The following is a 57,671-nucleotide window of genomic DNA, read 5'->3' as shown; positions in this document are numbered from 1 at the left end:
GGCCGAGCACGCGGCGGCTGGCCACGCCCACCGCCAGGATCACCAGCAGGGTGGCCATCAGGGCGATGGTGTTCTGGATCCACTCGGCACGGACCCAGCCGAGGTAATGCGGGAAGCTTGTCGCGATCTGCTCGGAAAGCGGCACCACCAATGGGCTGGAAATGCCCGACAGCAGCACGAACACGAACTTGACCACGACCCAGGTCAGCCAGATCGGCAGCAGGGTCAGCAGGCCGGTCAGGAACAGGCGCTGCAGGGAGGGGCGGGGGACCAGGGCGGGGGCTTCGAGCGACATGCGCGCATTGTAGCGGCCACAGCCGGTCGATTACGCTGGGGGATCGACTGCGGCAGCGATGCATGGAAGGGAAGCTGTGTTGAAGATTCTGCGCGGACTGGGCTGGGCCCTGGCAGGACTGCTGGTGCTGGCCATCGTGGTGTGGTGTGCCTCGCGCATGTGGCCGGTGCCGGAATCACGGCTGCAGGCCCAGCAGCGGTTGCAGGCCCGCCTGCCCGCTGATGGCCGCAACGGCTTTGCGCTGCTGTGGACACTCGCGTTCGACGATCTCGACCCGGGCCAGCGCGATCAGGCGCTGGCCCGGGACGTACAGCGCTGGGAGGCGGATCCGCGCGGCAAGGGCGGCGCCCGTCCGCAGCTGGCAGAGGACCACGTCGAGCTGCAATCACGGCCTTCGGCCAGCTGCGGACCGACCGCCAGTGACTGCCTCGCCCAGGTGCGCGCGGACCCGCAGCGCTTCGTCGATGCCCACGCTGGCCACCAGCAGCTGCATGCGCGCCTGGACCAGCTGGCCGATGCGGATCACTTCGTGTCGCCGTTCCGGCCCAAAGGGGAAGGCATCCTGGTGCCGATGCCGACCTATGGTTTGGTGATCGATGCCACCAGCGCACGCGCGCTGGCCTATGTGCAGGGTGATATCGACGGTGCGCTGCGTGGCAGTTGCCGCGGGCTGCAGCTGGGCCGCCGGCTGGTGACGGGCGGCAGCTACCTGGTGGAGAGCATCATCGGTGCCAGCCTGGTGCAGGCCAATGCCCAGCTGCTGGCCGACATGCTGGTCGAACTGCCAGCCGAGCAGCCGCTGCCAGCGGAATGCGAGCAGGCGATGAAGCCGATGCGGGCCGCCGAACAGAGCCTGTGCCGTGCGATGCAGGGCGAGTATGCGATGAGCAGGGCTGCGATCGAAACCTCGGCGCAGGAGTTCGGTGGTGTGCTGGTCCTCGATCGCCGCAGCACCCTGGCGCGTGTGGCGGGCAACCTGGGCTGGGCCTGTGGCGCGGCGGCGATGACCGCGCTGGCGGCGGATCGCCCGCTGCCGGTGCCGGCACCGCCGCAGCATGACTTCGGCTGCCTGTCGAACGTCATGGGGTGCGTGCTGGCCGATATCGCGGGCCCGGCCTATCCGGCCTATTCGTCACGGCCCCAGGATGCTGCCGCGATGGTGCGGCTGATCGGTGCGCAACGCTGGCTGCGACAGCAGGCCGAGGACCCTGTGGATGCGCTGAAGCGCTTGCCTGCCCAATTCCGCTCGCAGGTGCGCACACCGCAGTTGTCGGCCGATGGCCGCCGGCTGCAGGTAGCGCGGCGCTCAGCGCCGCGCAGCACCGACGAGAGCCCATGGTTGTCGGTACCGATGGTGGTGGGGGACGCCCCGGCCGCCGCCGCGCGCGACTGAGCAGCGGCGGCCAGTGCGCGCTGTCCTCGTCATCCTCGCGGCCGCCTTCGCTCCGCGTCGCACCGCAGGTGCACACGCGCATACGGGCGCATCGGAGCCTCCCTGGCAGGGCAGCAGAGGACAGCGCCCGCGCCGGATCAGCGCGCGTGTGGCTTCAACCGCAGATAGACCTGCTTGCGCACCTGGGCGACCACCTCGCCGCTTTCGTCGACGACGTCGTTGCTGAACCAGCGCAGCACCTTCTCGCCGCCCGCTGCTTCGGCACGCAGTTCGGCCAGCAGCGCATCGTCGATGCGGAACGAGGTGCGCACCGTGCCCCGGCCAGGCTTGAGGAAATCGATCGCACCGGCCCGGTCCCACACGTAGTAGTCACGGCCGAGGATGTGCAGCAGGCCCAGCATCCAGAACGGGTCGGTCATCGCGAACAGGCTGCCGCCGAAATGCGTGCCGACGTAGTTGCGGTTCCACGGCCGCAGCCGCAGCTCGACGTCGATCTGCCGGTAATCGGGCGTGATGCGGGTGACATGGATGCCGGTGAACAGGAACGGCGGCCACAGGTTGATGCCGAAGCGGAACAGGCGGGCGTTCATGCGGGTCCGGGGCGCGAGGCGAGGTGCCCAGTCTAACCATTCGCATGCGTATGTTGCACCCCGGGCGTGTGTCCAACGGCGGCGTGCATGTCCTGCCTCATGGGCCGTCGATCATGTACCCGTCGCGGCCGTTGGCCTTGGCCTGATAAAGGGCGGTGTCGGCGCCTTCCACGAAATGGTGGGGCTGCAGTTCGCCGTCGGGCACGCGGGTGAATACGCCGATCGTGAGCGTGACGGTATCGTCGCTGCCATCGCCCGGCGCCGGCAATGCGCGCACGCAGGCAATCAGGTCCTCAATCACCTGGCGTGCGCCCTCGGCCGGTGTATCCGGCAGCACCAGCGCGAATTCGTCGCCACCGTAGCGTGCCGCCATGTCGCGCGGGCGGCGCGCATGGGCGCCGATCAGGCGGGCGACATCACGCAGCACGCGGTCGCCGACCTGGTGCCCGTGGCGATCGTTATGGCGCTTGAAGTGGTCGACGTCGATCAACGCCAGGCTCAATGGCTTGCCGCTGCGCCGCGCTGCATCGCATTCCTGCTGCAGCGACTGCTCGAAGCGGAGGCGGTTGCCCAGGCCGGTAAGGGCGTCGCGGTTGGCCTGGCGGTGCCAGGCCGAGATCCGCCACACCGCCCAGACCAGCAGTGCCAGCGTCACGCCCAGCATCGCGCTGGCCGGCGCCCACCACAGGTCACTCGTGCGCAGCAGCAGCCAGCTCAGCAGGGCAGGCATCGGCAACGAACACAGCGCGACCAGCCAGGGCAGGCGCAGGCCGAGCAGGATCACGCACAGCGCCACCAGCACACCGCTGATGGCGTGCTGCCAGGCATGCGGTAGAACATCGATCTGCCTGTGCTGCAGCAGCATCGAGGTGATGTTGGCCTGGTACTCGCTGCCGCTCATCCAGAACTCGCGGGTGGTCGGGGTCAGCAGGCGGGGCGCGATGCCGCTGGCCGTCATGCCAACTACGATGCGGCGGCCATGCAGCATCGCCATGTCCACGTGGCCATCGAGAACGTCCGCATAGGACACTTGCGGCAGCCGCTCGGGGGGGCCGGCGTAGCGCACGCGAACGTAATCGTCGCGACGCCATTGATAGGGCGAGCCCAGTTCCGGGTCGGGATCGGGCAGGCCGCGTACGGCACCGGCAGGCAGGTCGGCCAGTGCCAGGCCCAGTGCCGGCCAGTGCGGCTGGCCGATACCTGCGTGCAGATAGACGCCACGGGCGACGCCGTCGCCATCCACTTCCACATCGGTGTGGCCGATGGCGGCGGCACTGGCAGCGATCTGTGGGATCGGCAGCATTTCCTCGGCCATGCGGTCGCCGGCCGCCGGTGCGGCCAGCACCGGCAGCACCACCCGGCCGTTGCGCCGGATGGCGGCCGCCAGTTGATCATCCTGTCGGCTGTCACGGCGATCCGGTTCGGACAGCATCAGGTCCAGCGCGACGCGTTCGGCGCCGGCATCGGTCAGGCGGTCAAGCAGGCGTGCATGCACCGAGCGGGGCCAGGGCCACTGGCCGATGCGCTGCAGGCTGCCTTCGTCGATGGCGACGATCAGCACGCTGGGATCGGGGCGGTAATCCCAGTTGCCGACCAACGCGTCATAGGCCGCCTCGTCCTGCCGCCACAGCCACTGTCCCTGGCTGGCCACGATGGTCAGCACGCCGGCCAGCAGGGCCAGCAGGATCCGCTTCGACCATGGCAGCGGCGAGCGCCTCACAACAACAACCAGAGCAGCAGGGCACCGCCACCCGCGCCGTAGCACAGGCGGCACGGCAGCGGGACCTGCTGGGCAGGCGAGAACGCGCTGGCGTGGCCGTCATCGTCGATGTACTGCACGCGTACATGCAGGGTGCCGCTCCACGGGCGCTTGAAGCTCACCTGCGGCTGGTCCACGGTTTCGTCGACCAGCGGTGCCTTGAAGTCGCCGTGGCGATCCACCTGCACCCGGTAGCGCTGGCCCTCGCTGCCGGCCTGCCAGCGCAGCGTCAGCTCGCCGTGTGCGGCCTCGGGTGGTTGCAGGGCCGGGTCCACCGGTTCATTGCTCAGCTGCAGCGGCAACGCCTGGCCATAGCGGCCCTGTCGGCCTTCGCCATCGCGCGAGGCCACGCGCCAGTAGTACTGGCCGGGCGGCAGCGGTTGCGCCAGGCGCAGGTCGGTCGCATGGGTGGCCTGTTCCTGCAGTGGCTGCACGAAGCTCGGCTCGGCGGCGATCTGCAGCACGCTGCTGCGTGCGCCGGGGGCCTGGCTCCAACGGAAACGCGGCCGGTCGCTGTTGATCGTCTGTCCATGCAGCGGGGCCACCGTCAGCGGTGGCGGCGGTTGGTCGCTGAGTTCGAAATCAACGCTGGCATCCAGGCCTTCGACCCCCTGGGCGTCGACCGCGCGCAACAGGATGCGCAGTTGGCCAGGCGGCAGATCGCCGATCGCCAGCCGGGTGTCGGCGGTGGTGGCGGCGAACAGCAGGATCTCCGGCGTTGCCGCCTGCACCACTTCCACCCGGTAATGATCGGTGCCATTGACCGGTTCCCAGGCAAGCAGGGTCGGCAGCGGCGCCAGGCGCAGCGCGTCATTGCGCAGCGCCGGCGCCGGCAGCAGTGCAGAGACCGCAGCGGGCGCCGCATCGGCACTGCTGCTGCGGGTCGCCTCGCCCGGCCGGACCAGGCGCTGGCCATGGGAGTTGCCGACCTGCACCTTGCCCTGCAGGACCTCGGTGGCACCGACGTGCCCGTTATCCCCGGCGCTGACCCGGAACACCGTGCCGCGCACGCTGCTGGTCGCGGTGGGCGCATCGATGATGTAACGCGAGGCGGGACCGCGCGCCGGCGTCACCCGGTTGCTGGCTCGCCCCTGCTGCAGGCGCAGTCGGGTGTCGACCATGCCGGTGTGGCCGTAACGGCTCAGCTGGTCCAGGCGCAGGCGCGAGTACTCGCGCAGCTGCAGGCGCGAGGCATCGGCGAATTCCAGGGTGATGCTGGAATCGCCTTCGGTCTCCACGGTGTCACCGATATGCAGCTGTTCGCCGGCCTGGAGCGCGCGGGTCGCCGTGCCATCGGCGCCTGCCAGCGCGACCTTGCCGCGCACGGACAGCACCCGGGCCGGCGCCGGTTCGGTGCGCAGCCAGCTGATCGGGAAGCGCAGCAGCTGGCCCGGCGGCAACTGGTAGGGGTTGTCGATGCGGTTGTGCTGCTGCAGCTGCTGCCAGCGTACCGTGGGCTTCAGGTAGAGCCCGCCCAGGTCCCACAGGGTATCGCCGGGCCGGACCCGGTAGTTCCAGTCCTGGGCGCCGGCAATGGCGGGCATCAGGAAGAGGGCGCAGAGCAGAGCGCCCGTTAAATGCATGGCGAACGACAGAGAGCGGACGACGGTCACAGTTTGCAATCCCGGCAATGCGGGGGTGCAGCTGCAAGACCCCATGGCCCCGACCTCATCCCCCCGAACGGATCGTGGCGACCGCATGGCCACCAGCGCGGGCATTATTGCCCGCGTTCAGTGCAGGGATTCTGAACGGAGCGGGTTCCCGTTCAGAACAGCAGCGACGCCATCCTGCGGCGGTACTGGCCGACCAGGTCCTCGTCGGAGATCACATTGAAGGCGTCGATCAGCGCCTTGCGCGGCAGGCCTTCCTCGAATCCGCGGTCGATCCGCAGCATTTCCAGGAACTGGGCCAGCGCGGCCTCGTCATGACCGCCGAGCAGCAGTTGCACGCCGCGCAGGTGGCGGGCCTTGAGGTCCTTGCCGTCAGCGGCGATGCGTGCCTCCAGCACCTCGGCGGCCGGGGCATCTTTCAGCGCGGCGGCGAAGGCCAGGCGGGCGCGGACACGCACGGCGCGGTCGTCGGTGGCCAGATTGGCGGGCAAGCCGTCGATCAGGGTGCCTGCCTCGTCCACGCCACCGATCTGCAGCAGGGCCAGGGCCAGGTCGAGCTTCAGTTCATCCTTGTCCGGCTCGGCGGCGATCTGCGCACGCAGCACATCGACCTGCGCCTGCGGATCCAGCGGGGCGTCATCTTCGGGGACAGCATCGCCCACATCGGCCGGTACGATGCCGTGCTGGGCCAGGAACTCACGCAGCTGGCCTTCCGGAATGGCGCCCGGGAAGCCGTCCACCAGCTGGCCGCCCTTGACCAGGAACACGGTGGGCACCGAGCGGATCTGGAAGGCCGCAGCGATCTGCTGTTCCTTGTCGACATCGACCTTGGCCAGCTCGAACGCACCGTTGTACTCGGCAGCCAGCTTTTCCAGCATCGGGCCGAGGGTCTTGCACGGCCCGCACCAGGTGGCCCAGAAGTCGACCAGCACCGGCGTCTGCAGCGACTTCTGCAGGACTTCGGCCTCGAAGGTCGCAGTGGTGGCGTCGAATACGTAGGTCGTCTCGGTCATGGGGAAAGCATCGCTTGGCATCTGGAGACCGATTCTATGGTGACGATCGATGTCCGTCTCAACCCTGCCATCACGGAGTACGCCCTCGAGTTGCGGTTGGCGGGCCCGCAGGCCCGCCATGCCCGACTTATGCGCGCGGCACGCAGTACAGCTCGTGGATCACCCACCTGCCAGCGCTGACCGGCTTGGTGGTCGAGGTGCGCCGGTAGTACTCGGCCTCGGCTGCCTGCAGGCTGGCAGCGCTGACACCGCCCATCAGGGTGCCGCTGTTCTGGGCGGCACTGGGCGGGCCGATCTTGGCGTAGCAGCTGAACTCGGCAGCCTGGGCGGCGGTGGCCAGGCCCAGGCTGAGTGCGGCGGCGAGGATGCGTTGGATCATGGGGAACTCCCTGCATGGCGGAACTGCCACGCCGCGAGCATCGCTGTGGGAGAAACACGCGGATATCGAATTGATCTGAAATGCGCCGTGCTTGGCGCCTCGCGTCGCTGCCGCGACAATGGGCTGATCCATTCTTTTCCGGGTGACTGCGCGCAATGTCCATGGTCCGGCTTGATCGTTGGTTGGGACTGCTTGCTGCAGTCGTGTTCGTCCTGGCTGTGTCTGGCTTCGGTGCCGGCCTGGAGGGTTATGCACAGGCCCGCCACCCGGTGGCGCTGCTGGGTGCGCGGGGTGTACCGCATGCGCTGGCCTTCAATCTGCTTGGCTTCGTGCTGCCCGGCGTGCTCGCCGCGGTGGTGGCTGAGCGCCTGCGCCGCAGCCTGCCCGCTACTGCCGGCTGGGCACCGAGGGTCGGCAGCCAGATGCTGCTGCTGGCTGGCCTGGGCTTTGCCGCGATGGGCTTGCTGCCGCTGGACGTGGACGATCTGCATGGGCCGGCCAGCCAGCTGCATGCCAGTGCCTGGATGATCTGGGTGCTGGGCTTCGTCGCCGGGACCCTGTTGCTGGGCACGACACAGCTGCGTCAGGCGCATGGCCGCGCCCTGGGCGCCTTGGCCCTGGGCTGCGGCATGCTGGCTGCGGTGGGCGCGTTTGCCCTGCAGGGCGTCCTGCCGGCGCCGCTGGCACAACGGCTGGCGTTTGCCTGCTGGGTGGCCTGGCTGGCCACCGCACTGCCGCTGTCGCGCCAACGCTGAGACGGCTCCCGGGGCATCGCGGCGCCCACCCCCAGCAGGCAGGATTGGAGACGTTTGCCGCACTACGGTACGCTGTACCGCTTTGCCGCCGCATCCGCGTGTTCCATGACCAGCGCTGAAACCAACGCCTACGACCCGCAGCAGGTTGAATCCGCCGCCCAGCAGTACTGGGACGCCACCCGTGCCTTCGAGGTCGACGAGACCTCGGACAAGCCGAAGTACTACTGCCTGTCGATGCTTCCGTACCCGTCCGGTGCGCTGCACATGGGCCACGTGCGCAATTACACGATTGGCGACGTGATCAGCCGCTACAAGCGCATGACTGGCCACAACGTGCTGCAGCCGATGGGCTGGGACGCGTTCGGCCTGCCGGCGGAAAACGCCGCGATCAAGAACAAGACCGCGCCGGCGGCGTGGACCTACAAGAACATTGACCACATGCGCAGCCAGCTGAAATCGCTGGGCTATGCCATCGACTGGTCGCGCGAGTTCGCCACCTGCCGTCCGGACTATTACGTCCACGAGCAGCGCATGTTCACCCGCCTGATGCGCAAGGGCCTGGCCTATCGCCGCAACGCGGTGGTGAACTGGGACCCGGTCGACCAGACCGTGCTGGCCAACGAGCAGGTCATCGACGGCCGCGGCTGGCGCTCGGGGGCCCTGGTCGAGAAGCGCGAGATCCCGCAGTGGTTCCTGCGCATCACCGACTACGCCCAGGAACTGCTGGATGGCCTGGACGAGCTGGACGGCTGGCCGGAATCAGTCAAGACCATGCAACGCAACTGGATCGGCCGCTCGGAGGGCCTGGAAATCCAGTTCGACGTGCGCGACGTCGATGGTGGCGTGCTGGATCCGCTGCGCGTGTTCACCACCCGCCCGGACACGGTGATGGGCGTGACCTTCGTGTCGATCGCCGCCGAACACCCGCTGGCGCTGCACGCGGCGAAGAACAATCCGGAACTGGCCGCGATGCTGGCCGACCTGAAGCAGGGCGGTGTATCCGAGGCTGAACTGGAAACCCAGGAAAAGCGCGGCATGGATACCGGCCTGCGCGCGCTGCATCCTGTCACCGGCGAGCCGGTGCCGGTGTGGGTCGCCAACTTCGTGCTGATGGGCTACGGCACCGGCGCGGTGATGGCGGTGCCGGGCCATGACCAGCGCGACAATGAAGTGGCCAACAAGTACGGGCTGCCGATCAAGCAGGTCATCGCGCTGAAGGATCCGCGCACTGAGGAAGAGCGCACCTGGGACGGCAGCCGCTGGCAGGACTGGTACAGCGACAAGAGCCGTGCCTTCGAACTGGTCAACTCGGCCGAATTCGACGGCCTGGACTTCCAGGGCGCGTTCGAAGCGCTGGCCGAACGTTTCGAGCGCAAGGCCCAGGGCCAGCGCCGCGTCAACTACCGCCTGCGCGACTGGGGCGTGAGCCGCCAGCGCTACTGGGGCTGCCCGATTCCGGTGATCTACTGCGCCAAGTGCGGTGCGGTGCCGGTGCCGGAGGAGCAGCTGCCGGTGGTACTGCCGGAGGACGTGGCGTTCTCCGGGACCGGTTCGCCGATCAAGACCGACCCGGAATGGCGCAAGACCACCTGCCCGGAATGCGGTGGCGCCGCCGAGCGCGAGACCGACACCTTCGACACCTTCATGGAGTCGAGCTGGTACTACGCCCGCTACACCTCGCCGGGTGCCCGTGACGCCGTCGACAAGCGCGGTAACTACTGGCTGCCGGTCGATCAGTACATCGGTGGCATCGAGCACGCGATCCTGCACCTGATGTATTTCCGCTTCTACCACAAGCTGCTGCGCGACGCGCGGATGGTGGACAGCAACGAGCCGGCGCGCAACCTGCTGTGCCAGGGCATGGTGATCGCCGAGACCTACTACCGCCCGAATCCGGACGGTTCGAAGGACTGGATCAACCCGGCCGATGTGGAAGTGCAGCGTGACGAGCGCGGCCGCATCACCGGCGCCACCCTGATCGCCGACGGCCAGCCGGTGGTGGTCGGTGGCACCGAGAAGATGTCCAAGTCGAAGAACAACGGCGTGGACCCGCAGGCGATGGTCGGCAAGTACGGCGCCGACACCGTGCGCCTGTTCTCGATGTTCGCCGCGCCGCCGGAGCAGTCGCTGGAGTGGAACGAGGCCGGCGTGGACGGCATGGCGCGCTTCCTGCGCCGCCTGTGGGCCCAGGTGCAGAAGCATGCTGCCGACGGTGCCGCCCCGGCGCTGGACGTTGCAGCACTGGATGCCAACCAGAAGGCGCTGCGCCGCAAGACCCACGAAACCATCGGCAAGGTCGGTGACGACTACGGCCGCCGCCACAGCTTCAACACCGCGATCGCTGCGGTGATGGAGTTGATGAACGCACTGACCAGGTTCGAGGACGACAGCGAGCAGGGCCGTGCGGTGCGCCAGGAAGCGCTGCAGGCCATCGTGCTGCTGCTGAACCCGATCACCCCGCATGCCAGCCACGCCCTGTGGCAGGTGCTGGGTCACGCGGAGACGCTGCTGGAAGACCAGCCGTTCCCGCAGGCCGATGCCAGTGCGCTGGTGCGCGACGCGCTGACCCTGGCGGTGCAGGTCAACGGCAAGCTGCGTGGCACCATCGAGGTGGCGGCCGATGCCGCGCGCGAGCAGGTCGAGGCGCTGGCGCTGGCCGAGCCCAACGCGGCCAGGTTCATGGAAGGCCTGACGGTGCGCAAGATCATCATCGTCCCGGGCAAGATCGTGAACATCGTCGCCGCCTGATGTACCTCGCACCGGCCACCCGCGTGGTGGCCGGTGCCTTTCCAGAAGCAGGGCCGGGTGCTTGATGGCCCTGCATTCACGCGGCTTCGGGCACGCTGTGTGTTGCCGTGATCGCCCGGCTCCGCCAGACTGTCTCCATGACCCGAATCCTGCTTGCCCTCGTTCTTGTCCTCGGCCTCGCCGGCTGCGGCTTCCATCTGCGCAACAAGCTGATGCTGCCGACCGACACCGCCCCGGTGAAGGTGGTCTCCACCGCCCCGTACAGTGAACTGGTCAAGCTGCTCAATCGCAGCCTGCTGGCCTCCGGTGCCAGGCTGGCCGATGAGGACAGCAAGGAACCCAGTACCCAGCTGCAGGTGTTGTCCGAGCGCTGGGGTGACCTCCCGATCGCCATCGACTCGCAGGGTCGTGCGCAGGAGTACAGCCTGCGCTATGCGGTGATCTTCATCTTCCGCCGCGAGGATGGCAGCGAACTGGTGCCGCAGCAGGTGATCGAGCTGTCGCGCGACTACGTGTCGCCGCCGACCGACGCCACCGGCACCACCACCGAACGCGAAATCCTGGCCACGGAGCTGCGCCGGGAAATGTCCGCCTCGATCATCCGCCGTATCGACAGCGTGGTCCGCGCCGAGATCGAGAAGGGGGGCAGCCTGTCCGCGCCGAAGGCCCAGCCGATCGAGGGCGCGGTGCCGGCAGAGCCGGCCGCCGCCGTCAAGCACTGAGCGGTAGCGACGATGGAACTGCGTCCGGAGCAGCTGGCCAGCCAGGGCGCTGACACGGCGTTGGCGCCGGTATACCTGATCGCAGGCCCGGAAACACTGCGCGTGCTGGAGGCCGCAGATGCCATCCGCGCGCGTGCGCGCGCCTCGGGCATCGGCGAACGCGAAGTGTTCGACGCCGACGGGCGTGATTTCGACTGGAACCAGCTTGACGCCAGCTTCAATGCGCCCAGCCTGTTCAGCGCCCGCCGCCTGGTCGAGGTGCGCCTGCCCAGCGGCAAGCCGGGCAAGGAGGGCGCCGAGGTGATCAGCCAGTTCTGCGCCAACCCGGCGCCGGACGTGGTGTTGATGATCACCGCCAATGAATGGAGCAAGGCCCACCAGGGCAAGTGGGCCGAGGCGGTCAGCCGCATCGGCGTGCTGTCGGTGGCATGGGCGATCAAGCCGCACGAACTGCCGGACTGGATCGAGCGCCGCTTGCGCGGCAAGGGCCTGCGTGCCGACCCGGCCGCCGTGCAGCGCCTGGCCGAGCGGGTGGAGGGCAACCTGCTGGCCGCCGCCCAGGAAATCGACAAGCTGGCGCTGTTGGCCGACGGCCAGCCGTTGGATGTGGAACGGATGGAGTCGCTGGTGGCTGACGCTGCCCGCTACGACGTGTTCCGCTTGGTGGAGGCGACGTTCTCCGGCCAGCCGCCGGCGGTGCTGCGCATGCTGGCCGGCCTGCGCGGTGAAGGGGAGGCGGTGGCCGCATTGATGCCGATCGTGATCCGCGAACTGCTGGCGGGCGCAGGCCTGGCCCGCGTGCAGGCGCGTGGTGGCAACCTGGCCGCTGAAATGAAATCGCGTGGCATCTGGGAATCGCGGCAGGCGCCTTACAAGCGCGCGCTGCAGCGGCACCCGGAAGGCAAGCGCTGGGAGCGCTTCGTGGCCGAGGCGGGGCTGGTCGACCGCATTGCCAAGGGGCGCGCTGACGGCGACGCCTGGCTGGCGCTGGAACGCCTGCTGGTGGCCGTGGCCGAACCGCGTGCCGTGCGCCTGCTGGCGCGGGCCTGAGTGATGAGCCTGCGGATCTACTACGGGGGCACCTTCGATCCAGTGCACCTCGGGCACCTGGCGATCGCGCGTGCGGCCCGTGATGAACTGCAGGTCGCCGTGCGCATGCTGCCGGCCGCCGATCCGCCGCACCGCGCGGTGCCCGGTGCCACCGCTGAGCAGCGCTGCACGATGTTGTCGCTGGCCATCGGCGACGAGCCGGGGCTGCTGCTGGACCGTCGCGAACTGGATCGTGCCACCCGCTGCCCCGGTCGCCCGTCGTACACCGTCGACACCCTGCGCGAGCTGCGTGGCGAGCTGGGCCCGAGCCGGCCGCTGGCCTGGCTGGTGGGCGCCGACAGCCTGCTGGGGCTGTCCGGCTGGCACGAATGGGAGGCCCTGTTCGATCTGGCCCACTTCGTGGTGGCCGAACGACCGGGCAGTCCGTTGCAGGCGTCGATCGATGGCGAGCTGGGGCGCGCCCTGCAAGGGCGCTGGGCCGACAATGAGCAGGCCCTGTTCGCCAGCCCGGCCGGGCGCATCCTGCGCCTGCACCACCCACTGCGCGAGGAATCGGCCAGCGCCGTGCGCTCGCAGATTGCCGCTGGCGGTCCCTGGCGCGCACTGCTGCCACCGGCCGTAGCCGACTATGTCTCTGCACACGGGCTGTACCGCCCGGGCACGGCGTGAATGGCGCGGCCGCGCCATCCCCGTATAATCGCCCCACGTTTATCGAGTCGATCCATTTTGAGCAACCAGACCCAGCCCCAGACCATCAAGGTCGATCTGCCCAGCCCGCCGCCGTCCGTGCCGGAACTGCTGGCCAGCGTCCGCCAAGCCACCGAAGACCTGAAGGCCAAGGACCTGGTCGAGATCGACGTGCGCGGCCGGTCCAGCGTTGCCGACTACATGATCGTCGTTTCGGGCACTTCGACCCGCCACGTCAAGTCGATTGCCGATGAAGTCGTGCGCTTCGCCAAGAACATCGACGTGATGCCGCTGGGTGTTGAAGGCGAGCGCGAAGCGGAGTGGGTGCTGGTCGATCTGGGCGACGTGATCGTCCACGTGATGCTGCCGCGCGTGCGTGAGTTCTACGCGCTCGAGCGCCTGTGGACCGTCGGCGACCAGCCGCCGTCCAGCGACGACGAAGTGGCCTGAGCCGCACGTTGACGCATCCCTTCGACGGCGCCGATGGCGCCGTCGACGTTTTGGAGGACCGTTGATGAAAGCCCGCCTGATCGCCACCGGTGAACGCGCGCCCAGCTGGGTCGCGCAGGGGTTCGCCGAATACCAGAAGCGGCTGTCGCATTGGCTGCCGTTCGAGCTGGTGGAAATCGAACCCGGCCTGCGCGGCAAGGGGCGCGATCCACGCCGTGCCACCGAGGATGAAGGCAAGCGGGTCATCGCCGCGCTGCCGAAGAACGCTTACGTGGTGGCACTGGACGTGCCGGGGCGGCAGTTGAGTTCCGAGCAGCTGGCGCAGCGCCTGGAGCATTGGCGCGGGCAGGGCCGGGACCTCGCCTTCCTGATCGGTGGCCCGGAAGGGCATTCGCCAGAGGTCTCCGCGCTGGCCGACGAAAAGTGGTCGATCGGACCGCTGACGCTGCCGCACATGCTGGTGCGTCTGGTGGTGGCCGAGCAGCTGTATCGGGCTGCCGCAATGATTGCCAATCACCCCTACCATCGCGCGTGAAGAGTGGTTATACTAGTCGTCTGCCCGAATAGCTCAGCCGGTTAGAGCACTTGACTGTTAATCAGGGGGTCGTTGGTTCGAGTCCAACTTCGGGCGCCACCTTGCAAAACCTGCATCGCGAGATGCAGGTTTTTTTTTGCCGTGTTGTGGCGGCGAGCCCATGCTCGGCTGCATCCTCCAAGCCGGGCACGCGCTCGGCGCTACAGCGTGATCCGGCCCTTCCAGAACGCTACCAGCGTGGCGATCGCTACTGCCAGGATCGCGCCGAACAGCCCCCACTCCCAGCGCGTGAAAACCGGCTCGCCGCGCTGGCGCCGGGTCTGCGCAAACAGAACAACGCCGGGCACGTACAGCAGCACCGACAGCAGCAGGTTGTTCAGGCCACCGGCATACACCAGCCACAGCGCGTAGGCGCTGGCCAGCAGCGCGACCACGAAATCGCGCCAGCGCACGCGTGGCTCACCCGCGTAGGACTGCCCGCGCCAGGCCAGTTGCACGCCGAACGCGGTGGACAGGAAGTAGGGCACCAGGCTCATCGATGCGGCCAGCAGCACCAGGCCGGTGTAGCTGCCCGCATTGAACAGCACCAGCAGCAGGAACAGCTGGATCAGCCCGTTGCTCAACCACAATGCATTGGCCGGCACGCCACGCGCATTCTCGCGTCCCAGGAAGGCGGGCATTGTGCCGTCGCCAGCGGCGGCATACAGCACTTCGGCACACAGCAGCACCCAGGCCAGCAACGCGCCCAGCACCGAAATGATCGAACCGGCGATGATCACCGTCGCGCCCCATTCGCCGACGATGGCGCGCAGCACATAGGCCATCGACGGGTTGGGCAGCCCGGCCAGTTCGGCCTGCGACAGCACGCCCATCGACAGCAGGCTGACCAGGACCAGCAGCAGCCAGACCCCCAGGAAACCGATCACCGTGGCACGGCCGACGTCGGCACGGCGCGCGGCACGCCGCGAATAGATGCTGGCGCCTTCGATGCCGATGAACACCCACACGGTGACCAGCATCATGCCGCGCAGTTGCTGGCCGAGGTCGCCAAGCGCAGGTGTGCCGAAGAAGTCGGCGCGGAACACCTCCATGCGGAACGCGCCGGCGGCCAGCACCAGGAACAGTGCGATGGGCAGCAGCTTGGCCACCGTCACCAGGCCGTTGACGATGGCGGCGGTGCGCAGGCCTCGCAGCACCAGCAGGTGGACGGTCCACAACAGTACGGACGAAGCGGCCACGGCGGCTGGCGTGTTGCCTTCGCCGAACACCGGCATGAAATGGCCCAGGCCGCTGAAGATCAGCACGAAGAAGCTGGCATTGCCCAGTACCGAAGCGACCCAGTAGCCCCACGCCGCGGAGAAGCCGATGTAGTTGCCGAAGCCTTCGCGTGCATATGCGTAGATGCCGGTGTCCAGGTCCGGACGGCGGTTGGCCAGGGCCTGGAACACGAAGGCCAGCATCAGCATGCCGGCGCCACTGACGGCCCAGCCGATCATCGCGGCGGCCGGACCGGCACTGCGCGCGACGTTCTGCGGCAGCGAAAAGATACCGGCGCCGACCATCGAGCCGACTACCAGTGCAGTCAACGCCGGCAGGCCGAGGCGTTGCGATGTCGTGGCCATTGAGATCCCCTGCGGCCCGGATGCCGCGAGCACACCCTAGCCATGTACTCGTGAACATGGCTGCAAGGCCGGGTGTGCGGGAGCCGGCATGGACAACGAACAGCCAGGAAACGACGAAGGCCCGGGCAACAGCCCGGGCCTTCGAAGCAAACACAGCAGCGGGATTATTTGAACGTGTACTTGGCGCCGACAGTGAAGTAGCGGCCAATCGCACCACTGAAGTGCAGCGGGTTGTAATTGACTGCACCGTAAGTGCTCGGGTCGAGCGGCGCGATGCGGTCGAACACGTTCTGCACCGAAGCGTTCAGCTCGAAGGCTTCGGTGATGTTCCAGCGGCCGGACAGATCGAAGGTGGTGAACGAGGAGATCTTCTCTACCGGCTCGCCGTCTTCATAGAAGGCCAGGTAGTCACCGCCGCGGCGGTCCTTGTTCTCCAGCTTGCTGATGTAGTTGGCCACGCCGCTGATGCTCCACGGGCCCTGCTTCCAGGTGGTGCCGAAGTTGATGCGGTCCTTCGGCGTGCCGATGCAGTTGGTCACGTCGCAGTTGCCGTGGGTGCCCACATAGTCGACGGTGGTATCACCCTCGGTGCGCTCGAACTTGAGCACGTGGCTCCACTGCAGGTCCATTTCCAGCTGGCCCGGGCCGATGTCGAAGGTCTGGCGGATGTCGGTGTCGATACCGCGGACGCGCGAGGAGTTGGCATTCACGTAGGCGGTATTGACGGCCAGGATGGTGCCGCTGTTGGCGACTCCGCCGATGTTGTTGGCATCGCGGAGAACGTTGCCCGCGGCGATGGCGTCGGCCGTGCTGCCCTGCGCGATTTCGTTGGTGCGCTTGATTTCCCACGCATCCACAGTCAGCGAGGTGGTCGAGGTTGGCTGCAGAACGATGCCCACCGAGTAGCTCTTGGACTCTTCCGGCTTCAGGTCCTTGTTCGGCCGCGTGATGATCGCCACCGAGCGCGCGGTGCATTCGTTGGCCGGGTCGATGGCGCAACGCACCGGATCGCGGGCGTTGGAGAAAGCGGCCAAGCCACCGTCACCGTTCTCGGCCGGGTTCGGCGCACGGAAGCCTTCAGCGTAGCTGGCGCGCAGTGCGATCCAGTCTGCCGGGGTCCACTTCACGCCCAGCTTCGGCGTGGCCTTGCCTTCGCCGCTTTCGTACTTGTCGTAGCGGACCGCAGCGCTCAGTTCCAACTGCTCCAGCACCGGTGCGGACAGTTCGGCGTAGCCGGCATACACATTCTGCGTGCCGTCGTAGGCCGAGTAGCCCAGGCCGATGATCTGGCCGATATCGGTGAAGGTCTGCGGCGTCAGGCTGTTGCTCGTCTTGCGCCACTCCGTACCGAAGGCCAGGCCCAGCGGACCGCCCTTGAGATCCATCAGGCTGCGCGAGATGGTGAAGTCGAACATGTCCAGGCTCGACTTGGCACGCGCGCTGATGGTCGGGCTGATGGCATCGTAGACCGACTGCGGCGTCTGCGAGGCATTGTCGCCGATGCGCCAGGTGCCATAGGGGCAGGCCGGATTGCCCAGCACGCAGCGTACTGCGTCATAACGCAGGAAACCCGTGCGCTTGTTGACCAGGTCGGTGCCGGAATGCAGGTAGGCGGTGTCGTAGCTCCAGTCGCCCCAGTTGCCCTTGACACCCACCAGGAAGCGGTTGAACTCATTGGTATTGTCGGTCACGCGCGGGCCCACGTCCCACGCGCTGTAACGCAGGCGGGCCGCGGTGGGCAGCGGGTTGTCCGGATGACCTGCATACAGCTGGGTCGCACCGGCACCGCTGTTGGCGTTGACCGGGCCGCCAGGGTAGCCCCAGCCGCCGGATACGCCGGATGGCGTATTGCTGAAGATCGTTTCCTTCTTCGAGTAACCGATCTCGGTATAGACCTCGCCGCCTTCACCAAACGCGAAGCTGGCGCGGCCGAACACGTTCACGTACTTCTCTTCCGGGCTCAGGTCGCGGTACTGCTGCGCCGGATCCCACAGGCAACCCTGGGCCTGTGCGGTCGCGTCACTCTGCCCGGGAATCGTGGTCAGCCCGGCGCAGCCCGGCAGGGCAACCAGATGGCCGGTGGCGTCGAACACCGAACCATTGGGACCCACGCCGCCGGCGGTACCGCCCGACAGGTAGGCGCCGCCCAGGAACTGCGCGTCTGCAGCGTCGTAACCCCAGCGCCGGATATCGCCGGTACCGATCCACTTGCGGTTCTTGCGGTCGCTGATCTTGATCGCGTCGGTCTTGCCGACGTCCAGGCTGAAGAACGCATTCCAGCCATCGCTGGACAGGTCGCCGGTGCCGGCAGTAAGGGTCGCCTTCTTCGCATCGCCATCGCCGTCACCGGAAATGCCGTAGGAACCGCGCAGGATGGCGCCTTGGAAGTCGCTGCGCAGGATGATGTTGACGACGCCGGCGATGGCGTCGGAGCCATAGATCGCCGAGGCGCCGTCCTTGAGCACTTCCACGCGCTCGACGGCATCGAGCGGGATGGTGCTGAGGTCGGTGAAGACCTTCTGGCCGTCATCGGCCAGGCCGTAGGTGGCCATGCGGCGGCCGTTCAACAGCACCAGCGTCGAGCCGGCGCCCAGGCCACGCAGCGAGATGCCGGCGCCGCCACCGGCGAAGCCGTTGCCGAAGGTCTTGGGAATGGAGCCTGCGCCGTCGGCGGTCAGGGTCTGCAGGTACTCGGCGACCGTGGTCTTGCCGGTGCGGTCGATTTCCTGGCGGGTCACCACCTGCACCGGCGACGGTGTCTCGGTGTTGGTGCGCGGGATGTTGGAGCCGGTGACCGTGATGCGGTCGAGGTTGGTGGCCTGCTCCTGTGCAAAGGCTGAGGAAGAAGCCACGGCGCCGACCAGCAGCAGGGTGCTGCCAGCAAGGATATGGGTGATGGACGATGCCAGGGTGGTGCGGCGGCGGCTGGCGGGCCGTTGGATCGGGTGTTTCACAGCTTCTCTCCTAACTGGAAAACCGTAGCGTTGAGGGCTGTCGCCGGATCGATACCGGGACGCGCCAATCTAGGTTTCCAGCAGGTGACGAAGACGTGAATTTTTGCTTAATCAGTAACGCTTGGCTCGGGCATGTCCGCATTTGCCGGGCAGTGGCAGGGGCCGGCCCGGCGCGGGGCCGGGCCGGTGGGACGCTCAGTCCGGCAGCGAGAACTGCACCGGCACCATGCCGATGGCCGGGACCGCCACGCCGTCACGCTGGGCAGGCTCGAAGCGCCAGTGCTTGAGCACCTGCTGGCGGGCGGCCTGGTCCAGGTTGCGCGAACCGCTGCTGCGCTCGACGCTGACCGCGACCGGCTGGCCACGGGTGTCCACTTCCACCCGCAACAGCACCGTGCCCTGTTCGTGGTTGCGCAGGGACTGGATCGGATAGGCCGGCGGCGGAGCGCTGCGGTACTGCAGCTGGGCGCCGGCCAGCGGGGTGGAGGTGTCGATGCTGGGCGCCAATTGCGGCGCAGCCGGTTCGGCGGCCGGCAATGCGATGCCCTGGGTCTCTTCCACGGTCGCGGTGGGTGCGGGCAGTGGCGGTACCACCGGCTGCGTCCGCGGCTTCGGTACCACCTGGACGATCTCTTTTGGCGGGACCGGAACCGGCGGCGCCGGCGGTGGCGGAATCTTCTCGATCAGCCGGACCGGACTCTTTTCACGCGGGGCCTGCACGGCCTGGTAGGTCGCAGGGATGAGCAGCAACAGGAAGGCCAGCAGGTGCAGGGCGATCGCTGCACTCCAGGCGGCTACGCGGGCGGGGTCGAAGTGCGGGGATGCAACGGGATAGGTACGAACCATGATCCACCTCCATGCCAGTGACGAAGTCCTCAACGCACCAGGGTCCGTGGCGGGGTTGCCGCACGCGGCTGGCAGTCCATCAGTAGCGCGGCATGGCGGCCACTGCCTAGAGGCAGGGGCATGCGCGTTGGGCTGGCCTTCAGCCAACGCCGCTGGAATACACGAAAAAGGCGGGCCCCTGCGGGACCCGCCTGTGTCGGCCGTGCCGGGTGCGATCAGCGGCCCAGTTCGAACACCACGTCCAGGTTGACCGAGACGGTCGATTCACCCGGTGCGACCGGGGTAGCCTTGTCCATCGCCGCACCGGCGGCCATGGTGCGCATCATCGGCATCGGGCGGAAACCGCCGTTGCTGTTTTCAGAGATGCTGACGATGCGGCGCACCTGCAGGCCCAGCGATCTGGCATAGGTCTGGGCGCGGGCCTGGGCCTTCTTCAGGGCGGCCAGGCGGGCTTCGTCATAGACCGGTTCGGGCTGGTCGATCTCAAACTGCGGACCGTTGATCTGGTTGGCCCCCTGCGCGGCCAGCGCGTCGAGCACCTTGCCGAGCTTGGCGATGTCGCGGACCTTCAGGCTGACCGTGTTGCTGGCCTGGTAGCCGGTGATCTTCGGTGCCTCATTGTCGGCATAGCGGTACTGCGGGTTGAGGCTGACGCCGCTGGTCTGCACGTCGCGCTCGGCGATGCCGGCGGCCTTGATCGCGGCCAGCACCTTGTCCATCTGCTGGGCGTTCTGGCGCATCGCGCTGTTGCCGTCGGCAGCCTGGGTGACCACACCTGCCGACAGGGTGGCGACGTCCGGCACGCGGGTGGCCTCGGCGTTGGCCGAGATGTTCAGCAGGGTGCCTTCGGCCGCGGCGGCGATCGACGGCGACGACGGAGCGGCATGAGCAGTCATCGAGGTTCCAAGGGCGAGGGACAGGGCAAGCAGCAGCGGGGTGGCGGTCAGGCGCATGGGATCTCCTTGTTGTGCCGGTGAGGGTGGTGTCGTAGCGATGAACGCGCTGTGAGCCTGTTCGGGGTTGTACGCGTTCCGTAACGGGTTGCCGACGATTCAGGTGGCGGCCTCAGGTTATGCTGTGCCGATGCTCTATCTTGCTTCCCGCTCCCCCCGACGCAACCAGCTGCTGGCCCGACTCGGACGCCCCTTCCAGGCCCTTGACCTGGAGGTCGTCGAGCTGCGCGCGGCCACTGAAAGCGCCGAACAGTATGTATGCCGGGTCGCCGCCGACAAGGCGCGCGCCGGGCTGGCCCGGGTGCTGGCCGACGACCCGCAGGCGCGGGTGCTTGGTTCGGATACCGAGGTGGTCCTGGACGGCGAGGTCTTCGGCAAGCCGGTCGATGCCGCTGACGCGCGGGCGATGCTGGCGCGGCTGGCCGGGCGCACCCACCAGGTGATGACCGCCGTGGTGGTGGTCGGCGCGGGCGGCCTGGACAGCGAGCTGGTCATTTCCGAAGTGACCTTCGCCCCGATCGATGCCGCCGACATCGCCGCCTATGTCGCCACCGGCGAGCCGCTGGACAAGGCCGGCGCCTACGCCATCCAGGGTGGGGCCGAACGCTGGATCGAACACCTTTCCGGCAGCTACTCCGGCGTGATGGGGCTGCCGCTGCTGCATACCGATCGTCTGCTGGCGCGCTGTGGCGTGCCGGTCCCCACTGCCGATGCCGCCAGGGAGGCTGCCGATGTCTGAGGAAATCCTGGTCAATGTGACCCCGCGCGAGACCCGTGTCGCGGTGATCGAAAACGGCATGCTGCAGGAACTTCACATCGAGCGCGGTTGGCGCCGTGGCGTGGTCGGCAACATCTACAAGGGCAAGGTGCAGCGGGTCATGCCCGGCATGCAGGCCGCCTTCGTCGAAGTCGGCCTGGAGCGCGCGGCGTTCCTGCACGCCAATGACGTGGTGCGGCCGGCGCCGGTGGCCAGCGCCGACACCGAGAACACCACCCTGCCACCGCCGGCCAGCGTGCCGATCGTCGAGCTGCTGCGTGACGGCCAGGACATCGTGGTGCAGGTGGTGAAGGACCCGATCGGCACCAAGGGCGCGCGCCTGACCACGCAGATCAGCATTCCCTCGCGCTACATGGTGCTGCTGCCGCAGTCCAAGGTGGTGGGCGTGTCGGCGCGCATCGAAGACGAAACCGAGCGCGCCCGCCTGAAGGCGCTGGTGACCGAACTGTCGGCGCAGCACGGTGGCTACGGCTACATCGTGCGGACCAACGCCGAAGGGCAGCCGGCCGAGGCCATCGCCGAGGACATCGCCTACCTGTCGCGCGTGTGGAACGTGGTCGAGCGCCGCGGCCGCGAGGCGCCGTCGTGCAGCATCATCTATGAAGACCTGAGCCTGCCGCTGCGGTCCGTGCGCGACCTGATCCGCAAGGACGTGGACAAGGTGAAGGTGGACTCGAAGGAGACGTTCGGCCAGTTGCAGGCCTTCGTCGCCAAGTACATGCCGGTGCTGGCCGAAAAGCTGGAGCTGTATTCCGGCGATCGCCCGATCTTCGACATGTTCGGCGTGGAAGACGAGATCGGCCGCGCACTGGACAAGCAGGTGCCGCTGAAATCCGGTGGCTACCTGGTGATCGACCAGACCGAGGCGATGACCACCATCGACGTCAATACCGGTTCGTTCCTCGGCCAGCGCAACCTGGAAGAGACGGTGTTCCGCACCAACCTGGAAGCGGCGCAGGCAGTGGCGCGTCAGCTGCGGCTGCGCAACCTGGGCGGCATCATCATCATCGACTTCATCGATATGGATGATGCAGAGCATCGCCGCCAGGTGCTGCGCACGCTGGAAAAGGCGCTGGCCCGCGACCATGCCAAGACCACGGTGTACGACTTCTCGCCGCTGGGCCTGGTGGAAATGACCCGCAAGCGCACGGTCGAAAGCCTGGAGCGCCAGCTGTCGGAAACCTGCCCGCAGTGCAGTGGCCGCGGCAGCATCAAGACCACCGAGACGGTGACCTACGAGATCTTCCGCGAGATCACCCGCGCCGTGCGCCAGTTCGATGCCGCGCGGCTGCTGGTCATCGCGTCGACCAAGGTGGTCGCGCGCATCACCGATGAGGAGTCCTCGGCGGTGGCTGAGCTGGAGGAATTTCTCGGCAAGAGCATCCGCTTCCAGGCGGACGAGCAGTACCTGCAGGAGCAATTCGATGTTGTTCTGCTCTGATCCTCGCCGGCTGCAGGCCGGCGGTGGCCGATGAGCGCGCCGCCGCGCCTGCGACTGCGAAGGATCCGCCGTCATTTCATTGCCGCCTGTGCGGTGGGCCTGGTCGGGCTTGCACTGCTGGTGGGCACCTTCAGCCAACTGCTGCCGCTGGCCGAGCGTCATTCCGACAGGATCGCCGCCTGGCTGAGCGAGCGGGCTGGCCAGCCGGTGCGTTTTGACCAGCTGCAGACGACCTGGACCCGTCGTGGCCCGCTGCTGCAGCTGAAGGGCCTGCGCATCGGTGCCGGGCAGGGCCTGGCGATCGGCGAGGCCGAGGTGCTGGTATCGATGTACAGCGGGCTGCTGCCCGGGCGCTCGCTGACCGAATTGCGCCTGCGTGGCCTGGCCCTGGACCTGCAGCAGGGCGAAGACGGACGCTGGTCGGTGCGCGGGTTGCCGCAATCCGACAACGGGGGGGATCCGCTGGATGCGTTGCGCCGGCTCGGCGAGCTGCAGGTGATCGGCGGCCGCCTGGGCGTGCACGCGCCGGGGATCGGCATCGACACCACGCTGCCGCGCATCGACCTGCGCATGCGGGTCAATGGTGATCGCCTGCGCGTGGGTGTACGCGCCTGGGCCGATGCGCAGGCGCTGCCGCTGACCGCGGTACTGGACGTGGACCGTGTGCGCGGCAACGGCCAGGCCTGGCTCGGCGCCGACCCGGTCGATTTCCATGCCTGGTCGCCCTTGCTGGCGGCCGGCGGCGTGCGCCTCCGCGAGGGCAAGGGCGAGCTGAACCTGTGGCTGACCCTGCGTGATTTCGCGCCGGTCGCGCTGACCACCGATTCGGACCTGCGGGACGTGCGCGTCGACGGTGCACCGATGCCCGGCGTGGCAGCGCCGCAGCTGCAGCTGCAGCGGCTGCAGGCCCGCCTGCGCTGGCAGCGCCAGGCCGATGGCTGGGCGTTGCAGGTGCCGCGCCTGCGCCTGAAGACCGAAGATGGCGAACAGCAGCTCGATGGCCTGCAGCTGCAGATCGGCAAGCAGCTGCGGGTGAACGCCGGTGCGGTGCAGGCCGGCACCGCGCTGCGAGGGCTGGCCCTGAGCAATCTCCTTGAACCGGGACTGCGGCGCTGGCTGTTCCTGTCCCGGCCGCAGCTGGAGGTGCGCCGATTGCAGTTGGCCGGCGAGCGTGATGGCCCGTTGCGGGCACAGGGCGAACTGCAGTCGCTGGGCTTTGCCAGCGTCGGCAATTCTCCGGGCCTGCGCGGCCTCGGGGGGCGTTTCGAAGGCGATGCTGATGGCTTCAGCCTGCAGCTGCAGCCGCAACGGCAGCTGCAGTTCGATTGGCCGACCGGCTTTGGCGTGCGGCATGACCTGCATCTGGCCGGACAGATCGTGGGCTGGCGCGACGAGGGCGGCGGTTGGCGGATCGGAACGCCGGCGATGCGCGTGGAGGGCACCGACTACGCGGCCGACGTGCGCGGCGGCGTCTGGTTCCAGGGCGACGGCACGCGGCCGTGGCTGCAGTTGGCCGCCAAGCTGGACGACGTGCCGATGACGGCGGCCAAGCGCTTCTGGATCCATTCCAAGATGAGCAAGGGCGCCACCGACTGGCTGGACATGGCGCTGGCCGGCGGCCAGGTGCGTGGCGGTGTCGGCCTGGTCACCGGTGACCTGGACGACTGGCCGTTCGACAACAACGATGGCCGCTTCGAGGCCACCGGCCACATCAGCAATGGCGACATCCGCTTCCAGCACGATTGGCCGCTGATGCGCCAGGTCGATGCCGATATCGCCTTCATCGGCCCCGGCTTCGAGATGCGTGGACGTGGCGACCTGGCGGGCGTGGCGGTGCAGAAGTTCGAAGCCGGCATTCCGGACTTCGGCCATCAGCCGCTGTACGTGCGCGCCGACGCGCCGAGCGAGGCCGGCAAGCTGCTGGCGATGCTGCGCCAGAGCCCGTTGCACAAGGACTATGGCGATACCCTGGACAACCTGGTCGCCAGTGGTCCGGCGCATGTGACTTTCGATCTGCTGCAGCCGCTGCACCACGATGAAGGCGGTGGTCATCTGCAGGGGACGGTCGACCTGACCGGCGTGAAGCTGGTCGACAAGCGCTTCCAGCTGGCCTTCGACAACATGCGAGGGCAGGCGCGCTACAGCAATGGCGGCTTCGGCGCCGAGGAACTGGCGGTGCGCCACCTCGGCCAGGATGGCCGCCTGAGCCTGCGCGCCGGTGGCTACGTGCACGACAGCACGCGGGCCTTCGAATCGAAGCTGACGGCGCATCTTGATGCGGGCGTACTGATTGACCGCGCACCGGAAATGACCTGGCTCAAGCCCTACATCACCGGCACTTCAGCGTGGACCATCGCGGTCAACCTGCCCAAGGTGGCTCCGGGGGCGCCCGCGCCGCCGAGTGAACTGCGGTTGAGTTCGGACCTGGTCGGCACGCGGCTGGACCTGCCGGCACCACTGGACAAGCCGGCCGCCGAAGCGCTGGCGACCACGGTGGCCGCGCAGTTGCCGATGGGTGCCGGCCGCATCGATGTGGCCTTCGGCCAGCGCCTGGCCCTGGCCGCACGCAGCCACAACAACCAGACCGGCGTGCAGGTCACGCTGGGCAGTGATCATGTTGATCGTGAGCCGCCGCCGAGCGGGCTGACGGTCAATGGCCGCAGCGCGACGCTGGATGCGCTGGAGTGGATCGGCCTGGCGCGGGGCGGCGGTGACGACGATGCGATGCCGCTGCGAGCGGTGGACGTCCAGGTCGGCCAGTTGAAGCTGATCGGCGGTGTGTTCGAGCAGACCCGGCTGCAGCTGCACCCGGGTCCACAGGCACTGGATGTGCGGTTGGACGGCCCGTCGCTGGCCGGGCGCCTGACCGTCCCCAATGCGGACGGCGGCACGATCAGTGGCCAGCTTGACCGCGTGCACTGGCAGTCACTGCCGGCGGCACCGGGTGCGCCGGTTGCACCGGCGCGGGTACAGGCCGGTGCCAACGACATGGACCCGGCCAAGCTGCCGCCGTTCGCGCTGGACATTGCCGACCTGAAGTTCGGCAAGGTGGTGCTGGGCCAGGCGGTGCTGCGCACGCGGCCGCTGGCCAACGGCCTGAACGTGGATGAGCTGCGTTTCCGTGCGCCGGACCAGGAGATCGACATCAGCGGTCGCTGGCTGGGCCGGACCGGCGGTGCCCGAACCGAGTTGACCGCACAGGTGCGCAGTGAGGATCTGGGTGGGTTGATGCAGAATCTTGACTACGGCGGCCAGTTGCGCGGCGGTTCCGGCCAGGCGCAGTTGCAGGCCTCGTGGAGCGGAGGCCCGTCGGACTTCCAGCTGGGCAATCTGCAGGGCAGCCTCGACCTGCACGCGCGCAATGGCCAGCTGCTGGAGCTGGAGCCAGGCGCCGGCCGCGTGCTGGGCCTGCTCAGCGTCGCGCAGCTGCCGCGGCGCCTGATGTTCGACTTCCGCGACTTCTTCTCCAAGGGCTTCGCGTTCAACCAGATCGACGGCAGCATGCAGTTCGGCCAGGGCATGGCGCGCACCGACAAGGTGCTGATCGAAGGCCCGGCGGCCAACATCACCATCCGTGGCCAGGCCGACCTGCGCAACCAGCGGTTCGACCAGACCATCGACGTCAACCCGCGCGCGGGCAACCTGCTGACCGTGGTCGGTGCGGTGGCCGGCGGCCCGGTGGGTGCCGCGCTGGGCGCGGCCACCAATGCGGTATTGTCCAAGCCGCTGGGCGAGATTGGCGCCCGAACCTACAAGGTGACCGGTCCATGGAAGGAACCGAAGGTGGAAGTGATCGAGCGCAGCCGCGACAAGACCCCATCACCGCCCGTGCCGGCGTCTGCACCGGCCATTCCGCCGACCGTCACCGACCTGCCGCGCTCGCGCTGAGCGCGGTTCCCTGTTCACGGGGCTTGCCTGAGCGCCCCTGCACCCCCAGATCGAGACCATGACTGATATCGCCCTGACGCTTGCCCAAGACCGCCTGCTACGCCCCGGCGGCCTGGATACCGCTGGCCTGGAGCGCACCTTCGGCCAGTTGCTCGGCCCCGGTGTCGACTTCGGCGACCTTTATTTCCAGCACGCCCGCCGCGAGAGCTGGAGCGTGGAAGACGGCATCGTCAAGGACGGTGCCCATTCCATCGAGCAGGGCGTGGGTGTACGTGCGATTTCCGGCGAGAAGACCGGATTTGCGTACTCCGATGACATCCACGCCGACGCGCTGCTGGCGGCTGCGCAGTCGGCGCGCGCGATCTCGCGTGAGGGCGGTGCGCAGTCCGGGCGATCGCTGCTGCGCGGCAATGCGCGCGCACTGTACCCGGCGCTGGACCCGATCGATGGTATCGGCAACGAAGCCAAGGTCGAGGTGCTCAAGCGCCTGGATGGTTACCTGCGTGCCGCCGACCCGCGCGTGAAGCAGGTGATGGTGAGCCTGTCCGGCGGCGTCGATACGGTGCTGATCGCCCGCAGCGACGGTGTGCTGGCGGCCGATGTGCGTCCGCTGGTACGCCTGAATGTACAGGTGATCGTCGAGCACAACGGCCGCCGCGAGACTGGCTATGCCGGTGGCGGTGGCCGTTATGGCTACGAAGACCTGTTTGCCAGCGGCCGCCCCGAAGCCCTTGCCCAGGAAGCGCTGCGCCAGGCGCTGGTGAACCTGGAAGCGGTGCCGGCGCCGGCCGGCATGATGCCGGTGGTGCTCGGCCCGGGTTGGCCGGGCGTGCTGCTGCACGAAGCGGTCGGCCACGGCCTGGAAGGCGACTTCAACCGCAAGGGCACCAGCGTCTACGCCGGCCGCATCGGCGAGCGTGTGGCGGCACCGGGGGTGACCATCGTCGACGACGGCACCCTCGACGGCCGCCGCGGTTCGTTGAACATCGACGACGAAGGCCACCCCAGCCAGTGCACCACGCTGATCGAGGATGGCATCCTGGTCGGCTACATGCAGGACAGTCTCAATGCGCGGCTGATGGGCATGGCGCCGACCGGCAACGGGCGCCGTGAATCGTTCGCGCACCTGACCATGCCGCGCATGACCAACACCTACATGCGCGCCGGCGAGCACGACCCGCAGGAGATGATCCGTTCGGTGAAGAAGGGCCTGTACGCGGTCAACTTCGGCGGTGGCCAGGTCGACATCACCAGTGGCAAGTACGTGTTCTCGGCCACCGAGGCCTACCTGATCGAGGACGGCCGCATCACCACGCCGGTGAAGGGCGCGACCCTGATCGGCAACGGCCCGGAAACCATGCAGAAGGTGCGCATGGTCGGCAATGACCTGGCCCTGGACGAGGGCGTGGGCATCTGCGGCAAGGACGGGCAGAGTGTGCCCGTGGGTGTCGGCCAGCCCTCGCTGTTGATCGAGGGCATCACCGTCGGCGGTACCCAGGCCTGAGCGTGGCGATGGCCACAGCAACCGCCCGGGCCGACGGGGACTCAGTCCTCGTCGGCCTCGCCGGTCCCGATGTGGTCGGCGTCTCCGGCGCCGGCCTTCAGGCCCAGCGCGGCTGGCAGCATCAGGCCGCGCAGCACCTGGAAGATCTCGCGGTAAGCGCGCGGCGGCTTGTTCCTGGCCTTCTCGGCCTGCGCGTTGCGTACCAGCGTGCGCAGCTGCTGGCGGTCGGCCTGCGGATAGTCATCGAGCAGAGCGGCCAGCGCCTTGTCACCCTCGGCCAGCAGGCGGTCGCGCCAGTCTTCCACGCGGTGCATCATCGCCACTTCGCGGCGGCCGGTTTCGCTGTTGGCGTCGAGCGCATCGCGGATCGCATCCAGCGTGGCCTCTTCTTCGCGGCGCATGTGCTTGGCCAGGAACGCCAGTTGGCGCTTGTGGGCGATGTGGGCGGTGATGCGCTTGCACTCGGCGATGTGCGGCAGCAGGTCTTCCGGAATCGGCAGGCGCGCCAGCTGGGCCGGGGTCAGCGACACCAGCTTCTCACCCAGGGCCAGCACGTCGAGTGCATCGCGCCGGTTCTGGCTGCGGCTCTTGTCGTGGAATTCACCGGTTTCTTCGTCGCGTCCGCGCATCGTCCCTACCTGATTTCAAAAAAAGTCGCCCGGCGTGATGCCGGGCCCAACCCGTACAGGATAAAGCATTGAACGTGATCGCCCCTGAAGTGGCCGTCGGCGACGACAGCCTGGCCCGGCTGGAACGGCTGGCCGACCTCTCCCAGCAGCTGCTCGACCGCGCCCGCGCGCTGGGCGCCAGCCAGGCCGAGGTCAGCTGCAGCGAGGACCGCGGCCTGGAGGTCAATGTCCGCCTCGGCGAGGTCGAGACCGTGCAGTCCACCCGTGACCGTGGCATCGCCGTGACCGTCTATTTCGGGCAGCGCAAGGGCAGTGCCAGCACTGGCGACCTGAACGAGGCCAGCCTGGCCGCTACGGTCGAGCAGGCCTGCGCGATCGCACGGCATACCGAGGATGACCCGGCCGCCGGCCTGGCCGAGGCCGCACTGATGGCCACCGACTTCCCGGACCTGGATGGCTGGCACCCGTGGGCGCTGCAGGCCGATGAGGCGGTGGACCTGGCCCTGGCCTGCGAGGCGGCTGGCCGCGAGGCCGATGCGCAGATCCGCAATTCCGATGGCGCTTCCGTGTCGAGCATGCAGAGCCTGTCGGTGTACGCCAATTCGCACGGCTTCTTCGGCCGTGAGCGCGGCACCCACCATTCGATCGGTTGCGCGCTGATCGCCGGGCAGGGCGACGGCATGCAGCGCGATGGCTGGTACACCAGCGCGCTGGCGCAGGGGGACCTGGAAGACGTGGGCCTGGTCGGCCGTCGCGCCGCCGAGCGCACCATCGCCCGCCTGCAGCCGCGTTCGTTGGCCACTGGCAGCATGCCGGTGCTGTTCGCCCCAGAAGTGGCGCGCAGCCTGGTCGGCCACCTGCTGTCGGCAGTGTCCGGCGGCGCGCTGTACCGCCAGGCCAGTTTCCTGCTGGACAGCGTCGGCCAGCGCCTGTTCCCGGAGTGGATGCAGATCGACGAACTGCCGCACCTGCGCCGCGGCCTGCGCTCGGCCGCCTTCGACGGCGACGGCGTGGCCACCCGTGCTTCGGCGCTGGTCCGTGACGGCGTGCTGCAGCGCTATGTGCTGGGCAGCTATTCGGCGCGCAAGCTGGGCCTGCAGACCACCGCCAATGCTGGCGGCGTGCACAACCTGCAGCTGGCGGCCAATGCCGGCTCGCTCGAAGAGATCGCCCGGCAGATGGGTGACGGCCTGCTGGTGACCGAGCTGATGGGGCAGGGGGTGAACGGGGTGACCGGCGACTATTCGCGCGGCGCCGGCGGCTTCCGTGTCGAGAATGGCGAGATCCAGTACCCGGTGGACGGCGTCACCATCGCCGGCAACCTGCGCGAGATGTTCAGCAGCATCGAGGCGGTCGGCAGCGACGTCGACCCGCGCTCGCACATCCGGACCGGCTCGATCCTGCTGGGGCGGATGACCATTGCCGGTAATGATTGATGGCATCGATGGCGTAAGCTATGCCCGCCTGACGCATCCAGCTTGGTGCTGGTGGGTCAAGACCACCCAATGAAAAGGAGTTTTGTCGTGAGTGAATTCGATAACGTCCCGCCGCCGCCGGCAACCACCAATGCCCCGGCCGACCAGCGCACGATGGCGCTGGCCGCGCACCTGCTGGGCATCTTCACCGGTTTCATCGGTGCCCTGATCATCTGGCTGATCAACAAAGATGATGCGGGCAAGGGCTTCGTGACCGATCAGTCCAAGGAAGCACTTAACTTCCAGATTACCGTTGCCATCGCCGTGCTGGTCTGCGTAGTCCTCAGCTTCGTCGTCATCGGCGCCATCCTGATGCCGATCGTGTACGTGGCCAACCTTGTTCTGTGCATCATCGCCGCTGTGAAGGCCAACAACGGCGAAGCCTACCGCTACCCGTTCGCGCTGCGCCTGGTCAAGTAATACCGTCTGCATGCGCAAACAGGAACGCCCGGCATTGCCGGGCGTTCCTGTTTGGCGCCAACGTCACGCCAGCGATCAGTGATCGCGTTCCACCGCCAGCGTTGCCAGCGCGCGCAGCGCATCGGCTTCTTCGCCATAGTCGGCCAGCGTGGCCTGCATGCGTGCGGCCAGTTCGCGCAGCTGCGCCTTCGCACCGTCCATGCCGAGCAGCGCGGGGAAGGTGCTCTTGTCCTGCGCCTGGTCCTTGCCGGCGGTCTTGCCCAGCTGTTCGGAACTGGCTTCGACATCGAGGATGTCATCGCGGACCTGGAAGGCCAGGCCGAGCGCGTCGGCGAAGCCGTCCAGCTGGGCCAGCTGTGGTTCGTGGGCCTGGCCGCACAGCGCCCCCATACGCACCGCTGCGCGGATCAGCGCGCCGGTTTTCAGCGCATGCATGCGGGTCAGCGCCGCCAGCGTCTGCTGCTGGCCGGTGGCATCGATGTCCAGCGCCTGGCCGCCGCACATGCCGGAGGCACCGGAGGCGTGGGCCAGGGTCTGCAGGCAGGCCACGCGCAGCGTGGCCGGCAGCGGCGCATCGGCCAGCAGACCGAAGGCGCGGGTCTGCAGGGCGTCGCCGGCCAGGATCGCGGTGGCTTCGTCGAAGGCGATGTGGGTGGTCGGCTTGCCGCGTCGCAGCGCGTCATCGTCCATCGCCGGCAGGTCGTCGTGCACCAGCGAATAGGCGTGGATGAGCTCGACGGCCATCGCCGCTGCGTCAAGGTGTTCAGGCTGCGCGCCAAACAGATGGCCACTGGCGTACACAAGCAGCGGTCGCATGCGTTTGCCACCGCCCAGCACCGAATAGCGCATGGCCTGGTGCAGGCGCTGCGGTGCTTCGGCGGGCGAGGGCAGGGCGGCGTCGAGCTGGCTTTCGATACGGTCGCGCCAGCGCGCGAACAGAACCTCAGCCGTCATGGCTGGGCGGATCGAAAGGCTCGGATGCTTCCGGCTGCGCCGGATCGCTGAGCAGGCGCACGCGCAGTTCGGCCTGTTCCAGCGCCTGTTGGCACTGGCGGTACAGACCGACGCCGCGTTCGTAAGCACTGAGCGAGGCTTCCAGGCTCAGCTCGCCGGTTTCCATCTGCTCCACCAGCTGTTCCAGCGATTCGAGCGACTGCTCGAACTGGGCGACCGGGGAGGCGTTTTCGGGGGACTTCTTGGCCATGCGACAAGTGTGGACGGGCTGCGCGCGGGGGTCAATTCACCAGCCGCCGGGACGCCACTGCAGCTGAGCATCCTGGGCCTGCAACCAGGCTTGCAGAGGGGCCGCAATGACCACGTCGGCGGCAGCGAGCAACTGTGGCCCATCGAAGATCAGCGGCAGCTGGGCGCGCCGCCAGGGGGCCAGGTGCTCGCGTTGCAGGCAGTCCTTCAGTGCATGCGAATGCGGGCGACCGGGCAGCACGATGCGCTCGCCGCCCACGCGCGCACGGACCTGAAGGGTGCGTTCGAAGGCCACGGCGCCCTGCAGGCACAGTTGGCCACCATCGGGCAGCGGCAGGGGGGCACGCCCATCCCATTCGGCCTGCCACCCGCAGGGCAGCGATGGCAGCTGCGCGGGTAGCAGATAGGCGTGATCGCGCCATTGCTGGATGGCATGCTCGTGCCAGCGCACCCGCGCCTGGCGATCGTTGCCGGCCGGCAGCAGTTCGTGCAGACCCTGCTGCAGTACCGTGGCCGGCAGTGGGGCGGCACCGTGGCCGATCACCCAGGCGCGCAGCACGCGCGCGGCACGCCCCGGTGACACCTGGCGCAGCAGTTGCAGCGAAAGCACGCGTGGTGCCACTTCCAGGTGGGCGATCAGCTCGGCGTCTTCCTCGTCCAGCAGAGCACGGGTCTGTCCGCAGTGCATTGCGCTGCCCGCCAATGCCGCAGCCGCATGCGGCCAGCGCTGGCGCAGCAACGGCAGCACCTGCAGGCGCAGGAAGTTGCGATCGGCGTGGTCGTGGCCATTGCTGGGGTCTTCGATCCAGCGCAGCGCGTGCTGGCGCGCGTAGTCGAGCAGCGCGTTGCGCGTTGCCGGCAGCAGGGGGCGCCATAACGGATGCCCGCCAATGTGGCTGTGTGCGGACATCGCCGCCAGGCCGTCAATACCGGAACCGCGCAGGGCACGCAGCAGGAAGGTCTCGGCCTGATCGTCCTGGTGCTGCGCCAGTGCCAGCGTTTCGCCGTCGCGCAGTTCGGCCGCGAAGGCGGCGCGTCGCGCCTGCCGCGCCGCGCCTTCAAGGCCGAGGCCCGCGCGATTGTCGATCTGCACGCGATGCACGGCCAGTTCAATGCCCAGTGCCGCGCAGTGCTGCTGGCAATGCAGCACCCAGCCGTCCGCATCGGCCTGCAGGCCATGGTGCACATGCACCGCACGCAGTGCCGTGCCGGAGGCCTGTGCGCAGCGCCACAGCCAGTGCAGCAGCACGGTCGAGTCGACACCACCGCTGTAGCCCACCAGCAGCGGCGCATCGAGCGGAACGAGGGCAGGGAAGGCAGTCACGCCGGCAAGTATAGGGTGGGGTTTACTTGGCAGGGCTGCGCCCTGCACCTGCAGAGGCCACGGCCGCTGCAAGAGCCGAAGCAACAGCCGAAGCTGGTTTCCTGAGGATTGGCGGGGTGGGCCCGGTTGCGGGGGGCGCTGCAAGTACGTCCATGTAAGCTCGGTCGCCGCATCCATGCGGCTCACGCCCCCGCAACCGGACCCACCCCGCCTTCGACAGATTCCTGCGAACTGTCGGAATTGCTCTTGGGGTCAGATCCGTTTTCCTGCGGAAAACGGATCTGACCCCTATTTATTTCGATATCTGACAGATTTCATCCACGCGTGGCGTGGATCTACTGGCCACCGGAAAACTGTCGAAGGCGGGGCACTGTGGGTTTGCGGGGTGTGAGCCGCATGGATGCGGCGACCAAGGCTACATGGACGTACTTGCGCCGTCCCCGCACACCCACGGTGCCCCGCCATCCCACGGAATGCACGCTGTTGCTGTTGCTTCGGCCGTTGCCGTTGCATCTGCAGGTGCAGGGCGCAGCCCTGCAGAAAAACCTACTTCACCCGGCGGCCCGAGCGGTCGATGCGGAACCGCTCTCCGCCTTCCATCGGCCTGTGGCCATCGGCATCCGGCGTGCCGCAGCGGCAGCCGTTGCAGACCTCGGCCACGCCATCCTGGAATGGCCAGGCGAAATCGAAGGTGCCGGGCACCACCTGGCGGAACTTCAGGTCGAAGTAGCCGACGCGGCTGCCGACGCGGCCGCGCAGCAGGCCTTCCTGCGGCGTTTCCGGGCCGTTGTCCCAGGTCAGCACCGGCAGGCTGCGGCCCGCGCGGTCGACGTAGTGGAAGCCCTGCTCGGCATACACCACGGCCAGGCCGTGGTCGTCGTAGTTCAGGTCCTTCAGCGTATCGGCGCTGATCTTCAGCCGGTGATCGACCACCTCGCAGTTGGGGAGCGGCCACAACCCGTGTTCGTCGGTCAGCAGCTTGCATGCCGGTGCCTGTGCCTGTGCATTGGCACTGACCAGCACGCCAAGCATTGCCAGCGACCGCGCAAAGCGGCCGCTGGCAGGGGCAGGGCGGGCCCGCCGCGCGATCACTTGGCCTCGGCCTTGCGTTCGAAGGCCGTCGGTGCCGGCAACTGCACCGGCACGCCCTTGTCATCGCAGGTGCCGGCCTGGCACAGGCGCTCGCGCAGGGCCGGGGTGGCCTGCACGATCATGTGGTAGATCGCGTTCTGTTCCAGCGTGCCGCGGATCGCCTTGCTGCCCGGGCCACGTGCCCAGATGCCGACGTCCTCACCACCATGCGATTCGGACTTCATCGGCACCAGCGCTTCCTGCATGTAGTCCGGATGCTCGGTGTCGACCTCGCGCAGGTTCGGGCGACCGTTGGCCGGTTCGAAGCTGCTCGGGTTGTGCGGGTAACGCTTCGGCCCGGCCGGCTGCTGGTTGCTGCTGCCGGTGTGGCCTGGGCCGTTGGCGTAGCTCAGCGTGGTGTACGGCTGGCCGGTGCCGTCCAGGGCGTAGTCCAGCTTGCCGGCGCCGTCTTCGCCGCCCTTGTCCTTCACCTTGCCCAGGATCGGGTTGCCGCGTGCCGGGTAGCCGACGAAGTTCAGCGTGTGCGAGTGGTCGGCGGTGACGATGATCAGGGTGTCGTCGGCCGAGGTCAGCTCGTTGGCCACGCGCACCGCATCGGACAGTGCCACGGTCTCGGTCAGTGCACGGTAGGCATTGCCGCTGTGATTGGCGTGGTCGATGCGCGCGCCTTCGATCATCAGTACGTAGCCTTCCGGGTGCCTTGAAAGGTTCTTGATCGCCGCTGCGGTCAGTTCGGCCAGGCTCGGCTCACCGCCCGGATCCTGCGGGCGCTCGTACTCGTAGCGCATGTGGTCCGGCTCGAACAGACCAAGGATGGCCGGCGCATTTGCGGCCGCGGCCAGCTGCTTGCTGTTCCAGACATAGGCACCCTGCGGATGCGCCTGCTGCCATTCCTGGACCAGGCTGCGGCCGTCCAGGCGCTGGCCGACCTTGTCGTCGTATTCCGGGTCGCGCTCTTCCACGGTGGTGAACTCACCACGGCCGCCACCAAGGGCGACAAGCGGGCCGCGCCCATAGCGCGAGGTCGACAGCAGCTGCTGGGCGATGTCCTTGCAGCCGGCCGCCTTGGCTGCTTCAGTCAGGTCGGTGTCGTTTTCCCAGTTGCGCTCGGGCGAGTGCGCGTAGGTGGCAGCCGGGGTGGCGTGGGTCAGGCGAGCTGTGGAGACCACGCCGGTGGCGAGGCCGGCGCTGTCGGCCAGCTGCAGCCAGGTCAGCAGGCCCTTGGACAGGCTGTCGGCACAGTCGGTGCGGCTTCCGGCACTGACGCCGATCGCGCCCATGTGGGTCTTCACGCCGGTGGTGATGGCGGTCATGGTGCCGGCCGAATCAGGCGTCTGCGAATCGGTGTTGTAGGTCTTGCTGAACGCCGTGGCCGGGAAGCGTTCCCAGGACAGCAGGTTCTCCTCGCCGGAGCCGCCCTTGCGCTGGCCCTCGTAGATGCGCGAGGCGGCCACGGTGGTCAGGCTCATGCCGTCACCGAGGAACAGGATGACGTTCTTCGCCTTGCCGGACATCGCACCATTGGCCGCAGCCTGGGCGGCACCGCTGCGGTACCACCACTGCGGGGTCTCGCCGGCCGGATGGGCGACGGGATCGACGGCGACCTTCAGGCCGGCCGGGGCGGACGCGGGGGCAGTGCTGGCGCAGGCGCCCAGCAGAAGGGTGGTGGCGCAGGCGGCCAACAGGGAGACGGAACGACGCATGGACGCTGGGATCTCACAAACTGTAACGGGACATTCATTATGCCCGCCCCAGCAAGGCACGCCGATGACACACTGATTTGCCGGCCGGGCGGTCGTTCTGCGGGCTGCCTTGGGCTATCGTGCCAGCATCCCTTCCTTCCCCTCTGGATTGCCTATGAAGCTGGTCTCTGCCTGGCTGCGGATTCCGTTCTGGCAGCGCGTGGTCGGTGGCTTCGTGCTCGGCGCGCTGGCCGGCTGGGCGCTCGGCCCGGCCGCGGAAACGTGGTTCGGCCCGCTCGGTGAGCTGTACGTCACCCTGATCAAGATGATCGCCGTGCCGCTGGTGTTCTTCGCGGTCATCAACGCGATCTCGTCGCTGCACGGGCAGAAGTCCGTGGCCGCGCTCAGTGGGCGCACCTTCCTGTGGTTCGTGATCACCGCCGCGCTGGCAGTGTGTGTCGGCCTGGCCGTGGGTACGGTGCTGCAGCCCGGCGCGGGTGGCCTGCAGTTGTCCATGGCCAGCAACTACGTGCCGCGCGAAGTGCCCAGCGTGGTGCAGGTGCTGCTGGACGTGGTGCCTGCCAATGTCTTCTATGCGCTGTCCGGCATCGGCACCAAGGTCAACGCGGCCGGTGAGACCGTGCTGGCCGCGGGTCGCGGCTCGATCCTGCCGGTGATCTTCTTCGCCGGCCTGGTTGGCTTTGCCATCGTCAAGCTGGGCGAGAAGGTGACCGAGGCGCGCAAGCTGGTCGGCCAGATGAGCGACATCATGATCCAGGTGACCCGCTTCGTGCTGGAAGTCACCCCGATCGGCACCTTCGGCCTGATCGCGGGCCTGGTCGGCAGCTATGGGTTCGAGAAGCTGCTGCCGCTGGGCCATTTCGTGCTGGCGTTGTACGTGGCCTGTGCGCTGCACATCGTGGTGGTCTACAGCGCGCTGCTGCTGGCGCACGGCCTGAACCCGCTGAAGTTCTTCCGTGGCGCCGCACCGGGCATGCAGGTTGCGTTCGTCAGCTCGTCCAGCTTCGCTGCGATGCCGGTGGCGCTGCGTTCGATCACCCACAACCTGGGCGTGAACAAGGACTACGGTTCGTTCGCGGTGCCGCTGGGCGCCAGCATCAAGATGGACGGCTGCGGCGCGATCTATCCGGCGCTGTGCGCGGTGTTCATTTCGCAGTACAGCGGCGTGCCGCTGACCCCGGAGCAGTACGTGGTGGTGCTGATCGCCTCGGTGCTGGGCAGCTTTGGCACCGCCGGCGTGCCGGGTACTGCGGTGATCATGGCCACGGTGGTGCTGAGCGCGGCGAACCTGCCGCTGGAGACCATCGGTTACCTGTATGCCATCGACCGCATCCTGGACATGATGCGCACGATGACGAATGTGACCGGCCAGATGCTGGTGCCGGTGCTCGTGGCCAAGGAAACCGGGCTGCTCGACCAGGCGGTGTATGACAATCCGTCCAGCAATGTGGGCGTGGACGATCCAGACCCGACTCCGCCACGCGGCTGAGGTTGCGTGGAGATGTAAAAGGCCCGCCCTGACCCGGCGGGCCTTTTGTTTGGGAGCTGGTTGGCGCGGTGGCGGCCAAGGCGGGTCCCGGTAGATCCACGCCATGCGTGGATGGAGGCAGTGCCGACCAACGGTCGGCACCCACCAGGGCAGGCGGCGCGATGCCGACCAAGGTCGGCACCTACCGGGGGCGCAAACAAAAAAGCCGCTGCGGGGCAGCGGCTTTTTGTATTTCAGGCGGCGCCGTAGCGCCAGCGGGTCAGAGGTCGACCCGGCGGGCCTGCATGAACTTGTTGCCCCAGTAGCCACTGAGCAGGGTGTCCACGCGCACGTCCTTGCCCGAACTCGGTGCGTGCAGGAAGCGGCCGTCGCCCACGTAGATGCCGACGTGGTCGACGCGGCCCTTGCGGCCGAAGAACACCAGGTCACCGGCAGCCAGCGCGGTGCGGTCGTTGATCAGTTCGGCGTTGTCATCGTGGGCCATCTCGCGCGAGACGCGCGGCAGCTCGATGCCCAGGGCCGAACGGAACACATAACCGACCAGGCCGCTGCAGTCGAAACCGCTGTCCGGGTTGCTGCCACCCCAACGGTACGGGGTGCCCAGCAGGGTCATCGCGCGGCGCAGCAGCGACTGCACCTTGCCGTTGTCGGCGGCGGTACCGACAACGCTGCCATTGGCGGCGCTGCTGGTGTCGTAGTTTGCGAGCAGGCGGCTGAGGTCGCCGGCCACCACGGCCGAGCGGTCCATCAGCGGAATGGTGTCGTTGGCGGCCAGGTGCGGCAGCAGGGCGGCCAGCGTGGCGCTGGCGGCGGCATCGACGCGGCTGCGCTGCGGAGCGGCAGCCTCGGCCTTGGCGGCCGGTCGGGCGACGCTTTCGGCCACCGGGGCCGGGGGCACATCGGAACGGTTCGGAGCAGTCTGCGACCAGGCCGGAAGGCTGGTCAGGCACAGTGCCAGGCCAAGCAACAACGGGCGGGCACTGCGTGAAGATACGGAAGTCTGGCCTTCGCTTTTCAGGTCGTCAGTCGTCACGCGTCGGTCACAGGAAAAAAACGATGGGGCATCATGCCCTGTAAAAGCGCCGATAAGTTAAAAATTCCGTTAGTAAAACGTTATTGCAGCTGTGATTTGCGTCACAGTTTTGAACATATCGCCTGTTCATTTTAGCGAAGGACGCGTTTCGCCCCTGTGTAGTGGTCTTTCCAGTAGGGGCCGCTGAGCGAGTCGAGGCGTACCGTCCCGCCGGTACTCGGCGCGTGCACGAAACGCCCCTCACCTACATAGATGCCGACATGGGTGACGCTGCCTCGGCTGCCAAAGAACACCAGATCGCCGGTGGCCAGGCGCTGCGGATCGATCTTCGGGCCCTGTACCGCGGCCAGGTCGCGCGAGGTGCGCGGCAGTCGCAGGTCCAGCATCTCGCGATAGACATAGGCGACCAGGCCGCTGCAGTCGAAGCCCGAATCCGGGGTGTTGCCGCCATAGCGGTACGGCGTGCCGACCAGGCTGATGGCCCGCATCAGCACCGAGTTGGCGGCCTCGGGGTTGTCCGGCACGGTCTTCGGCCAGTTCGCCGTCGGCGGGGGCGGCGCCGGGCGGGTGGCCTTGCCGCCGCCACAGGCGGTCATCAACACGGGCAGGGCCAGCAGCAGGGCCGGGGCGAGAAACCGGCGCGGGCCGGACGAAACTGGCGTGATGTGCATGATCTCCGGATAATGCGCCACCTTGGATTGGCCGTCATGATGGCGGCGTCCCCGCCGGGCGACAACCCGCCCCAACCCGCCTGCCTCCGGCAGATCCAGACAGAGTTGCGCATGAAGATCGAAAAAGACCGCGTTGTCCGCTTCCACTACACCGTTTCCGAAGTCGGCCAGGAGCCGATCGAGTCGTCCAAGGACCGCGGCGAGCCGCTGGCGATCCTGATCGGCCACGGCAACATCATCCCGGGCCTGGAAAACGCCATGATGGACAAGGAAGCCGGCGCGACCTTCAACGTCGACGTCAAGGCGGCCGATGCCTACGGCGAGCGTCGTGAAGGCCTGTCCCAGCGCGTGCCGAAGAAGCACTTCGGCAACGCCAAGCTGGCCCCGGGCCAGCAGGTGGTGCTGCAGACCAACTTCGGCCCGCGTGCGGTGACCGTGCAGAAGGTCGGCATGAGCGTCGTCGACGTCGACCTGAACCACCCGATGGCCGGCAAGGACCTGCACTTCGACGTCGAGATCGTCGACGTGCGCGAAGCCGGCAAGGAAGAGATCGACCACGGCCACGTCCATGGCGACGGCGGTCACCAGCACTGATCGCAGCGCGATCGTGATGGATGCAGCGGCCCGCTTCGGCGGGCCGTTGCGTTTCTGGAACACGACGCGGCCATCCATGGCGTGTGGGCCGGCGGCATAATGGCGGACCTGCCTGACGGACGCCCCGTGAACGCCGCTTCTCCTTCCCTGCAGCCGGTCGCTTCCGGCGAACGCATCGCCGTGCTGGACGTGCTGCGCGGTGCCGCGCTGCTGGGCATCCTGCTGATGAACATCGAGGCCTTCAGCGGACCGCTGGACCTGGCCTTCACCGGCATCGACGTGCATTGGCGGGGCATCGACTACTGGGCCGATGCCTTTGTGTACGTGTTCGTGCAGGGCAAGTTCTTCACCCTGTTCTCGCTGCTGTTCGGCGCCGGCTTCGCGGTGATGGCGCAGCGCGCTGAGGCCGCCGGGCGCGACTTCACCCCGTTCTACCTGCGCCGCAGCGCTGGCTTGCTGCTGATCGGCCTGTGCCACGCGCTGCTGGTCTGGTCCGGCGACATCCTGGTGATGTACGCGTTGGTCTCGTTGCCGTTGCTGGCCTGCCGCGAGGCGCCGCGCAGCTGGCTGCCGTGGATGGGCGTGATCGTCTATCTGGGCGGCGTTGCGCTGATGCTGCTGGTGGGCGCGATGGTGTCGATGGCTTCGGTCGAAGAGGTGCGGGGCATGCTTGCCGACGCGCAGCAGAGCATCGACCTGCAGCGGCAGGTGTACGGGCAGGGCAGCTGGGCGCAGGCCACTGTGCAGCGCCTGAGCGAGTTCGGCACCTCGATGGGCGCGCTGCTGATCACCGGCCCGGAAGTGCTGGGCATGTTCCTGATCGGCAGCTGGTTCGCCGGCAGCGGCGCGTTGGCGACGCCGGAGCGCTTTCCGCGGCTGTACGCGGTGCTGCGTTGGGGGGCACTGCCGCTGGGCCTTGTGGTCACGCTGCTGGGTGTTGCCTGGAAGCCCTACCTGGCGCCGGGTGCCTACGGCCTGCCGGTGACGGCGGCGATGGCGCTGGTGACGATCGGTGGCCTGCCGATGTGCCTGGGTTACCTCGCGTGGATCGTGCATTGGCGTGCGCGGTTGGCCTGGCTGGCACCGGTCGGACGCATGGCGCTGACCCACTATCTTGGCCAGTCGCTGCTGTGTACCTGGACCTTCTACCACTATGGCCTGGGCAGGTTCGAGATGATGCCGCGCAGCGTGCAGCTGTTGTTCGCGCTGCTGCTGTTTGCCGCGCAGGTGGTCTTCTCGCACCTGTGGCTGCGCCATTTCCGCTTCGGCCCGATCGAGTGGATATGGCGTGCGATGACCTATCGGCAGTGGCCACCGATGCGGCGCAGGACGGAGCAGGGGTGAGCGATGGGCGCGCGCTGTGCTGATCGGCCGCGCGCCCGCGCATCCTCACGTCTGGCTTGCAGCGGGGCATGGCATGCTCGGCATCAGCATGAGCGCCGGCACCGGCCAGCTGATCGCCGATCTCGTCTGCGGCCGCACGCCAGCGATCGATCCTGCCCCTTACCGACCCGAGCGATTCCGATGAGCACTGCACCTTATGATTACGACCTGATCGTCCTTGGCGGCGGTTCCGCCGGCCTGGCCGGTGCCATCCGTGCAGCGCAGCATGGCAAGCGCGTGGCGATGCTGGAACCGGGCGAACTGGGCGGTACCTGTGTCAATGTTGGCTGCGTGCCGAAGAAGGCGATGTGGCTGGCGGCCGATCTGCACGAGCGCATCGGCCTGGCCAATGCGATGGGCTTCGATGTCGAGGCACGCCCGGCGCTGTCGTGGAAGGAGCTGGTGATCCATCGCCAGGCCTACATCACCAACATCCACACCAGCTACCACAAGCGCCTGGATGAAACCGGCGTGGTGCGCATCCCTGCGCGCGGCCGTCTGCTCGATGCGCATACCGTGGCCTGCAGTGACGGCGTGCATTACAGCGCCGAGCACATCCTGATCGCCACCGGCGCGCATCCGCTGCGTCCGGATATTCCCGGCGCGGAACTGGGCCTGGTTTCCGATGACTTCTTCGATCTGCGCGCGGCACCGGCCGAGGTGGCGATCATTGGTGGCGGCTACATCGCGGTGGAACTGGCCGGGTTGCTGCAGGCACTGGGCAGCAAGGTGAGCCTGCTGGTGCGGGGCAAGCGGTTGCTGGAGCGCTTCGACTACGAGCTGACCGACCAGCTGGCCGAGAACCTGAAGCAGCAGGGCGTGCGGATCCACTTCGACTATCGCCTGCGCGAACTGCAGCGCGATGGCGAGCGCGTGCGTGCGTTCGGCCATGACGGCCCGATCGACAGCGTGTTCGATGCGGTGTTCTTTGCCACCGGCCGCCGCGGCAACAGCCGTGATCTGGGACTGGAAGCGCTCGGCATCGGCATCGGCGAGCACGAGCAGGTGCAGGTGGACGAATGGCAGACTACCTCTGTGCCGAGCGTGCACGCGGTCGGTGACATCGCCGGCAAGGTCGGCCTGACCCCGGTAGCGGTGGCGGCTTCGCGGCGGCTGATGGACCGGCTGTTCGGTGGACGTCCGCAATCGAAGATGGATTACGAGAACGTGGCCAGCGTGGTGTTCTCGCATCCGCCGCTGGGTGCAGTGGGCATGAGCGAAGAGGAAGCGCGCGCGCGTTTTGACCAGGTGAGCGTTTACCACAGCCGTTTCCGCCCGATGCTGCAGGCGCTGGCCAACGGCACCCAGCGCAGCCTGTTCAAGATGGTCTGCGCGGGCCCGGAGGAGCGCGTGGTGGGTATCCACCTGCTGGGCGAAGCGGCCGACGAGATCCTGCAGGGCTTCGCGGTGGCGGTGAAGATGGGCGCGACCAAGGCCCAGTTCGACGACACCGTGGCGATCCACCCGACCTCGGCCGAGGAAGTGGTGCTGATGCGCTGAGCCCGCAGTTGTAGAGCCGAGCCCACGCTCGGCTGCTTTTCGCCCAGGCTCGGCGAAGCCGAGCGCAGGCTCGGCTCTACAGGGCACCGAGGGCGCCCGTGCGACAATGGGCGCCCCCACGCCTTACCGGGCCGCTCTGCGCGGCCAGCTGTCGTCCTGATGTCCACGCCCGCTTCCCGCATCGCTACGGCTTCCCCCCGCATCGCGCTGGGGGGTATCGGCCTGGCTGCGATCGGCGCCATTGCTGCTTCCGGCAAGGCCATCATCGTCAAGCTCGGCCTGCGCCACGGCGTCGATGCCACCACGCTGCTCGCCCTGCGCATGCTGATGGCGCTGCCCTTGTTCGCGTTGATGGCCTTGTGGGCCGCGCGCCGGGCCACGCCGCTGTCCTGGGCCGACCGCGCCCGCGTGCTGTGGCTGGGCTTCACCGGCTATTACCTGTCCAGCCTGCTCGATTTCCAGGGCCTGCAGTACATCAGCGTGACGCTGGAACGGCTGATCCTGTACTTGAACCCGACCCTGGTGCTGCTGATCAACGTGCTGCTGGCGCGCCAGCGGCCGGGACGCTGGCAGATCGGCGCGCTGGTGCTGAGTTACCTCGGCGTGCTGCTGGCCTTCGGGCACGACCTGCAGCGCGAGGGCGGCCAGATCATCGTCGGCAGCCTGCTGGTGCTGGGCAGTGCGCTCAGCTACGCGCTGTACCTGTTCGGCAGCGGGCAGGTGGTCGCGCGCATCGGTGCAGTGCGGCTGACCGCCTATGCCAGCTGCGTGGCCAGCGTGCTGGTGCTGCTGCATTTCGCGGTGACCCATCCGCTGCCACTGCTGTGGCAGGCACCGGCGCCGGTACAGTGGCTGTCGCTGGTCAATGCCACTGTCTGCACGGTGCTGCCGGTGCTGGCGATCATGTTGGCGGTGCAGCGCGTGGGTTCGTCGCTGGCCGCACAGGTCGGTATGCTGGGCCCTGTTTCCACCATCGTGATGAGCCTATGGCTGCTCGACGAACCGATGGGGCCGGCGCAGATCGCCGGCACCGTGCTGGTGCTGATTGGCGTTCTGCTGGTGACCCGCCTGCGGCGCTGACGCCGGAGCAGGCGCGTGCGCGCATCCTGGCGGTGATCCGCGCGATCCCGGCGGGGCAGGTGATGGGCTACGGCCAGGTGGCGATGCGCGCGGGCCTGCCCGGGCGTGCGCGCCTGACCGCGCGCATCCTGGGCCAGAACGACGACCCGGACCTGCCCTGGCACCGCGTGCTGCGCTCGGATGGGCGCATCGCCATGGAAGAAGGGTCGGCGGGCTGGCGCGAGCAGTCGCAGCGGCTGCGTGCCGAGGGCGTGGTGGTTGAGAACGGCCGGGTGCGGATGCCCACGACCGATCCGGCGGTAGCGCTGGATGCTGCCGTTTGGGGCCCGCGCTGAGCATCGCTGGCGACTGAACAGGCCGGACCCGCGGGTCGCCAACAAGACACGATGCTGCGGCTATGATGGAGGCCGTTCCATGCCGGTGCTCCCATGTTCCCGCGACTGCCAACCGTCACCAAGGCCCTGCTGATCGCCAACGCGATCCTGTTCCTGCTGCAGCAGCCGTTCCTGCTCGGCATGCAGACCTTCGAGCCGTTCATGCTGCAACCGCTGCAGCAGGGCTTCGATGCGTTCTCGCCGGGTGGCAACTTCCAGCCGTGGCAGCTGCTGACTTACGGTTTCCTGCATGGCAGCTTCATGCATCTGTTCTTCAACATGCTGGCGGTCTTCATGTTCGGCGCGCCGCTGGAGCAGACCTGGGGCGAAAAGCGCTTCCTGCTGTATTACCTGGTGTGCGTGGCCGGTGCAGGCGTCTGCCAGCTGCTGGTGGGCACGCTGCTGGAAAACCCAGCCACGGTGCTGGGGGCCTCTGGCGGCGTGTTCGGCCTGCTGCTGGCTTACGGCATGCTGTTCCCCAACCAGCGGGTGATGCTGCTGTTCCCGCCGATCCCGATGAAGGCGCGGACCTTCGTGATCCTGTTTGGCGTGGGCGAACTGGTGCTGGGCATGACCGGCTTGCAGCCAGGCGTGGCCCACTTCGCGCACCTCGGCGGCATGCTGTTCGGCTGGTTGCTGATCCGCTACTGGCGCGGGCAGCCGCCGTTCAACAAGCGCCGCCCACCCGGCCCGCCGAATCGCCCGAACCATCTGCGCAGCGTCAAATGATCCGAAGGATCATTTGACGCTGCAGGTGCCAACCTTGGTTGGCACGCCCTCACAGATCCTGCAACACCACCTGCGCTGCATTGTGACCTGGCGCGCCGGTCACGCCGCCCCCGGGATGTGTTCCCGACCCGCACAGATACAGGCCGGGCAGGGCACCACGATAGCCAGCCTGGCCAACCATCGGCCGTGCCGAGAACAACTGGTTGGCACTGAGCGCTCCGTGGAAGATGTCGCCGCCGATCAGGCCGAAGGTGCGCTCCAGATCCAGCGGTGACAGCACCTGGCGGCCCAGTACGCTGCCAGCGAAACCCGGCGCATACCGTTCAACGGTGGCGATCATCAGATCGGCCACCGTTTCACGATGATCATCCCAGTGACGCCCACCGGGCAGCACGGGCGCCACGTGCTGGCAGAACAGGCTGGCGACGTGCTTCCCCGGCGGCGCCAGCGAATCGTCCAGCGTGCTGGGAATGAGCATTTCCACGATTGGTTCGCGTGACCAGCCATTGCGACGCGCATCCAGCCAGGCACGGTCCATGTAATCCAGGCTTGGGGCCATGATGATGCCGGCGCTGAGGTGATCGCCGGGACCGGGCAGAGCGCGGAAGTCCGGCAGCTGCGACAGCGCGACATTCATCCGGAACGTGCCGGAACCGCAGCGCCAGTTCGCCATGCGTTCGCGCGTTGCGTCCGGTACCTGCTCCGGTGCCAGCATCTGCTCGTACAGCAGCTTTGGATTGACGTTGGCGATCATCGCGCGTGCGCGCAGGATTTCGCCGTTGGCCAGCGCCACGCCCACGACACGACCCTGCTCGATCAGCAGGCGTTGCACACCGGCATCCACGCGCAGCTCAGCCCCGGCCTCCCGCGCGGCAGTGGCGATGGCCTGGCTGATCGCGCCCATGCCACCGATCGCATGGCCCCACGCACCTTTCATGCCATTGCACTGGCCGAACACGTGGTGCAGCAGTACGTAGGCACTGCCCGGTGTATAGGGGCTTGCGTAGTTGCCGACGATGCCATCGAAGCCGAACAGCGCCTTGATCGGCTCGCTTTCGAACCAGCGGTCCAGGTACTCGGCCGCCGACAGCGTGAAAAGGTCCAGCAGCTCCTGCCGCAGCGAGGCATCCAGCGTGGCCAGTTCACGACCGAGACGGCCCATCTGCCACAGGGCGGGCAGCGCACGCCAACCGCCTGCTGCACCCAGGTCCGGCGGCGCGCGTAGGGCCCAGGCGCGCAGCACGTCGGCGAAGATCTCCAGGCGCGCTTCGTATTCGGGTAGCCGCTGTGCATCCCGCTCGGAAAACTTCGCGACCTCGGCCTGGGTGCGGCCCGGTGCGGACAGCAGGTAGCGGCCGTCCGGCAATGGCAGGAAGTTGTTGGCCGGGCGATTGATGATGCGCAGCCCATGCGCATGCAGCTGCAGATCGTCGATTACCTTTGGTTGCAGCAGCGACACCGTGTAGGACGCCACCGAGTTGCGGAACCCGGGGTGGAATTCCTCGGTGACCGCCGCGCCGCCGAGAACGCCACGACGTTCCAGCACCAGCACCTTCTTGCCAGCACGTGCGAGATAGGCCGCGCAGACCAGGCCGTTGTGGCCGCCACCGATGATGATCGCATCCCAGGACATCAGCACCTCGGAAAAAGGGGACGGAGGGGATTAAGTCGCAATCCGCATGGGGTCACAGGCAATGGGGAATAACGACTTAATCCCCTCCGTCCCCTTTTTTGATTGCCGCTTCGATGGTGGCGATGTCGATCTTCTTCATCGGCATCATCGCGTTGAAGGCGCGCTTGGCCAGTGCCTTGTCCTGGCTGGTCACCGCTTCGATCAGCATGCGTGGGCTGATCTGCCAGGAAACGCCCCATCGGTCCTTGCACCAACCGCACTGGCTCTCCTGTCCGCCGTTGCTGACGATGGCGTCCCACAAGCGGTCAGTCTCGGCCTGGTCCTCGGTCTGGATCTGGAAGGAGAAGGCTTCGCTGTGCTTGAACGCGGTGCCGCCGTTGAGGCCGACGCAGGGGATGCCGCAGACCGTGAATTCGACCGTCAGTACGTTGCCTTCCTTGCCGTCCGGGTAGTCGCCCGGGGCGTGGTGGACAGCGCTCACCGCGCTGTCGGGAAAGGTGTTGGCATAGAAGGTGGCGGCCTCGAGCGCGCCGTTGTCGTACCAGATACAGATCGTGTTCTTGTGTGCCATGTCCGGCTCCACGATGGACGAAGGCGCAGCGATAGCACGCCCGGTGTTAATCCGGGATCGTGCTGCACCCGCAAAAAAAGAGCGCCCGAAGGCGCCCTTTGTACTCCCAGTGCGGCAGCCGGCTCAGCGCCAGACCTTGATCTGGTCGGCTTCGCTGCGCTGCATCGGCTGCCCGGCCTTGCAGCTGAAGGTGGCACCGAACGCCGGCAGGTTCGCCAGCGTGCCGTTGCTGCGCCACAGGCCCGGTGCGCGGATGTCGGCGGTCAGGCGGCGCGCGGCCTCGTTCGGCGACAGCTGCTGTGCCCACAGCGACGACCAGGCGCGGAAGAAGCCCTGCTGCTGTGCCTGCTTGGCCTTGGGCTCCTGCGCGGCATACGCCGCCCACGCCAGTTCCAGGCCGGCGATGTCGGCCAGGTTCTCTTCCTGGGTCAGCGTGCCGTTGACCTTGGCACCCTTCACGCCCGGGAAGTCGTAGGCGCTGTACTGCGCGGCCACGCGATTGCCGAGCAGGGTCCAGGCGGTCTTGTCGGCCGGGGTCCACCAGCTGCGCAACTCACCCTTGGCATCGACCAGCGCGCCCTTGGCATCGATCGCACGGGTCAGCTCATGGCCGACCAGGCCCCCGAAGCTGCCGAACTTGTCGGCGGTGTCGGCCTTGGCGTTGAACACCGGGCTCTGCAGGATCGCGGCGGTGACGATCAGGCGGTTCTGCGCCAGGTCGTAGGCCAGCGACGGCTGCTGCGGCAGCACGTCCCAGCGACGGTCGGCATTGCCCTTGCCGATGCGCTTCATTTCCTCGCGGTGGCGCCAGGTCGAAGCAATCAGCATGTTGCCACCAAACGAGCCGCGCCCCATCGGCTGCACGCTGTAGTCCAGGTCGCGCAGCGGGGTGCCGATCTCGATCTTCAGCGCAGCCAGCTTGGCTTGCGCTTCAGCCTTGGCTTCGGCGCTCATCCAGCTGTTGTTCTTGACCGCTTCGATCTGTACTTCGCGCAGCTTGTCGACGATCCACGCCGCCTGGCGACGATCTTCGGCGGACAGGTAGCGCGCGGCATATTCGCGGCCCACCATCGGGCCGGCGGCTACGTTGATCGCATCGAGCACGCTTTCCCAGCGCTGCGGTGGCAGGGTTTCGCCGCGCAGCACGCGGCCACGGAATTCGAACTCGGCGTCGCGGTAGGCCTTGGACAGGTACGGCGCCATCGAATCGCCCACGCGCCAGCGCAGGTAGGCTTTCCACTGGTCCGGCTTGAGCTTGGTGACCATGCCGTCGAGCTGCTTGAACAGGCCCGGATCGGCCAGCGAGACCAGATCGTCATCCACGCCCTGTGCCTTCAGGAACGCGTCCAGCTGCAGGTTGCGGTAGCGGCTGTTGAGCTCCTTGGTGGAGATCGGCGCGTAGTTGTTGAACGGGTTGTTGATGCCGGCCAGCGACTGCGCGTTGCGCGCTAGCTCGGTCTCCAGCGCGATCACCGCCTGCGATTCGGCATCCAGCTTGGCCGCCGGGGTGCCGGTCAGCGCCAGGATCTGCTTGACGTAGTTGCGGTAGCGACCCATCAGCGCCACGGTATCGGCGTCGGTGCGGGTATAGAACGCGGGATCCGGCAGGCCCATGCCGCCCTGCATGAAGTAACCGATGTGGCGGTCCAGTGCCTTCAGGTCGACGTCAGGGCCGAAGTTGAAGGCGACCGGGATGCCCACCTGGTGCAGCGCGGCGATCGAGGCCGGCACATCCTTGGCCTTCTTGATGGCGTTGATGCGGGTCAGCAGCGGGGCGATTGGATTGGAACCGTCCGCTTCCACGGCGGCTTCGTCAAGGCCGCTGGCCCAGAAGTCACCCAGCAGCTTCTGCACGTTGCCCTGCGGCGACTTCATCGCGGCGTCGAGCAGGTCGCGCTGCTGCTGGCGGCTGCGGTCGACCAGCTGGCCCAGTGCGGTCGTGGCGCCGGTCTGCGGCACCGGGTTGGCCTTCAGCCAGCCTGCATTGGTGGCGTCGTAGAAGTCGCTGCACTGGGCGCTGACGGCCGGGGCGCGTGAGGCCTTCTTCTTGGCGGCGGCAAACGCATCGTGGGTCGGGAGCAGAGTCGCCAGGCTGATGCCCAGGGCGATGGCAAGCGGACGGAAGTTGGGCATGTGGAACGAATCCGTGATGGATTGAGGGCGCGCGCACTATAGCAAGCCGGGCATGGGCGCGGCATGCACGCATCACGGTGGCTCCGCCGAGCCGTGCGCCGACCAAGGTCGGCATCTACCAACGGCGTGGGTCATGCGCGGATGACGGGCGCTGTGAAAAACAAGGGCCCGGGAATTCCCGGGCCCTTGCAGGTATGCCGCAACGTCAGCCGTTGCTTACCAGATCACCACCTGCTGCTCGCCGGTGCGGGCCATCGGCGAACCGCCCTTGCACTGGAACGCGGCGGCGAAGGTCGGCAGGTTCGACGGCGCACCCATGGCGCGGAACTGCGCCGGGGCGTGCGGATCGGTGGCCAGGCGGACCTTGGCGTTTTCCGGGGTGTACTTGGTGCGCCACACGGTGGCCCAGTTGAAGAAGAAGCGCTGGTCGCGGGTGAAGCCATCGACCTTCGCATCTTCCTTGCCGGCGGAGGCCTTCTGCAGCGCGTCGTAGGCGGTGGCCAGGCCACCCAGGTCGGCGATGTTCTCGCCCAGGGTCAGGTGGCCGTTCACCGCCTGGCCGTCGACCTTGTACTGGTCGAACTGCTTGACCAGCTTGCCGGTGAGGCCTTCGAAGTTCTTCTTGTCGGCCGGGGTCCACCAGTCTTCCATGTTGCCGGTCGGCCCGAAGCGTGCACCCTGGTCGTCGTAACCGTGGGTCATTTCATGGCCGATCACCGCACCGATGCCGCCGTAGTTCAGCGCGTCGTCGGCCTTCGGATCGAAGAACGGCGGCTGCAGGATGGCGGCCGGGAACACGATCTCGTTCTGCAGCGGGTTGTAGTAGGCGTTGACGGTCTGCGGGGTCATGCCCCACTCGGTCTTGTCCACCGGCTTGCCGATCTTGGACAGGTTGAACTTGTAGTTGAACTCGTTGGCCGCGCGCACGTTGCCGAGGAAGCTGTCGCGCTGGGTCTGCAGGCCCGACCAGTCGCGCCACTTGTCCGGGTAACCGATCTTCGGGGTGAAGGTCTCCCACTTGGCGATGGCCTTGGCCTTGGTTTCCTCGCTCATCCAGCTCAGGCCCTGGATGCGGTCCTTCAGCGCGGCGGCCAGGTTCTTCACCAGTTCTTCCATCTTCGCCTTGGCTTCCGGCGAGAAGGCGACCTTCACGTACAGCTGGCCGAAGGCTTCACCTGCATCATTCTCGATGGTGCCCAGCACGCGCTTCCAGCGCGGCTTCTGTTCCTTCTGGCCGTTGAGGGTCTTGCCGTAGAACTCGTAGTTCTCCTGCACGAAGGCGTCAGCCAGGTACGGCGAGGCGCTGTCCACGGTGTGGAAGCGCAGGTAGGCGCGCCACACCGACGGGTCGGTATCGCCCAGCGCCTTGCTCACTTCCTCATGGAAAGCCGGCATGGCCAGCGAGAACTTCTCCGGTGCGGCCACGCCCTGCGACTTGAAGAACTCGGTCCAGCTGAAGTTCGGGGTCAGCTTGTCGGCGTCGGCCAGGGTGACCGGGTTGTAGTACAGCTCGACGTTGCGCGACAGCTCGACGCGCGACTTGGAAGCCTTGGCCAGGCGGGTTTCGAACTTGATCACGTCCTCGGCCTGCTTGGCCGCGTCGGCCGCGGCGACGCCGGACAGCTCCAGCACCTTGGCGACGTGCGCCTGGTAGGCCTTCAGCTTGTCGGCGTTCTTGGCATCGGTGTAATAGGTGGTATCCGGCAGGCCCAGGCCGCCCTGGCTGGCGTAGGCCATGTTCATGGCCGAGTTCTTGAAGTCGGCTTCGGCACCGAAGCCGAACAGGACGTTGTCACCCTTGGCGGCGCTGGTGCGCAGGTAGTTGGCGATCGCTGCCTTGTCCTGCAGGCCGTCGATCGCCGCCAGGTCGGCCTTCAGCGGCTCGATGCCCTGCGCGTTGATCTTCGCTTCGTCCATGCCGGTCGCCCACAGGTCGCCGACGATCTTCTCGATGTGGTTCGGGTTCTTGACCTGCGCGACCTGTTCGGCCAGCTGGTGCTGCACGGCCACCGAGCGCTCGTCGAGGATGGTGAACGCGCCCCAGCTGGTGCGGTCGCCCGGGATTTCATTGGCGGCCAGCCACTTGCTGTTGACGTAGTCGCCAAAGGCGGTGCAGGCGTCCTTGGTGGTGTCCAGGTCGCTCGGCTGGAAGGCGTTGTAGGCCGGCAGCTTGCTCTCGTCCAGCTTATAGGTGGTGGCTTCGGCGGTGGCCGGGGCGGAGGCGGCGGCGTCCTTGGCCGGGGTTTCAGTCTTGCCGCAGCCGACCAGCGCGGCCGAAACGGCCAGGGTCAGCAGCACGATCTTGGGAGTACGGGTCACTTGAATGGCCTCCGGGCCGAGTGAGTCAGGGAGTGGCCGCAGGTGCGACCGTGGGCCGAACGATACGCCGCCGGCCAGACCTGCAAGGGTGTCGAAGGTCATGGTCGGGCGCAAGGGCTTTTGCCGGGCCCGGAAAAGGCAGACCCGGCAAAAGCCGGGTCTGTCGGGTGTTGCGGTTCTGGATGGATCAGAACTTGTAGGTGGCGCCCATGTACATGTAACGGCCGATGTTGTCGTACATCGCCGAACCGACGTCAGAGCCGAAGTAGTTCACCGGCGGATCCTTGTCGAAGGCATTGTCGATGCCCATGTAGACGTCGATCTTGTCACCCGGGAAGCGGTAGCCGAACTGGAAGTTGTGGTACGTGTACGAGCCGTTGCGGATCGGGCTGGTCTGTCCCGGGTTGGCCTGGTAGCTCTTCGGCTGCACACGCAGGTTCGGGCCGACGTAGGTCATGTCCCACGACGCGCGCCACTGGCCCAGCGAGTACTTGGTCTGCAACTGGCCACGCCAGCGCGGATCGGTCACCCAGGTGACGTTCTCGTCGTACTCGTTCGGGAAGGCCTGGAAGGCCCACTCGCGCGACTGCAGCAGACGGGTGCCCACCAGGCGGATGACGGTGTCACCCTCGGCCAGCTTGAAGCGGTAGTCCATTTCCAGATCGACGCCGACGCGACGCGAGCGGGCGAGGTTTTCGTTCAGCGCAACCCAGCGGCTGATCGAGTATTCCGGGAAGGTGCGGCCGCCAGCATCGGTCTTGCCGCCCACCGGTGCGCGTTCGATGAAGCCGCAGAAGCTGTTGTTGATCCCCCCCGGCGAATCCACGCAACGGGTTGCATTGGTCTGCGCGGTCACCGCACCAATGGCGTCCTTCAGACTGATCCACCAGTAGTCGACGGACATGCCGAAGCCCTGCAGGAAATCAGGCTGCCAGACCAGGCCATAGGTGAAGCTGCGTGCGCGTTCCGGCTTCAGGTCCGGATTGCCGCCGCTGACGCCCGGGCGGGTGGCAGTGTAGGTGTCGACCCAGCCGACCGGCACGCCCAGCGCCGAGCAGTTGGCCTGGCGCAGTGCCGGGTCCGCCGCGGTGTTCGGGCGGTTCGGGTTGGTGGCCAGGTAGTTGCAGGGGTCGTTGACCGTGGCGAAGTTTTCGCTCTGCGGGTTGTACAGCTCACCGATGCTCGGTGCGCGCACCGCTTGCGACAGGGTGCCGCGGGCACGCAGCGACGGGATGATGGTCCAGTCCAGGCCCACCTTCCAGGTGGTGGTCTTGCCGATGCTGCTGTAGTCCGACCAGCGGCCTGCGGCGTCCAGGGTCAGGTTGTAGATGCCCGGGATGTCAGCCAGTAGCGGCACTGTGGTTTCAACGAAGGCCTCGCGCACGTCGTACTTGCCCATGCGGTTGGGAATGGCGTTGAGGAAGGTGAGGCCCTGCGCGGCCAGCGGATCGGTGATCTCGCGGCTCTTTTCGCGGCGGTATTCCACACCACCGGCCACGCCGACATCACCGGCCGGCAGGCTGAAGAGCGAGCCGTTGGCCAGCGACGCGCTGAACACCGACTGCTGCAGGCGCGAGTAGTTGAACGAATTGACGTTCATCCAGTCACGTGCGGCTTGGGTCACCGCGCCGTTGCCGAACACCGAGAACGGCACGCAGCCTTCGCGGGCGAACTGCGAGTACACGCGGTTGCCGTTGTTGGGGTTGGTCGCGTTCGGGTTCAGCGTGGTGCGGCAGACGATCTGGCCAGTGGCCGGGTTGACCACGGTATCCAGGCCAGCCTGCCAACGCTCGTTGATACGGTTGTTGAGGTTCCAGCGCTTGACTTCGCTCTGGCCCCAGTTGCCGTAAACGTCGTAGGTCCAGTTCTCGGTCAGGTTGCCTTCCATGCCCAGCACAAAGCGCTGGGTGTTGCGCTCCACGTGCTCACCACGCTGGCCGGCGTCGACGTTGAAGCGGCTCAGGGTTAGCTGGCTCAGGCCGGCGCTGGTCATCAGTGCACGCAATTGCGGCGACACGTAAGCGTTATCGCGCTGGATGCGCAAGGTCTGGTCGAACGACGGCTGTGCCAGGAAGTCCGACTCGGTTTCGGTGTACTTGCCTTCGAAGTACAGGCGATGGTTGTCGGTCAGGTCGAAGTTGACGACCGTGTTGATACTCTTGCGGTCGAACTTCGGCTGCAGGTCGGCAACCGAGTTCAGGTCGGCGAAATCACAGTTCACGCAACTGGTTGCGCTGACCACGGTGCCGTCGTAGCGCTGCTTGCGGAAGGTGCCATCCGGGTTGAACTGGTAGCGGTTGCCCCAGGTAGCCGGATTGTTCGGGTTGAAGGTGCCGATGTTGAAGGTACCGCCGAAGGAGATCGAGTGATTGCCGCCCGGGCCTGCCAGCACGGTTTCCGGGTTGCTTTCGCTGGACGGCTTGCTGCTGTCGTAGTTCGGGTTGCGCACCGACACCAGGAACTCGTTGCCGATGGCGCGGTCGGTGCGGACGAAGCGGTCCTGCTTGCTGTACTCAAGGGCGACGGCGGCGTTGCCGCGGCCACCAGCGAAGTCGGTGCCGGCCGAGGCGCTGATGAAGGAGCGGTTGAAGCCGCCTTCGCTGGCCATGCCGGTCTGACCGCGCACTTCGGCGCCGTCGAAGGACTTCTTCATGATGAAGTTGACCACGCCAGCCACGGCGTCGGCGCCGTACACGGCCGAGGCACCACCGGTGATCACTTCCACGCGCTCGATCCATTCCACCGGGATGGTGTTGACGTCCACGGCCGAGGAGCCCGAGGTCGCGCCGACGTGGCGGCGGCCATTGACCAGCACCAGAGTGCGCGAGGTGCCCATGCCACGCAGGTCCATCAGACCCACGCCGGCGGTGCCGATGAAGCGGGTCGAGTTGCCCAGCGTGTAGGTCGGTGTCAGCGCTGGCAGGCGCGTCATCAGATCGCCGATGTTGTTCGCACCGGTGGCACGAATCTCCTCGGCGGTGATGGCCGTGACCGGCGAGGGGGTCACAAAGCCCGTACGCGCAATGCGCGAGCCGGTCACACTGACGCGATCGAGGTCGATCGGATTGGAGGAGGCTTCCTGCGCGAAGGCAGGTGCTGCGGCCACGGCGAGCAGACCGACGAGCAGGGCGCTGCTGAGCGGGTGACGGCCAAGTGGGCGGTTGTACGTCATCGTTATGGGTCCCCTAATGAATTGAAGCGTGCTGTTCCGTCCGTTCGTTACACCTAAGTTCATATAACGGGCGTCGTTCATGGAACCTAACACGGCCTTAACGAGAAATGCATACAAATGTCACAAAATGGTACTGGGTGCACTTCGAAGTTGGCTGAAAGTGCAACAAATACAATCGTTTAATATCAATTGTGATCTGCCGGCCACAACTTGATGACGCGAAGCTGAACGTGGTGGGATGGGCCACTTTGCGCAAATAGGCGTTTCATCATCCGTCCAGGAGCGGTGTTCATCAGAGGGGCGGAGGAAGCTGCCGTAGTTGGCCTGCAGCGTGGCGATCCCCCCGCTTGGCGACCAGGTCGTCGATGTGTCGGAACGTGCCTTTGCGTAGCTTTCGTAATTCCAAATCGACGTCGGGTTGCCCAGCAGGTCCTGGAAGTCCTCACCCGGCTGCACCTGCACTTCATGCTTCAGCATGTTGGTGTAGTTGTCCGAGAACTGCAGCGAACCGAAGCGGCCGATGTCTTGCAAGTACGTGAAGCCGACGGCAAGGGCCTGCAGGTTCTGGCAGGCTCATCTTCGGGGGGGCACAGCGAGCTCAGGTTGCTGGCCGAATCGCGTACGACCCAGTCGGCCACGTCCTGATGGGTGGCCGAGGAGCTCTTCGGCAAGTCGTTGCGGCAGTAGTACTCGGCCAGCAGCAGCGGGTCTATGCTGGCTGCATCAACTCCGTTCTCGATCTTGCAGTTGTAGCAGTCGGCCGAGATCGACAGGTTTCTACAACCGGGGTATGGGCCGATTCGGCCAAGTTGCACTCGGTTTCTACGGCTACATGCCGAAGAATAGTGGTCAGGCGGCAAACGCGCTTGTGCCGTTCGTGGAGGGCGTGGATGCGTTCGATGAGCCCAAGTGCCAGCTCCGCTGGGGCCGGGAATGGGCAGGCCCTGTTCCACCAGGGCCTGTTCTTCCATCCGCTCAGGCCGGACACGAAAAAGCCCCGCCATGGCGGGGCTTTTCCGTTGCTGCGGTTGCGGGATTACTTCACGCCGAACGCGTACTTGGCCTGCACGTAGATCGCGCGCCCGTAGGCGTTGTACAGGTAGTTGTTGTACGGCTGGCCGCTGGTGCCGGCGAAGCTGTAGCGCTGGTTGTCCGGCATCTTGTTGAACACGTTGTTGACCATCAGCGACAGGGTCAGGTTTTCCATCGCGCGGTAGTTCACGCTCAGGTTGTAGGTGGTGTAGGAACCCCACTTGCCTGCCTTGTAGCCGGAGCTGTGGACGTAGTCATAGCCGTTGCCCACGTAAGCCATGTAGTTCGGCGTCTTGCCGATGTAGTTGGCATACAGGGTGGTGGTCCAGTTGTCCTTGGCCCAGCCGATCGAGCCGTCCGCGCGTACCTTGGCGTACGAGTCATACACCCACATCGCATACGGGTCGTGCAGCAGGTCCAGGAACTCGTCACCCGGCTGCGGCTGCAGCTTGCGCTTGAGCATGTCGGTGTAGTTGGCCGAGAACTGCAGCGAACCGAAGCGACCGATGTCCTGCACGTACTTGAAGCTGGCGGTCAGTGCTTCCAGGTTCTGGCGGGCGACGTTCATCTTCGGCGTGTAGATCTCGTCGAGCACGCCCGATGCATCACGGGTGATCCAGTCATCGACGTTCTGGCAGCTGGCCGAGGTGTTGTTGGACTGGCCGTTGCGGCAGTAGTACTCGGCCAGCAGCAGCTGGTCGGAGCTGAGCGTATCGACCTCGTTCTTGATCTTCCAGTTGTAGTAGTCGACCGACAGCGACAGGTTGTTGATCGGTGCCCACACGACGCCTGCATTCCAGACGTCGGCGGTGATCGGCTCCAGGTCGGGGTTGCCCGAGCGGGTGCCGAACACCGAGACGCTGTCGTACGGGCAGCCGGTGGTGTTGGCCGGGTCGTAGCCCAGCTGGCCGCAGCGGTAGTAGTCGGTGGAACCGTTGGCGTAGTAACCGCTGCGGCCCTGGAAGGCATCGGACAGGGTCGGTGCGCGGAACGCCGTACCGTACTTGCCGCGGAACAACAGGCTTTCGATCGGGCGGAACTCGATGCCGACGCTGTAGGTGGCCTTGTCCACGGTGTTGCTGCCGATCTTGAAGGCGTCATAGCGGCCGGAGCCGGTGACGGTCAGCGTTTCCAGCAGCGGCATGCGCAGTTCGGTGGTCACCGCATAGTTGCTGCGATGGCCGGCACCGGATACGGCGGTGGTCCCCCACACGCTGCCATCCATCAGGCCCGGGTCGGGCGTGTAATCCCAGCCTTCACTGCCGCCTTCCAGAACCACGGCGAAGCCAGCATCGCCACCCGGCAGCTTGAACAGCGAGCCATTGGTGACCTGGGCGCGGGCCAGGTTCTGCCAGGTGCGGCTTTCGCTGTAGCTGTAGCCGGTGAAGCTCTGGAAGTCACCAGCGGGCAGCGGTGCGTAGAACGCTTCCCAGTTCGGGCTGTAGATGTTGTAGCCGGTGCTGGTGGTACCCAGCACCGGGCCCAGCACACGCTGCTCGAAGTAGTCGTTGATCGGGTCGTTCCAGCGCACGAAATTGCGCTCGGTCAGCTTGTACTCGCCACGGGTGAAGCTGAGGCTGTAGTCCCAGTTGCCTGCGGTGCCGCGGCCGCCGAGGGTGACCTGGTAGGCCTTGTTGCGGTCGGTGTTCATGATGTCGCGGTAACCGCCGCCGCCGATGTCCTCCGGCGCGAACACGCGCTGCAGGTTCATGTACTGGCCGCTGGCCTGGTCGTAGAAGCGGCCCCAGCCCGAGGAGGTGCCCCACCAGGTGTAGCCGGAACCGGTGGCGTACTTGACCTCCTCCAGGCTGTACAGCGCGTCGCCGAACAGCTGGAAATTGTCATTCACGTCGAAGGTGGCCGAGCTGTAGATCTGCCCGCTTTCCTTGCCGTTCTTGATGGTCTTGTACCCGGTGCCGTAGACAGAGCCGCAGGCCTGGCCGGTCGGACGGGTACCGAGCACGGTGGTGCCGTCGAACTGGCCCGCCACGTTGGCGCACCGGTTCGGGTCCATCATCGCGTAGCGGTTGTTGGCGGCCGGCAGCAGCACCAGGAAATCGTTGGAGACGTACTGCGGGCTGTAACCGTCGGGGTTGTTGACCTTGGTCAGGTCGCGCTGGTAACCCCAGATCGGGCTGGT

Annotated in this window: 45 protein-coding genes, 1 tRNA gene and 2 pseudogenes (1 of these 48 running past the window's edge); 23 read left to right on the top strand and 25 right to left on the bottom strand. The window is 67.1% G+C overall.

Features of this window, described 5'->3' with window-relative positions:
- Positions 1–295, bottom strand: partial view of a DUF502 domain-containing protein gene (locus tag AB839_RS12855; protein ID WP_061479666.1) — the start only. Its footprint begins 389 nt before the window's first position; the window shows 295 of its 684 coding nt (coding positions 1–295); the start codon lies at positions 293–295; the stop codon falls past the left edge of the window.
- A 76-nt stretch (positions 296–371) separates the two neighbouring features.
- Between AB839_RS12855 and AB839_RS12850 the strand changes: the two genes are divergently transcribed.
- Entirely contained in the window at positions 372–1,688 is a 1,317-nt protein-coding gene (locus AB839_RS12850) for a hypothetical protein (RefSeq protein ID WP_061479665.1), read from the top strand.
- Positions 1,689–1,825: 137 nt separating this feature from the next.
- Here the strand turns inward: AB839_RS12850 and AB839_RS12845 are convergent, their stop codons facing one another.
- The 5 genes from AB839_RS12845 to AB839_RS12825 form a co-directional block, all read right to left on the bottom strand.
- A complete protein-coding gene (locus tag AB839_RS12845; protein WP_061479664.1) occupies positions 1,826–2,278 on the bottom strand; it encodes a DUF4442 domain-containing protein in 453 nt (150 codons plus the stop codon).
- 97 nt (positions 2,279–2,375) lie between these two features.
- A complete protein-coding gene (locus tag AB839_RS12840; protein WP_061479663.1) occupies positions 2,376–3,998 on the bottom strand; it encodes a CHASE2 domain-containing protein in 1,623 nt (540 codons plus the stop codon).
- Positions 3,995–5,695, bottom strand: coding sequence for a FecR domain-containing protein (locus AB839_RS12835; RefSeq protein ID WP_061479662.1), 1,701 nt, complete (start codon positions 5,693–5,695; stop codon positions 3,995–3,997). Before AB839_RS12835 ends, AB839_RS12840 begins: the two co-directional genes overlap by 4 nt.
- A 107-nt stretch (positions 5,696–5,802) precedes the next feature.
- Positions 5,803–6,660, bottom strand: coding sequence for a thioredoxin (gene trxA, locus AB839_RS12830; protein ID WP_061479661.1), 858 nt, complete (start codon positions 6,658–6,660; stop codon positions 5,803–5,805).
- Positions 6,661–6,787: 127 nt separating this feature from the next.
- Positions 6,788–7,039: a hypothetical protein gene (locus AB839_RS12825; RefSeq protein ID WP_061479660.1), complete on the bottom strand. Its 252-nt coding sequence runs from the start codon at positions 7,037–7,039 to the stop codon at positions 6,788–6,790.
- Positions 7,040–7,194: 155 nt separating this feature from the next.
- Between AB839_RS12825 and AB839_RS12820 the strand changes: the two genes are divergently transcribed.
- The 8 genes and pseudogenes from AB839_RS12820 (at position 7,195) to AB839_RS12785 (ending at position 14,085) form a co-directional block, all read left to right on the top strand.
- Positions 7,195–7,794, top strand: a complete 600-nt coding sequence (locus AB839_RS12820) for a DUF998 domain-containing protein (protein ID WP_061479659.1) — start codon at positions 7,195–7,197, stop codon at positions 7,792–7,794.
- 105 nt (positions 7,795–7,899) lie between these two features.
- The gene (gene leuS / locus AB839_RS12815; RefSeq protein ID WP_061479673.1) at positions 7,900–10,542 is read left to right on the top strand and encodes a leucine--tRNA ligase; all 2,643 of its coding nucleotides are present in this window, start codon (positions 7,900–7,902) and stop codon (positions 10,540–10,542) included.
- Between the two features lie 137 nt (positions 10,543–10,679).
- Positions 10,680–11,186: pseudogene (lptE, locus tag AB839_RS12810) on the top strand (LPS assembly lipoprotein LptE); the annotation flags it as partial.
- Positions 11,187–11,276: 90 nt separating this feature from the next.
- Positions 11,277–12,314 carry a DNA polymerase III subunit delta gene (gene holA, locus AB839_RS12805; RefSeq protein WP_049414424.1) on the top strand — a complete coding sequence of 346 codons (1,038 nt, stop codon included), beginning with the start codon at positions 11,277–11,279 and terminating at the stop codon, positions 12,312–12,314.
- Positions 12,315–12,983 carry a nicotinate-nucleotide adenylyltransferase gene (gene nadD / locus AB839_RS12800; RefSeq protein ID WP_185807464.1) on the top strand — a complete coding sequence of 223 codons (669 nt, stop codon included), beginning with the start codon at positions 12,315–12,317 and terminating at the stop codon, positions 12,981–12,983.
- A gap of 57 nt (positions 12,984–13,040) precedes the next feature.
- The gene (gene rsfS, locus AB839_RS12795; RefSeq protein WP_005418109.1) at positions 13,041–13,451 is read left to right on the top strand and encodes a ribosome silencing factor; all 411 of its coding nucleotides are present in this window, start codon (positions 13,041–13,043) and stop codon (positions 13,449–13,451) included.
- A gap of 64 nt (positions 13,452–13,515) precedes the next feature.
- On the top strand, positions 13,516–13,986 hold the full coding sequence (rlmH, locus tag AB839_RS12790; RefSeq protein ID WP_005418108.1) for a 23S rRNA (pseudouridine(1915)-N(3))-methyltransferase RlmH: 471 nt from the start codon (positions 13,516–13,518) through the stop codon (positions 13,984–13,986).
- A 22-nt stretch (positions 13,987–14,008) separates the two neighbouring features.
- A tRNA-Asn gene (locus AB839_RS12785) sits at positions 14,009–14,085 on the top strand.
- Between the two features lie 101 nt (positions 14,086–14,186).
- Here the strand turns inward: AB839_RS12785 and AB839_RS12780 are convergent.
- The 4 genes from AB839_RS12780 to AB839_RS12765 form a co-directional block, all read right to left on the bottom strand.
- Positions 14,187–15,608: a basic amino acid/polyamine antiporter gene (locus tag AB839_RS12780; RefSeq protein ID WP_061479656.1), complete on the bottom strand. Its 1,422-nt coding sequence runs from the start codon at positions 15,606–15,608 to the stop codon at positions 14,187–14,189.
- 164 nt (positions 15,609–15,772) lie between these two features.
- Entirely contained in the window at positions 15,773–18,562 is a 2,790-nt protein-coding gene (locus AB839_RS12775; protein ID WP_061479655.1) for a TonB-dependent receptor, read from the bottom strand.
- Between the two features lie 195 nt (positions 18,563–18,757).
- Positions 18,758–19,408, bottom strand: coding sequence for an energy transducer TonB (locus AB839_RS12770; RefSeq protein WP_061479654.1), 651 nt, complete (start codon positions 19,406–19,408; stop codon positions 18,758–18,760).
- A 215-nt stretch (positions 19,409–19,623) separates the two neighbouring features.
- Positions 19,624–20,361, bottom strand: coding sequence for an SIMPL domain-containing protein (locus tag AB839_RS12765; RefSeq protein WP_005418081.1), 738 nt, complete (start codon positions 20,359–20,361; stop codon positions 19,624–19,626).
- 130 nt (positions 20,362–20,491) lie between these two features.
- Here AB839_RS12765 and AB839_RS12760 point away from each other — a divergent pair, with 130 nt between their 5' ends.
- Genes AB839_RS12760 through tldD form a run of 4 tightly spaced genes read left to right on the top strand, consistent with a single transcriptional unit; the run spans position 20,492 to position 27,972 of the window.
- Complete coding sequence (locus AB839_RS12760; RefSeq protein ID WP_061479653.1) at positions 20,492–21,100, top strand: Maf family nucleotide pyrophosphatase; 609 nt, start codon at positions 20,492–20,494, stop codon at positions 21,098–21,100.
- On the top strand, positions 21,093–22,580 hold the full coding sequence (gene rng / locus AB839_RS12755; protein ID WP_005418079.1) for a ribonuclease G: 1,488 nt from the start codon (positions 21,093–21,095) through the stop codon (positions 22,578–22,580). The genes AB839_RS12760 and rng overlap by 8 nt, the downstream gene beginning before the upstream one ends.
- A gap of 30 nt (positions 22,581–22,610) precedes the next feature.
- On the top strand, positions 22,611–26,468 hold the full coding sequence (locus AB839_RS12750) for a YhdP family protein (RefSeq protein ID WP_061479652.1): 3,858 nt from the start codon (positions 22,611–22,613) through the stop codon (positions 26,466–26,468).
- A 58-nt stretch (positions 26,469–26,526) separates the two neighbouring features.
- Positions 26,527–27,972, top strand: a complete 1,446-nt coding sequence (tldD, locus tag AB839_RS12745) for a metalloprotease TldD (RefSeq protein ID WP_061479651.1) — start codon at positions 26,527–26,529, stop codon at positions 27,970–27,972.
- A 41-nt stretch (positions 27,973–28,013) separates the two neighbouring features.
- Here tldD and yjgA read toward each other — a convergent pair whose 3' ends face one another.
- Complete coding sequence (gene yjgA, locus AB839_RS12740; RefSeq protein ID WP_061479650.1) at positions 28,014–28,601, bottom strand: ribosome biogenesis factor YjgA; 588 nt, start codon at positions 28,599–28,601, stop codon at positions 28,014–28,016.
- 68 nt (positions 28,602–28,669) lie between these two features.
- Here yjgA and pmbA point away from each other — a divergent pair, with 68 nt between their 5' ends.
- Both pmbA and AB839_RS12730 read left to right on the top strand, forming a co-directional pair.
- Positions 28,670–30,037, top strand: a complete 1,368-nt coding sequence (pmbA, locus tag AB839_RS12735) for a metalloprotease PmbA (RefSeq protein ID WP_061479649.1) — start codon at positions 28,670–28,672, stop codon at positions 30,035–30,037.
- 87 nt (positions 30,038–30,124) lie between these two features.
- Positions 30,125–30,496, top strand: a complete 372-nt coding sequence (locus tag AB839_RS12730) for a DUF4870 domain-containing protein (protein WP_061479648.1) — start codon at positions 30,125–30,127, stop codon at positions 30,494–30,496.
- A gap of 75 nt (positions 30,497–30,571) precedes the next feature.
- On the opposite strand, the gene AB839_RS12725 is transcribed toward AB839_RS12730, so the two are convergent.
- The 5 genes from AB839_RS12725 to AB839_RS12705 form a co-directional block, all read right to left on the bottom strand.
- On the bottom strand, positions 30,572–31,450 hold the full coding sequence (locus AB839_RS12725; protein WP_061479647.1) for a farnesyl diphosphate synthase: 879 nt from the start codon (positions 31,448–31,450) through the stop codon (positions 30,572–30,574).
- On the bottom strand, positions 31,440–31,700 hold the full coding sequence (locus AB839_RS12720; protein ID WP_005410522.1) for an exodeoxyribonuclease VII small subunit: 261 nt from the start codon (positions 31,698–31,700) through the stop codon (positions 31,440–31,442). Before AB839_RS12720 ends, AB839_RS12725 begins: the two co-directional genes overlap by 11 nt.
- Before the next feature lie 36 nt (positions 31,701–31,736).
- A complete protein-coding gene (gene tilS / locus AB839_RS12715; RefSeq protein ID WP_197467682.1) occupies positions 31,737–33,023 on the bottom strand; it encodes a tRNA lysidine(34) synthetase TilS in 1,287 nt (428 codons plus the stop codon).
- 546 nt (positions 33,024–33,569) lie between these two features.
- Entirely contained in the window at positions 33,570–34,115 is a 546-nt protein-coding gene (locus tag AB839_RS12710; protein WP_061479646.1) for a WG repeat-containing protein, read from the bottom strand.
- The gene (locus AB839_RS12705) at positions 34,112–35,818 is read right to left on the bottom strand and encodes an alkaline phosphatase (RefSeq protein WP_061479645.1); all 1,707 of its coding nucleotides are present in this window, start codon (positions 35,816–35,818) and stop codon (positions 34,112–34,114) included. Before AB839_RS12705 ends, AB839_RS12710 begins: the two co-directional genes overlap by 4 nt.
- Before the next feature lie 154 nt (positions 35,819–35,972).
- On the opposite strand from AB839_RS12705, the gene AB839_RS12700 reads away from it, so the two are divergent.
- Complete coding sequence (locus tag AB839_RS12700) at positions 35,973–37,307, top strand: dicarboxylate/amino acid:cation symporter (protein ID WP_061479644.1); 1,335 nt, start codon at positions 35,973–35,975, stop codon at positions 37,305–37,307.
- A gap of 259 nt (positions 37,308–37,566) precedes the next feature.
- Here AB839_RS12700 and AB839_RS12695 read toward each other — a convergent pair whose 3' ends face one another.
- Positions 37,567–38,274, bottom strand: a complete 708-nt coding sequence (locus tag AB839_RS12695; RefSeq protein WP_241776782.1) for a C40 family peptidase — start codon at positions 38,272–38,274, stop codon at positions 37,567–37,569.
- 197 nt (positions 38,275–38,471) lie between these two features.
- A complete protein-coding gene (locus tag AB839_RS12690) occupies positions 38,472–39,011 on the bottom strand; it encodes a C40 family peptidase (RefSeq protein ID WP_005418044.1) in 540 nt (179 codons plus the stop codon).
- 111 nt (positions 39,012–39,122) lie between these two features.
- On the opposite strand from AB839_RS12690, the gene AB839_RS12685 reads away from it, so the two are divergent.
- The 7 genes and pseudogenes from AB839_RS12685 (at position 39,123) to AB839_RS12660 (ending at position 44,671) form a co-directional block, all read left to right on the top strand.
- The gene (locus tag AB839_RS12685; protein WP_061479642.1) at positions 39,123–39,605 is read left to right on the top strand and encodes a peptidylprolyl isomerase; all 483 of its coding nucleotides are present in this window, start codon (positions 39,123–39,125) and stop codon (positions 39,603–39,605) included.
- Positions 39,606–39,704: 99 nt separating this feature from the next.
- Positions 39,705–40,949, top strand: a complete 1,245-nt coding sequence (locus AB839_RS12680) for a DUF418 domain-containing protein (RefSeq protein ID WP_061479641.1) — start codon at positions 39,705–39,707, stop codon at positions 40,947–40,949.
- Between the two features lie 19 nt (positions 40,950–40,968).
- Positions 40,969–41,133, top strand: a pseudogene (locus tag AB839_RS21205) (amino acid dehydrogenase); the annotation flags it as partial.
- Positions 41,130–42,488, top strand: a complete 1,359-nt coding sequence (gorA, locus tag AB839_RS12675) for a glutathione-disulfide reductase (protein WP_061479640.1) — start codon at positions 41,130–41,132, stop codon at positions 42,486–42,488. The pseudogene AB839_RS21205 and the gene gorA, both read left to right, overlap by 4 nt.
- A 159-nt stretch (positions 42,489–42,647) precedes the next feature.
- Positions 42,648–43,568 carry a DMT family transporter gene (locus tag AB839_RS12670; RefSeq protein ID WP_061479639.1) on the top strand — a complete coding sequence of 307 codons (921 nt, stop codon included), beginning with the start codon at positions 42,648–42,650 and terminating at the stop codon, positions 43,566–43,568.
- Positions 43,565–43,903, top strand: coding sequence for an MGMT family protein (locus AB839_RS12665; protein ID WP_241776781.1), 339 nt, complete (start codon positions 43,565–43,567; stop codon positions 43,901–43,903). The genes AB839_RS12670 and AB839_RS12665 overlap by 4 nt, the downstream gene beginning before the upstream one ends.
- Positions 43,904–43,996: 93 nt before the next feature.
- Entirely contained in the window at positions 43,997–44,671 is a 675-nt protein-coding gene (locus AB839_RS12660; protein WP_061479637.1) for a rhomboid family intramembrane serine protease, read from the top strand.
- A 49-nt stretch (positions 44,672–44,720) separates the two neighbouring features.
- Here the strand turns inward: AB839_RS12660 and AB839_RS12655 are convergent, their stop codons facing one another.
- The 7 genes from AB839_RS12655 to AB839_RS12625 form a co-directional block, all read right to left on the bottom strand.
- Entirely contained in the window at positions 44,721–46,304 is a 1,584-nt protein-coding gene (locus AB839_RS12655; RefSeq protein ID WP_061479671.1) for an NAD(P)/FAD-dependent oxidoreductase, read from the bottom strand.
- A gap of 76 nt (positions 46,305–46,380) precedes the next feature.
- On the bottom strand, positions 46,381–46,875 hold the full coding sequence (locus tag AB839_RS12650) for a VOC family protein (RefSeq protein ID WP_061479636.1): 495 nt from the start codon (positions 46,873–46,875) through the stop codon (positions 46,381–46,383).
- A 123-nt stretch (positions 46,876–46,998) separates the two neighbouring features.
- A complete protein-coding gene (locus tag AB839_RS12645) occupies positions 46,999–49,008 on the bottom strand; it encodes a M13 family metallopeptidase (RefSeq protein ID WP_061479635.1) in 2,010 nt (669 codons plus the stop codon).
- 216 nt (positions 49,009–49,224) lie between these two features.
- Positions 49,225–51,327, bottom strand: coding sequence for a M13-type metalloendopeptidase (locus AB839_RS12640; protein ID WP_061479634.1), 2,103 nt, complete (start codon positions 51,325–51,327; stop codon positions 49,225–49,227).
- A gap of 187 nt (positions 51,328–51,514) precedes the next feature.
- Positions 51,515–54,499 carry a TonB-dependent receptor gene (locus AB839_RS12635; RefSeq protein WP_061479633.1) on the bottom strand — a complete coding sequence of 995 codons (2,985 nt, stop codon included), beginning with the start codon at positions 54,497–54,499 and terminating at the stop codon, positions 51,515–51,517.
- A 120-nt stretch (positions 54,500–54,619) separates the two neighbouring features.
- Positions 54,620–55,030, bottom strand: a complete 411-nt coding sequence (locus tag AB839_RS21945) for a hypothetical protein (protein WP_229298473.1) — start codon at positions 55,028–55,030, stop codon at positions 54,620–54,622.
- 505 nt (positions 55,031–55,535) lie between these two features.
- The coding region (locus tag AB839_RS12625) for a TonB-dependent receptor (protein ID WP_061479631.1) at positions 55,536–57,671 on the bottom strand (2,136 nt) is incomplete at its 5' end.

This window comes from Stenotrophomonas sp. DDT-1 (genome assembly GCF_001580555.1).
Classification (GTDB): Bacteria; Pseudomonadota; Gammaproteobacteria; order Xanthomonadales; family Xanthomonadaceae; genus Stenotrophomonas; species Stenotrophomonas sepilia.
The sequence above is the reverse complement of the archived record's forward strand: the minus strand, read 5'-3'. Positions and strand labels throughout refer to the sequence as shown.

Coding starts and splice junctions, on each gene's coding strand:
- AB839_RS12845 (WP_061479664.1), bottom strand. CDS start 2,278: ATGAACGCCCGCCTGTTCCGCTTCGGCATCAACCTGTGGCCGCCGTTC.
- AB839_RS12835 (WP_061479662.1), bottom strand. CDS start 5,695: ATGGGGTCTTGCAGCTGCACCCCCGCATTGCCGGGATTGCAAACTGTG.
- trxA (WP_061479661.1), bottom strand. CDS start 6,660: ATGACCGAGACGACCTACGTATTCGACGCCACCACTGCGACCTTCGAG.
- AB839_RS12825 (WP_061479660.1), bottom strand. CDS start 7,039: ATGATCCAACGCATCCTCGCCGCCGCACTCAGCCTGGGCCTGGCCACC.
- AB839_RS12820 (WP_061479659.1), top strand. CDS start 7,195: ATGTCCATGGTCCGGCTTGATCGTTGGTTGGGACTGCTTGCTGCAGTC.
- leuS (WP_061479673.1), top strand. CDS start 7,900: ATGACCAGCGCTGAAACCAACGCCTACGACCCGCAGCAGGTTGAATCC.
- holA (WP_049414424.1), top strand. CDS start 11,277: ATGGAACTGCGTCCGGAGCAGCTGGCCAGCCAGGGCGCTGACACGGCG.
- rlmH (WP_005418108.1), top strand. CDS start 13,516: ATGAAAGCCCGCCTGATCGCCACCGGTGAACGCGCGCCCAGCTGGGTC.
- AB839_RS12780 (WP_061479656.1), bottom strand. CDS start 15,608: ATGGCCACGACATCGCAACGCCTCGGCCTGCCGGCGTTGACTGCACTG.
- AB839_RS12770 (WP_061479654.1), bottom strand. CDS start 19,408: ATGGTTCGTACCTATCCCGTTGCATCCCCGCACTTCGACCCCGCCCGC.
- AB839_RS12765 (WP_005418081.1), bottom strand. CDS start 20,361: ATGCGCCTGACCGCCACCCCGCTGCTGCTTGCCCTGTCCCTCGCCCTT.
- AB839_RS12760 (WP_061479653.1), top strand. CDS start 20,492: ATGCTCTATCTTGCTTCCCGCTCCCCCCGACGCAACCAGCTGCTGGCC.
- rng (WP_005418079.1), top strand. CDS start 21,093: ATGTCTGAGGAAATCCTGGTCAATGTGACCCCGCGCGAGACCCGTGTC.
- AB839_RS12750 (WP_061479652.1), top strand. CDS start 22,611: ATGAGCGCGCCGCCGCGCCTGCGACTGCGAAGGATCCGCCGTCATTTC.
- tldD (WP_061479651.1), top strand. CDS start 26,527: ATGACTGATATCGCCCTGACGCTTGCCCAAGACCGCCTGCTACGCCCC.
- yjgA (WP_061479650.1), bottom strand. CDS start 28,601: ATGCGCGGACGCGACGAAGAAACCGGTGAATTCCACGACAAGAGCCGC.
- AB839_RS12725 (WP_061479647.1), bottom strand. CDS start 31,450: ATGACGGCTGAGGTTCTGTTCGCGCGCTGGCGCGACCGTATCGAAAGC.
- AB839_RS12720 (WP_005410522.1), bottom strand. CDS start 31,700: ATGGCCAAGAAGTCCCCCGAAAACGCCTCCCCGGTCGCCCAGTTCGAG.
- AB839_RS12705 (WP_061479645.1), bottom strand. CDS start 35,818: ATGCGTCGTTCCGTCTCCCTGTTGGCCGCCTGCGCCACCACCCTTCTG.
- AB839_RS12700 (WP_061479644.1), top strand. CDS start 35,973: ATGAAGCTGGTCTCTGCCTGGCTGCGGATTCCGTTCTGGCAGCGCGTG.
- AB839_RS12690 (WP_005418044.1), bottom strand. CDS start 39,011: ATGCACATCACGCCAGTTTCGTCCGGCCCGCGCCGGTTTCTCGCCCCG.
- AB839_RS12685 (WP_061479642.1), top strand. CDS start 39,123: ATGAAGATCGAAAAAGACCGCGTTGTCCGCTTCCACTACACCGTTTCC.
- AB839_RS12680 (WP_061479641.1), top strand. CDS start 39,705: ATGGCGGACCTGCCTGACGGACGCCCCGTGAACGCCGCTTCTCCTTCC.
- gorA (WP_061479640.1), top strand. CDS start 41,130: ATGAGCACTGCACCTTATGATTACGACCTGATCGTCCTTGGCGGCGGT.
- AB839_RS12670 (WP_061479639.1), top strand. CDS start 42,648: ATGTCCACGCCCGCTTCCCGCATCGCTACGGCTTCCCCCCGCATCGCG.
- AB839_RS12660 (WP_061479637.1), top strand. CDS start 43,997: ATGTTCCCGCGACTGCCAACCGTCACCAAGGCCCTGCTGATCGCCAAC.
- AB839_RS12655 (WP_061479671.1), bottom strand. CDS start 46,304: ATGTCCTGGGATGCGATCATCATCGGTGGCGGCCACAACGGCCTGGTC.
- AB839_RS12650 (WP_061479636.1), bottom strand. CDS start 46,875: ATGGCACACAAGAACACGATCTGTATCTGGTACGACAACGGCGCGCTC.
- AB839_RS12645 (WP_061479635.1), bottom strand. CDS start 49,008: ATGCCCAACTTCCGTCCGCTTGCCATCGCCCTGGGCATCAGCCTGGCG.
- AB839_RS12635 (WP_061479633.1), bottom strand. CDS start 54,499: ATGACGTACAACCGCCCACTTGGCCGTCACCCGCTCAGCAGCGCCCTG.